Annotated in this window: 42 protein-coding genes and 8 pseudogenes; 29 read left to right on the top strand and 21 right to left on the bottom strand. The window is 70.0% G+C overall.

Annotated features, from left to right (window positions below; all coding sequences use genetic code 11):
- The 9 genes and pseudogenes from ALMP_RS37630 to folP all read left to right on the top strand — a co-directional run.
- A pseudogene (locus ALMP_RS37630) lies at positions 1-266 on the top strand (glycine/betaine ABC transporter ATP-binding protein); the annotation flags it as partial.
- Positions 266-2275, top strand: coding sequence for a proline/glycine betaine ABC transporter permease (locus ALMP_RS37625; RefSeq protein WP_264936451.1), 2010 nt, complete (start codon positions 266-268; stop codon positions 2273-2275). The pseudogene ALMP_RS37630 and the gene ALMP_RS37625, both read left to right, overlap by 1 nt.
- 13 nt (positions 2276-2288) lie before the next feature.
- Positions 2289-3275 (top strand): ABC transporter substrate-binding protein, encoded by a 987-nt coding sequence (locus ALMP_RS37620; protein ID WP_264936450.1) that lies wholly within the window; start codon positions 2289-2291, stop codon positions 3273-3275.
- 182 nt (positions 3276-3457) lie between these two features.
- Entirely contained in the window at positions 3458-5896 is a 2439-nt protein-coding gene (locus ALMP_RS37615; protein WP_264936449.1) for an FAD-dependent oxidoreductase, read from the top strand.
- 183 nt (positions 5897-6079) lie between these two features.
- Positions 6080-6940: a bifunctional methylenetetrahydrofolate dehydrogenase/methenyltetrahydrofolate cyclohydrolase gene (locus ALMP_RS37610; protein WP_264936448.1), complete on the top strand. Its 861-nt coding sequence runs from the start codon at positions 6080-6082 to the stop codon at positions 6938-6940.
- A 70-nt stretch (positions 6941-7010) separates the two neighbouring features.
- Positions 7011-8243, top strand: coding sequence for a sarcosine oxidase subunit beta family protein (locus ALMP_RS37605; protein WP_264936447.1), 1233 nt, complete (start codon positions 7011-7013; stop codon positions 8241-8243).
- A gap of 12 nt (positions 8244-8255) precedes the next feature.
- Complete coding sequence (locus tag ALMP_RS37600; RefSeq protein WP_264936446.1) at positions 8256-11498, top strand: sarcosine oxidase subunit alpha family protein; 3243 nt, start codon at positions 8256-8258, stop codon at positions 11496-11498.
- The gene (locus ALMP_RS37595; protein WP_264936445.1) at positions 11491-12093 is read left to right on the top strand and encodes a sarcosine oxidase subunit gamma; all 603 of its coding nucleotides are present in this window, start codon (positions 11491-11493) and stop codon (positions 12091-12093) included. The genes ALMP_RS37600 and ALMP_RS37595 overlap by 8 nt, the downstream gene beginning before the upstream one ends.
- A gap of 224 nt (positions 12094-12317) precedes the next feature.
- A pseudogene (folP, locus tag ALMP_RS37590) lies at positions 12318-13181 on the top strand (dihydropteroate synthase).
- A 47-nt stretch (positions 13182-13228) separates the two neighbouring features.
- Here the strand turns inward: folP and ALMP_RS37585 are convergent.
- Positions 13229-14026 carry an IclR family transcriptional regulator gene (locus ALMP_RS37585; protein WP_264936444.1) on the bottom strand — a complete coding sequence of 266 codons (798 nt, stop codon included), beginning with the start codon at positions 14024-14026 and terminating at the stop codon, positions 13229-13231.
- A gap of 121 nt (positions 14027-14147) precedes the next feature.
- Positions 14148-14414, bottom strand: a pseudogene (locus ALMP_RS37580) (formyltransferase family protein); the annotation flags it as partial.
- A 169-nt stretch (positions 14415-14583) separates the two neighbouring features.
- Between ALMP_RS37580 and ALMP_RS37575 the strand changes: the two are divergent.
- From ALMP_RS37575 to ALMP_RS37555, 5 genes and pseudogenes are all read left to right on the top strand, one after another.
- Positions 14584-15765: an NAD(P)/FAD-dependent oxidoreductase gene (locus ALMP_RS37575; protein WP_264936443.1), complete on the top strand. Its 1182-nt coding sequence runs from the start codon at positions 14584-14586 to the stop codon at positions 15763-15765.
- Positions 15762-16199: a glycine cleavage system protein GcvH gene (gcvH, locus tag ALMP_RS37570; protein ID WP_264936442.1), complete on the top strand. Its 438-nt coding sequence runs from the start codon at positions 15762-15764 to the stop codon at positions 16197-16199. The genes ALMP_RS37575 and gcvH overlap by 4 nt, the downstream gene beginning before the upstream one ends.
- Positions 16196-17470 (top strand): serine hydroxymethyltransferase, encoded by a 1275-nt coding sequence (glyA, locus tag ALMP_RS37565; RefSeq protein ID WP_264936441.1) that lies wholly within the window; start codon positions 16196-16198, stop codon positions 17468-17470. Before gcvH ends, glyA begins: the two co-directional genes overlap by 4 nt.
- A gap of 76 nt (positions 17471-17546) precedes the next feature.
- Positions 17547-18929, top strand: coding sequence for an L-serine ammonia-lyase (locus ALMP_RS37560; protein WP_264936440.1), 1383 nt, complete (start codon positions 17547-17549; stop codon positions 18927-18929).
- 62 nt (positions 18930-18991) lie between these two features.
- Positions 18992-19570: pseudogene (locus ALMP_RS37555) on the top strand (radical SAM protein); the annotation flags it as partial.
- 2 nt (positions 19571-19572) lie between these two features.
- Here ALMP_RS37555 and ALMP_RS37550 read toward each other — a convergent pair.
- The 3 genes from ALMP_RS37550 to ALMP_RS37540 form a co-directional block, all read right to left on the bottom strand.
- Positions 19573-19857 (bottom strand): hypothetical protein, encoded by a 285-nt coding sequence (locus tag ALMP_RS37550; RefSeq protein WP_264936439.1) that lies wholly within the window; start codon positions 19855-19857, stop codon positions 19573-19575.
- Positions 19858-20614: 757 nt separating this feature from the next.
- Positions 20615-20785 carry a helix-turn-helix domain-containing protein gene (locus tag ALMP_RS37545; protein WP_375803593.1) on the bottom strand — a complete coding sequence of 57 codons (171 nt, stop codon included), beginning with the start codon at positions 20783-20785 and terminating at the stop codon, positions 20615-20617.
- A gap of 160 nt (positions 20786-20945) precedes the next feature.
- Positions 20946-21239, bottom strand: coding sequence for a hypothetical protein (locus ALMP_RS37540; protein WP_264936437.1), 294 nt, complete (start codon positions 21237-21239; stop codon positions 20946-20948).
- Between the two features lie 189 nt (positions 21240-21428).
- Here ALMP_RS37540 and ALMP_RS37535 point away from each other — a divergent pair, with 189 nt between their 5' ends.
- The 3 genes from ALMP_RS37535 to ALMP_RS37525 all read left to right on the top strand — a co-directional run bounded on the left by ALMP_RS37535 (position 21429) and on the right by ALMP_RS37525 (position 22938).
- Complete coding sequence (locus ALMP_RS37535; protein ID WP_264936436.1) at positions 21429-21833, top strand: PaaI family thioesterase; 405 nt, start codon at positions 21429-21431, stop codon at positions 21831-21833.
- Positions 21826-22503, top strand: coding sequence for a TetR/AcrR family transcriptional regulator (locus tag ALMP_RS37530; RefSeq protein WP_264936435.1), 678 nt, complete (start codon positions 21826-21828; stop codon positions 22501-22503). The genes ALMP_RS37535 and ALMP_RS37530 overlap by 8 nt, the downstream gene beginning before the upstream one ends.
- A gap of 246 nt (positions 22504-22749) precedes the next feature.
- Positions 22750-22938, top strand: a complete 189-nt coding sequence (locus ALMP_RS37525) for a hypothetical protein (protein WP_264936434.1) — start codon at positions 22750-22752, stop codon at positions 22936-22938.
- Between the two features lie 93 nt (positions 22939-23031).
- Here the strand turns inward: ALMP_RS37525 and ALMP_RS37520 are convergent, their stop codons facing one another.
- Positions 23032-23370, bottom strand: coding sequence for a co-chaperone YbbN (locus tag ALMP_RS37520; RefSeq protein ID WP_264936433.1), 339 nt, complete (start codon positions 23368-23370; stop codon positions 23032-23034).
- Positions 23371-23930: 560 nt separating this feature from the next.
- The gene (locus ALMP_RS37515; RefSeq protein WP_264936432.1) at positions 23931-25070 is read right to left on the bottom strand and encodes a CdaR family transcriptional regulator; all 1140 of its coding nucleotides are present in this window, start codon (positions 25068-25070) and stop codon (positions 23931-23933) included.
- Positions 25071-25157: 87 nt separating this feature from the next.
- On the opposite strand from ALMP_RS37515, the gene ALMP_RS37510 reads away from it, so the two are divergent.
- The 3 genes and pseudogenes from ALMP_RS37510 to ALMP_RS44575 all read left to right on the top strand — a co-directional run.
- Positions 25158-26213, top strand: a complete 1056-nt coding sequence (locus ALMP_RS37510; protein ID WP_264936431.1) for a ferredoxin reductase — start codon at positions 25158-25160, stop codon at positions 26211-26213.
- A 7-nt stretch (positions 26214-26220) separates the two neighbouring features.
- Complete coding sequence (locus tag ALMP_RS37505) at positions 26221-27339, top strand: acyl-CoA desaturase (protein WP_264936430.1); 1119 nt, start codon at positions 26221-26223, stop codon at positions 27337-27339.
- Positions 27252-27452: pseudogene (locus tag ALMP_RS44575) on the top strand (hypothetical protein); the annotation flags it as partial. The gene ALMP_RS37505 and the pseudogene ALMP_RS44575, both read left to right, overlap by 88 nt.
- Before the next feature lie 46 nt (positions 27453-27498).
- On the opposite strand, the gene ALMP_RS37495 reads toward ALMP_RS44575, so the two are convergent.
- Positions 27499-27945 (bottom strand): hypothetical protein, encoded by a 447-nt coding sequence (locus tag ALMP_RS37495; RefSeq protein ID WP_264936495.1) that lies wholly within the window; start codon positions 27943-27945, stop codon positions 27499-27501.
- A 96-nt stretch (positions 27946-28041) separates the two neighbouring features.
- On the opposite strand from ALMP_RS37495, the gene ALMP_RS37490 reads away from it, so the two are divergent.
- Both ALMP_RS37490 and ALMP_RS37485 read left to right on the top strand, forming a co-directional pair.
- On the top strand, positions 28042-28863 hold the full coding sequence (locus tag ALMP_RS37490) for a relaxase domain-containing protein (protein WP_309299592.1): 822 nt from the start codon (positions 28042-28044) through the stop codon (positions 28861-28863).
- Positions 28845-28901, top strand: a pseudogene (locus tag ALMP_RS37485) (hypothetical protein); the annotation flags it as partial. The gene ALMP_RS37490 and the pseudogene ALMP_RS37485, both read left to right, overlap by 19 nt.
- 111 nt (positions 28902-29012) lie before the next feature.
- Here ALMP_RS37485 and ALMP_RS37480 read toward each other — a convergent pair.
- A complete protein-coding gene (locus ALMP_RS37480; RefSeq protein WP_264936429.1) occupies positions 29013-29510 on the bottom strand; it encodes a GNAT family N-acetyltransferase in 498 nt (165 codons plus the stop codon).
- Between the two features lie 616 nt (positions 29511-30126).
- Between ALMP_RS37480 and ALMP_RS37475 the strand changes: the two genes are divergently transcribed.
- The 3 genes from ALMP_RS37475 to ALMP_RS37465 are packed head-to-tail and all read left to right on the top strand — an operon-like array spanning position 30127 to position 31232.
- Complete coding sequence (locus ALMP_RS37475) at positions 30127-30507, top strand: hypothetical protein (protein ID WP_264936428.1); 381 nt, start codon at positions 30127-30129, stop codon at positions 30505-30507.
- Entirely contained in the window at positions 30429-30779 is a 351-nt protein-coding gene (locus ALMP_RS37470; protein ID WP_309299591.1) for a transposase, read from the top strand. The genes ALMP_RS37475 and ALMP_RS37470 overlap by 79 nt, the downstream gene beginning before the upstream one ends.
- Before the next feature lie 57 nt (positions 30780-30836).
- Positions 30837-31232 (top strand): GNAT family N-acetyltransferase, encoded by a 396-nt coding sequence (locus ALMP_RS37465; RefSeq protein WP_264936427.1) that lies wholly within the window; start codon positions 30837-30839, stop codon positions 31230-31232.
- A 752-nt stretch (positions 31233-31984) separates the two neighbouring features.
- On the opposite strand, the gene ALMP_RS37460 is transcribed toward ALMP_RS37465, so the two are convergent.
- On the bottom strand, positions 31985-32542 hold the full coding sequence (locus ALMP_RS37460) for a PadR family transcriptional regulator (protein ID WP_264936426.1): 558 nt from the start codon (positions 32540-32542) through the stop codon (positions 31985-31987).
- A gap of 107 nt (positions 32543-32649) precedes the next feature.
- Here ALMP_RS37460 and ALMP_RS37455 point away from each other — a divergent pair, with 107 nt between their 5' ends.
- Complete coding sequence (locus ALMP_RS37455; RefSeq protein WP_264936425.1) at positions 32650-34623, top strand: alkyl/aryl-sulfatase; 1974 nt, start codon at positions 32650-32652, stop codon at positions 34621-34623.
- A gap of 49 nt (positions 34624-34672) precedes the next feature.
- Here the strand turns inward: ALMP_RS37455 and ALMP_RS37450 are convergent, their stop codons facing one another.
- The 3 genes from ALMP_RS37450 to ALMP_RS37440 all read right to left on the bottom strand — a co-directional run bounded on the left by ALMP_RS37450 (position 34673) and on the right by ALMP_RS37440 (position 37046).
- Positions 34673-35020: a DUF4333 domain-containing protein gene (locus ALMP_RS37450; RefSeq protein ID WP_264936424.1), complete on the bottom strand. Its 348-nt coding sequence runs from the start codon at positions 35018-35020 to the stop codon at positions 34673-34675.
- Positions 35021-35152: 132 nt separating this feature from the next.
- Positions 35153-35854, bottom strand: a complete 702-nt coding sequence (locus ALMP_RS37445; protein WP_264936423.1) for a response regulator transcription factor — start codon at positions 35852-35854, stop codon at positions 35153-35155.
- Positions 35855-35897: 43 nt separating this feature from the next.
- Entirely contained in the window at positions 35898-37046 is a 1149-nt protein-coding gene (locus tag ALMP_RS37440) for a sensor histidine kinase (protein WP_264936422.1), read from the bottom strand.
- Between the two features lie 211 nt (positions 37047-37257).
- On the opposite strand from ALMP_RS37440, the pseudogene ALMP_RS37435 reads away from it, so the two are divergent.
- Positions 37258-37479, top strand: a pseudogene (locus ALMP_RS37435) (ATP-binding cassette domain-containing protein); the annotation flags it as partial.
- Here the strand turns inward: ALMP_RS37435 and ALMP_RS37430 are convergent.
- The gene (locus ALMP_RS37430) at positions 37385-39487 is read right to left on the bottom strand and encodes a glycosyl hydrolase (protein WP_264936486.1); all 2103 of its coding nucleotides are present in this window, start codon (positions 39485-39487) and stop codon (positions 37385-37387) included. The pseudogene ALMP_RS37435 and the gene ALMP_RS37430 sit on opposite strands and share 95 nt — an antisense overlap.
- A gap of 595 nt (positions 39488-40082) precedes the next feature.
- Here ALMP_RS37430 and ALMP_RS37425 point away from each other — a divergent pair.
- On the top strand, positions 40083-42278 hold the full coding sequence (locus ALMP_RS37425) for an RICIN domain-containing protein (RefSeq protein WP_264936421.1): 2196 nt from the start codon (positions 40083-40085) through the stop codon (positions 42276-42278).
- Positions 42279-42365: 87 nt separating this feature from the next.
- On the top strand, positions 42366-43397 hold the full coding sequence (locus ALMP_RS37420) for a LacI family DNA-binding transcriptional regulator (protein ID WP_264936420.1): 1032 nt from the start codon (positions 42366-42368) through the stop codon (positions 43395-43397).
- 7 nt (positions 43398-43404) lie between these two features.
- Here ALMP_RS37420 and ALMP_RS37415 read toward each other — a convergent pair whose 3' ends face one another.
- The 7 genes and pseudogenes from ALMP_RS37415 to ALMP_RS37385 form a co-directional block, all read right to left on the bottom strand.
- On the bottom strand, positions 43405-45750 hold the full coding sequence (locus tag ALMP_RS37415) for a glycoside hydrolase family 3 N-terminal domain-containing protein (protein ID WP_264936419.1): 2346 nt from the start codon (positions 45748-45750) through the stop codon (positions 43405-43407).
- A gap of 121 nt (positions 45751-45871) precedes the next feature.
- On the bottom strand, positions 45872-46702 hold the full coding sequence (locus tag ALMP_RS37410; RefSeq protein ID WP_264936418.1) for a carbohydrate ABC transporter permease: 831 nt from the start codon (positions 46700-46702) through the stop codon (positions 45872-45874).
- A complete protein-coding gene (locus ALMP_RS37405; RefSeq protein ID WP_264936485.1) occupies positions 46699-47550 on the bottom strand; it encodes a carbohydrate ABC transporter permease in 852 nt (283 codons plus the stop codon). Before ALMP_RS37405 ends, ALMP_RS37410 begins: the two co-directional genes overlap by 4 nt.
- A 95-nt stretch (positions 47551-47645) precedes the next feature.
- The gene (locus ALMP_RS37400) at positions 47646-48818 is read right to left on the bottom strand and encodes an extracellular solute-binding protein (RefSeq protein ID WP_264936417.1); all 1173 of its coding nucleotides are present in this window, start codon (positions 48816-48818) and stop codon (positions 47646-47648) included.
- Positions 48819-49285: 467 nt separating this feature from the next.
- Entirely contained in the window at positions 49286-50713 is a 1428-nt protein-coding gene (locus ALMP_RS37395) for an RICIN domain-containing protein (RefSeq protein WP_264936416.1), read from the bottom strand.
- 435 nt (positions 50714-51148) lie between these two features.
- Entirely contained in the window at positions 51149-51778 is a 630-nt protein-coding gene (locus ALMP_RS37390) for an MBL fold metallo-hydrolase (RefSeq protein ID WP_264936415.1), read from the bottom strand.
- Positions 51778-52003: pseudogene (locus ALMP_RS37385) on the bottom strand (S-(hydroxymethyl)mycothiol dehydrogenase); the annotation flags it as partial. The gene ALMP_RS37390 and the pseudogene ALMP_RS37385, both read right to left, overlap by 1 nt.

Genomic DNA, 52003 nt, shown 5'->3' with positions numbered 1-52003 from the left:
CCCCCGCCGACGACTACGTCCGCGAGTTCGTCAAGGACGTCCCGCGCGGCGACGTCCTCACCCTGCGCTGGATCATGCGCCCGCCGGTGGACGGCGACGCCCTGGACGGTCCCGAGCTGGGCCCGGACGTCGTGGTGAAGGAGGCCACCCGGGCGGTGCTCGCGGCCGACAAGCCGGTCAAGGTCGTCGAGAACGGCAAGCTGCTCGGCATCGTCGGCGACGAGGAGATCCTCGCGGTGGTCGCCGGGCAGGAAGGCGGCGCGTGATGACCGTCGCCGTGGAGAAGACCGAGAAACCGCAGAAGACCGGGGCCGTCGAGCCGCCCGCTCCCGCCAAGAGCGTGCGCAAGGTCAGCCGGTCCATGATGGTCGGCGCGATCCTGGTCGTCTGGCTGGTGCTGTTCGTCGTACTGCGCGGCAAGCAGACCCTCGCCCTGGCGGCGGCCGACCTGACCGATCTGCACCGGTGGTTCAACGACGTCAACGACTCGATCGGCGCGAACCGCAACTCCAACCCGCTCTTCCTGTACTTCTTCAACGAGATCCGCCTGGTCATCGACTCCCTGGTGACCTTCGTCCAGGAGCTGATCTCACAGCCGTCCGTCGGCCGGCCCGTCCCGCAGATCGGCTGGCTCGGTGTCGTCGGCATCGCCGGCTATGTCTCCTGGGCCGTGGGCAACTGGCGGGTCGCTCTGCTGGCGGTGGCCGGCTTCACCTTCCTTGGCCTGCAGGGCCTGTGGCAGGAGAGCATGGACACCTTGGCGCTCACCGTCTCCGCCGTCTTCGTGGCGCTGGTGTTCGCGATCCCGCTGGGTGTGTGGGCGGGGCTGTCCGACCGGTTCAACCGGTTCGTGACGCCCTTCCTGGACCTCATGCAGACCATGCCGACCTTCGTCTACCTGGCCCCACTGACGCTGTTCTTCCAGATCGGCCCGGCCTCCGCCACGATCGCCACGCTGATCTACGCGGCGCCGCCGACGATCCGCATCACCGCGCACGCCATCCGCTCCGTCCCGGAGACGACGGTGGAGGCGGCCGACTCGCTGGGTGCCACGCGACGGCAGTCCCTCATGAAGGTCCTGCTGCCGATGTCCAAGCGGACCGTGGTGATGGGCGTCAACCAGACCATCATGGCCGCCCTGGCCATGGTGACCATCGCCGCCCTGATCGACGCGCCCGGCCTCGGCAAGACCGTCGTCCAGGCGCTCCAGACGCTCGACGTCGGCACGGCCTTCAACGCGGGTCTGGCCATCGTCGTCATGGCCATCGTGCTGGACCGGGTCACCACCGCGGCGAGCACACGCGAGGAGGCCGCCCGCCTTTCGAAGAACCGCTTCATCACCTGGCGACGCCCGCTGCTGGTGGCCGGTGCGGCGGTCACGGCGGTCCTGGCCTATCTGTCCCACACCTATCTGTGGGCGGCGGAGTTCCCCGGCGAGGGGAGCACCGGCGGCACCATCAGGAGCACGGCGGACAGCGTGACCACCTGGGTGCAGGACAACCTGTCGGGCGTCACCAACGCCTTCCGGGACGCCCTCACCAACAGTCTGCTCAACCCGTTCCAGGCGCTGCTCACGGACTCCCCGTGGTGGCTCGTCGGCGCGGCACTGATCGCGCTCGCCGTCGTCCTCGGCGGCCGGCGCGCCGGTATCACCACGGCTGTCTGCGTGGGTCTGCTGGTCGGCACCGGCGTGTGGTCGGACGGCATGACGACACTTGCGTCCACCCTCGTCGCCACGGTGCTCGTGATGCTGCTCGGCGTCGTCTTCGGCGTCTGGATGGGACGCAGCGCGCTGGTGGACCGGCTGATCCGGCCCACCCTGGACGCGGCCCAGGTCATGCCGCCGTTCGTCTATCTCGTGCCGTTCCTCGCACTGTTCGGCGCGACCCGCTTCACGGCGATCGTCGCCGCGGTCGTCTACGCGGCTCCCGTCGCCATGAAGATCATCGCGGACGGCGTACGGAACGTGCCCGCGACGACCGTGGAGGCGGCCACCTCCGCCGGGTGCAACACCTGGCAGATCATCACCAAGGTTCAACTGCCGATGGCACGCGGCGCCCTGACTCTCGCGACCAACCAGGGCCTGATCTATGTGCTGTCGATGGTTGTGGTCGGCGGCCTGGTAGGCGCCGGCGCCCTCGGCTACGACGTCGTGGCCGGCTTCTCGCAGGGACAACTGTTCGGGAAGGGGCTTGCCGCAGGGCTCGCCATCGTCCTTCTCGGAGTCATGTTCGACCGGATCACTCAGGCAGCGGCGCGGCGTACCAGCGCGTAAGGAGCAACTGACCATGGCAAGGCAAGCAAGACAGTGGAGAGTCGGCTCGGCCGGCATAGCGGGCGTAGCTGTTATCGGACTGACCCTCTCCGCCTGCGGTGGTGCGAAGGTCGGTGACAGCTCCTCGGACGCCGGCGGCTCGGGCAGCCCCGGCAAGTGCGGCACCTTCAACCTCGCAGTCAACCCGTGGGTGGGCTACGAGGCCAACGCGGCCGTCATCGCGTACGTCGCGGAGCACGACCTCGGCTGCAAGGTCACCCAGAAGGACCTGAAGGAGGAGATCGCCTGGCAGGGCTTCGGGACGGGCGAGGTCGACGCCGTCGTCGAGAACTGGGGTCACGACGACCTGAAGAAGAAGTACATCACCGACCAGAAGACCGCCGTCGACGCCGGCCCGACCGGCAACGAAGGCCTCATCGGCTGGTACGTGCCGCCGTGGCTGGCCAAGGCGCACCCGGACATCCTCGACTGGAAGAACCTCAACAAGTACGCGGCCGAGTTCAAGACGTCCGAGTCCGGCGGCAAGGGCCAGCTCCTCGACGGCGACCCGTCGTTCGTCACCAACGACGAGGCGCTGGTGAAGAACCTCAAGCTGGACTACAAGGTCGTGTACGCGGGCAGTGAGACCGCCCTCATCCAGGCCTTCCGCAAGGCGGAGAAGAACAAGGAATGGGTGATCGGCTACTTCTACGAGCCGCAGTGGTTCATGTCCGAGGTGCCGCTCAAGAAGGTCAAGCTGCCCGAGTACAAGACGGGCTGCGACGCCGACGCCGAGAAGGTCGACTGCGACTACCCCGTGTACAAGCTGGACAAGATCGCCAGTGCCAAGTTCGCCAAGTCGGGCAGCCCGGCCTACGACCTGGTGAAGAACTTCACCTGGACCAACGACGACCAGAACACCGTGGCCAAGTACATCGCGGTGGACAAGATGACCCCCGAGGCGGCGGCCAAGAAGTGGGTCGAGGCCAACCGCGACAAGGTGGAGGCCTGGATCAAGTAGGCCCTTCCCGGATGCCCGGCGGGTGGTGCGTAGCGGACGCGCACCGCCCGCCGGGCATTGCTGTTTTCCAGGCCGTTCTCCGACGTCACCGGACCTCTTGACACCCACCTGCACGGCAGGCACATTGAGTTGCGCAACCTGAATCACGTTGCGCAGAAAGCAACTCAACCGGAGGTGCGGCGATGGCGGGACCGCGTGTGGTCATCATCGGAGCGGGAGTCGTTGGCGCGGCGCTCGCGGACGAGATCTCGGCGCGGGGCTGGACCGAGGTGACCGTGGTCGACCAGGGACCGCTCCCGGCCACCGGAGGCTCGACCTCGCACGCCCCCGGCCTGGTCTTCCAGACGAACTCCTCGAAGACCATGACCGAGCTGGCCCGCTACACCGTCGAGAAGTTCTGCTCCCTCGACGTCGACGGCAAGCCCTGCTTCCTTCAGGTCGGCGGCCTCGAAGTGGCGACCACGCCGGAGCGCCTCGCGGAACTGCACCGCCGGCACGGCTGGATCACCGCCTGGGGCATCGAGTCCCGGATCCTGACCGCCGACGAGTGCGTCGAGAAGCACCCGCTGGTAGACCGTGACAGGGTCCTCGGCGGCCTCCTCGTCCCGACCGACGGCCTCGCCAAGGCGGTCCTCGCCGTCGAGGCGCAGATCCGCCGGGCCACCGAGCGCGGCGTGCGCTTCCTGGCCCGCCACGAGGTCCTCGACGTCCTGAAGGCCGACGGCGAGGTGACCGGCGTCCTGACCGACCAGGGCGAGATCCCCGCCGACATCGTCGTGTGCTGCGCCGGCATCTGGGGCACGAAGATCGCCCGCATGGCCGGCATGAACCTCCCGCTCACCCCGCTCGCCCACCAGCTCGCCTGGACCGGCCCGATCCCGGCGCTCGCGGGCCAGACCGAGGAGGCGGTCCGACCGATCCTGCGCCACCAGGACGCCGACCTCTACTACCGCGACCGCTTCGACGGCATCGGCATCGGCTACTACGGCCACCGCCCGATGCCCATCACCGCCGACGAGATCCTCTCCGTGGACGAGGCCGACGAGATGCCGTCGATCCTGAAGTTCACCGAGGAGGACTTCGAGCCGGCCTGGAGCGAGACCCAGTCGCTGCTCCCCTCGACGCGCGAGGCGAAGATCGAGGAGGGCATCAACGGCCTGTTCTCCTTCACCACCGACAACTTCCCGCTGCTCGGCGAGTCCCAGGATGTCAAGGGCTTCTGGGTCGCCGAGGCCGTCTGGGTAACCCACTCCGCGGGCGTCGGCCGGGCCATGGCCGAGTGGCTGGTCGACGGCCACTGCTCGTCCTTCGACCTGCACGAGTGCGACGTCAACCGTTTCGAGCCGCACCAGCTGTCCCCGGAGTACGTCCTGGCCCGCGACTGCCAGAACTTCGTCGAGGTCTACGACATCCTCCACCCCCTCCAGCCCTCCGGCGACCCGCGCCCGATCCGCACCAGCCCCTTCCACGCCCGCCAGCAGGAGCACGGCGCCTTCTTCCTGGAGGCGAGCGGCTGGGAGCGCCCGCACTGGTACGAGGCCAACGCGAAGCTGGTCGAGGGCCGTTCCATCCCCACCCCGAACGACTGGGCCGCCCAGTTCTGGTCGCCCATCGTCGGTGCCGAGGCCCAGGTCACCCGTGAGACCGTCGCGATGTACGACATGACGGCCCTCAAGCGCCTGGAGGTGAGCGGCCCCGGCTCCGCCGAGTTCCTGGAGCGCCTGTGCACCGGCAAGGTCGCCAAGTCCGTCGGCTCGGTCACGTACACCCTGTTCCTCGACCACGACGGCGGCATCCGCAGCGACGTCACCATCGCCCGCCTCGCCCGCGACCTCTTCCAGATCGGCGCCAACGGGAACCTGGACCTCGACTGGCTCAGCCGTCACCTCCCCGCCGACGGCACCGTCCAGGTCCGCGACATCACCGCCGGCACCTGCTGCATCGGCCTGTGGGGTCCGCTGGCCCGCAAGGTCCTCCAGCCGCTCACGGACGAGGACTTCACCAACGACGGCCTCAAGTACTTCCGCGCCAAGCGCGCCTACATCGGCAGCGTCCCGGTGACCGCGATGCGGCTGTCGTACGTCGGCGAACTCGGCTGGGAGCTGTACACCACCGCCGACCAGGGCCAGAAGCTGTGGGACACCCTGTGGCAGGCGGCGAGGCCGCTGGGCGGCGTCATCGCCGGCCGCGGCGCCTTCAACAGCCTCCGCCTGGAGAAGGGCTACCGCTCCTTCGGCACCGACATGACCTACGAGCACGACCCCTACGAGGCCGGCGTCGGCTTCGCCGTCAAGCTCGACAAGGGCGACTTCATCGGCAAGGCGGCGCTGGAGCGCCGTAAGTCCGACGTCCGGCGCAAGCTGACCTGCCTCACCATCGACGACCCGCAGTCGGTCGTCCTCGGCAAGGAGCCGGTGTACGACGGCGACCGCCCGGTCGGCTACGTCACCAGCGCCGCCTACGGCTACACCATCGGCAAGGGCATCGCCTACGCCTGGCTCCCGGCCGAGCTCACCACTCCCGGCACGCCCGTGCAGATCGGCTACTTCGACCAGCGCGTCGAGGCGGTCGTCGCCGAGGAGCCCCTGTTCGACCCCACGATGTCACGTCTCCGTGGCTGAGCGCTGCGAGGGCCGTGCCGCGATGTGTCGTCGTTCGTCTGCGGCTTCGTCGTGGCTGGTCGCTCCCCCACTCTCGGCTTCGCTCGAGCGGGGGGACCCCCATCGCGGCGTAGCCGCTGATGGACGCCGCCCCGCGTCCCTTGAGGGCATTCCACCTCAGCCTTGTTGGAAGGAGTACCCCAGGTGACCGCACAACTCCTTGACGGCAAAGCGACCGCCGCCGACATCCGCCGCGAACTCGCGGAGCGCGTGGTCAAGTTGACGGCCACGAACGGCCGCCCGCCGGGTCTCGGCACGGTCCTGGTCGGCGACGACCCGGGCAGCCGTGCCTACGTCGGCGGAAAGCACCGTGACTGCGCCCAGGTCGGCATCGCCTCCATCCGCCGGGACCTGCCCGCCGACGCCTCACAGGAGCAGGTCGAGGAGACGATCGACGAACTCAACGCCGACCCGGCCTGCACCGGCTACATCGTCCAGCTCCCGCTGCCGCGCCACCTGGACGCGGGCGCGGTACTGGAACGCATGGACCCGGCCAAGGACGCCGACGGCCTGCACCCCGTCAACCTCGGCCGGCTCACCCTGGGAGTCGAGGCCCCGCTGCCGTGCACCCCGCGCGGCATCGTGGAACTGCTCCGCCGCCACGACGTACCGCTCGCCGGAGCGCGCGTCTGCGTGATCGGCCGGGGCATCACGGTGGGCCGCCCGATCGGCCTGCTCCTCACCCGCCGCTCCGAGAACGCCACCGTCACCCTGTGCCACACCGGCACCAAGGGCCTGGCCTGGCACGTGCGCGAGGCGGACATCGTCATCGCCGCCGCCGGCTCGCCCGGACTCGTCACCAAGGACATGCTGCGCCCCGGCGCTGCGGTCCTGGACGTCGGCATCACCCGCACCGACCAGGGCCTGGTCGGCGACATCCATCCGGACGCCGCCCAGGTCGCCGGCTGGATCGCGCCCATGCCCGGCGGTGTGGGCCCCATGACCCGAGCGATGTTGCTGGCCAACGTCGTCGAGGCCGCCGAGAGGAACGCCACCGCCGTATGAACGCGCACGTCCCCGAGTACCCGCAGGGTCCGCACCTCGCAGAAGCCCTTTCAGAAGACGGAGACGTCCGATGAGCTCCCGTACCCCCGGCGCCGACCTCCCCGACCACCCCGACTTCCTGTGGCGTAATCCCGAGCCCAAGAAGTCGTACGACGTGGTGATCGTCGGAGGCGGCGGACACGGCCTGGCCACCGCGCACTACCTTGCCAAGAACCACGGCATCACCAATGTCGCGGTGCTGGAGAAGGGCTGGCTCGCGGGCGGCAACATGGCCCGCAACACCACGATCATCCGCTCCAACTACCTGTGGGACGAGAGCGCCGGCATCTACGAGCACGCCCTCAAGCTCTGGGAGGGCCTGGCGGACGAGCTCGACTACCCGATCCTCTTCTCCCAGCGCGGCGTGCTGAACCTCGCGCACAGCCTCCAGGACGTCCGCGACAGCGTGCGCCGCGTCGAGGCGAACCGTCTCAACGGCGTGGACGCGGAGTGGCTCGACGCGGACGGCGTCAAGGAAGTCTGCCCGATCGTCAACATCTCGCAGGACGTGCGCTATCCGGTCCTGGGCGCCACGTACCAGCCGCGCGCGGGCATCGCCAAGCACGACTACGTCGCCTGGGGCCTGGCCCGCTCGGCCGACGCCGCCGGCATCGACATCATCCAGAACTGCGAGGTCACCGGCCTCGACGTGGTCGGCAACCGCGTCGTCGGAGTCCAGACCACCCGCGGCCCCATCGCGACCGGCAAGGTCGCGCTCTGCTCGGCGGGTCACACCTCGGTCCTCGCGGCGATGGCGGGCATCGAACTCCCCATCCAGAGCCACCCGTTGCAGGCCCTGGTCTCCGAGCTCCTCGAGCCGGTGCACCCGACGGTCGTCATGTCCAACGCCGTCCACGTGTACGTCAGCCAGGCGCACAAGGGCGAGCTGGTGATGGGCGCGGGCATCGACGCGTACAACTCGTACACCCAGCGCGGCGCCTTCCACATCATCGAGGAGCAGATGGCGGCGGCCCTGGAACTCTTCCCGGTCTTCGCCCGCGCCCACGTGCTGCGCACCTGGGGCGGCATCGTCGACACCAGCCCCGACGCCTCACCGATCATCGGGCTCAGCCCCGTCGACAACCTCTATCTCAACTGCGGCTGGGGAACGGGCGGCTTCAAGGCCACCCCGGGCGTCGGCTGGGTCTACGCCCACACCATCGCCCACGACACCCCGCACGCCCTCAACGCCCCCTTCTCGCTCGACCGTTTCACCACCGGCGCGCTCGTCGACGAGCACGGCGCTGCCGCGGTGGCCCACTAGGGAGCCGAACCCATGCTGCTCATCCCCTGCCCGTGGTGCGGGCCCCGCGACGAGGCCGAGTTCCACTACGGCGGCCAGGCCCACGTCCCTTACCCGGAGGACCCGGCATCCCTCTCCGACGAGGACTGGGCCCGCTACCTCTTCTTCCGCGACAACCCCAAGGGCCCCTTCGCCGAGCGCTGGAGCCACGCGGCGGGCTGCCGCCGCTGGTTCAACGCGGTACGGGACACGTCGACGAACGAAATCCTGACGGTGTACAGGACGGGAGAGGAACGCCCGGCGCCTGTTGAGCCGAGGCCGGCAATTTCAGCCCGTCCGGCGTTTGAGGACGAGGCCGTTCAGGCCGAAGGGGGGTCTGGGGGCACAGCCCCCAGCGGGGTCGAAGGGGTGGAGCCCCTTCAGGACGGGACGGGTAGGGGCGGCGGGGGCGAGACAACCCAGCCGTTCCGCCACGCGACCCGCGGCCGAATCGACCGCGACACCCCCCTCACCTTCACCTTCGACGGCATCGAATACCAGGGCTACCGAGGCGACACCCTCGCCTCCGCCCTCCTCGCCAACGGCGTCATCCAGGCCGGCACCAGCATCAAGCTCGGCCGCCCCCGAGGCATCTTCTCCGCCGGCGTCGAGGAACCCAACGCGGTCATCCAGATCGAGGAACCCTTCCCGGAGCCGATGCTCCCCGCCACGACCGTCGAGCTCTACGACGGCCTCGTCGCGACCAGCCTCCCCGGCCAGGGCCGCCTCGCCACCGACCCGGACCCCGCCCGCTACGACGCCGTACACGCCCACTGCGACCTGCTGATCGTCGGCGCCGGCCCGGCCGGACTCGCGGCAGCGGCGGCCGCGGCCAGAAGCGGCGCCCGCGTCATCCTCGCCGATGACCAGCCGGAACTCGGCGGCAGCCTCCTGGGCACGGCCGAACACCTCGACTGGGTACGGGAGGTGACCGAGCAGTTCGACGCCGCCCCCGAGGTCCGCGTCCTGCCCCGCACCACCGTCTTCGGCTACTACGACGACAACCACCTCCTCGCCGTCGAACGCCGCACCAACCACCTCGGCGCCGACGCCCCCGAGAACGTCTCCCGCGAACGCGTCTGGCGCATCCGCGCCCGCCGGGTCGTCCTCGCCACCGGCGCCCACGAGCGCTCGCTGGTCTTCGCGAACAACGACCGCCCCGGCGTGATGCTGGCCTCCTCGGCCCGCACCCACGTCAACCGCCACGGCGTCCTGCCCGGCCGCCACGCGGTGGTCTTCACGACCAACGACAGCGCGTACGCGGCAGCCATGGACCTGGCCTCGGCGGGCCTCGCCATCGCGGCGATCGTCGACACCCGCCCCGAACCGGGGGAGTGGGCCGAGCGCGCGAGGGCGGCCGGCATCGAGGTGCTGGCCGGCCACGCCGTCACCGGCACGGAGGGCGAGGCCCGCCTCACCGCCGTGACCGTCGCACCGTACGGAGAGTCCGCGGGGCGGCGCGAGTTCGCCGCCGACCTGCTCCTGGTCTCGGGCGGCTGGAACCCGGTGGCGCATCTGTTCAGCCAGTCCGGCGGCAAGCTCCGCCACGACGAGACGCTGGGCTCCTTCGTCCCCGACACCTGCCGCCAGCAGGTCGAGGTCGCGGGCAGCGCGAGCGGCGTCCTCGACCCGGCCACGGTCCTGGCACAGGGCGCGGCCGCCGGTGCCCGCGCCATCGAGGCCGAGGGTTACACGCCCGAGGCGCCCCGCCTCCCCGAGGTGCCCGCGCAGCCGCGGCCGACGCCGCCGATGCACGTGTACGTCGTTCCCGGTGACACGGACGGCCCCCGCTTCGTCGACCTTCAGCGCGACGTCACCGTCGACGACCTGGCCCGCGCGACCGGCGCCGGTCTGCGCTCGGTCGAGCACACCAAGCGCTACACCACGGCCGGCACCGCCAACGACCAGGGCAAGACCTCCGGCGTCCTGGCCAGCGGCGTCGTAGCCGAACTGCTCGGCGTGGACATCTCGGCGCTCGGCACGACCACCTTCCGTCCGCCGTACACGCCGGTCTCCTTCGCCGCCCTCGCCGGCCGCGACCGGGGCGTGCTGAGCGACCCGGTCCGCACGACCGCCATCCACGAGTGGCATGTCGCGCACGGCGCCCTGTTCGAGAACGTCGGCCAGTGGAAGCGCCCCTGGTACTACCCGCAGGACGGCGAGGACATGGAAGCCGCCGTACTGCGCGAGTGCGCCGCTACCCGCGAGAGCGTCGGCTTCATGGACGCCTCCACGCTCGGCAAGATCGACGTGCAGGGCCCGGACGCCGGCGTCTTCCTCGACCGGCTTTACACCAACATGATGAGCACCCTGAAGGTCGGCATGATCCGCTACGGCGTCATGTGCCGCCCGGACGGCATGGTCTTCGACGACGGCACGGTCATCCGCGTCGCCCCAGAGCGCTTCCTGGTCACCACGACGACGGGCAACGCGGCCGCTGTACTGGACTGGATGGAGGAGTGGCACCAGACGGAGTGGCCCGAGCTGAAGGTCCACTGCACGTCCGTGACCGAGCAGTGGGCCACGGTCGCCCTGGTCGGTCCGAAGTCCCGTGAGGTCCTCGCCTCGCTCGCGCCCCATCTCGCCGTCGCCAACGACGACTTCCCGTTCATGGCCTGGCGTGAGGCGACCGTCGCGGGCATCGCGGCCCGGGTCTGCCGGATCAGCTTCTCCGGCGAACTCGCCTTCGAGATCAACGTGTCGCCGTGGCAGGCCCTCGCCCTGTGGGAGGCCGTGTACGAGGCCGGCGCCCCGTACGGCATCACCCCGTACGGCACGGAGACCATGCACGTCCTGCGTGCCGAGAAGGGCTACCCGATCATCGGCCAGGACACCGACGGCACGGTCACTCCTCAGGACCTCGGCATGAGCTGGGTGGTGTCGAAGAAGAAGCCGGACTTCATCGGAAAGCGGTCCTTCGCCCGCGCCGACACGTCCCGCCCCGACCGCAAGCACCTGGTCGGCCTGCTCCCCGAGGACCCGGGCACCTTCCTCCCGGAGGGCACTCACCTGATCGCCGACGGTGTGCTGCCGCCCCCGCCCGTTCCCATGCTCGGCCATGTCACCTCCAGCTATCGCAGCGCCGCCCTGGGCCGGACGTTCGCGCTCGCCCTGATCAAGGGCGGCCGGGACCGCATCGGCGAGCGGCTGTACGCCCCCGTCGGCGACCAACTGGTGCCGGTGACCGTCGCCGGTCCTGTCCTCTACGACCCCGAGGGAGCTCGCCGCGATGGCTGACACCGCCCTTACCGTCCCGCTCCGCAGCCCACTGTCGCAGGTCGCGGACCGCCTGGCCGCCGCGACCCGCTCGTCCGGGGGTGCGATCAGGCTGGCCGAACTCCCCTTCCTGGCCCAGCTCAACGTGCGCCTCGACGCCAAGGGAGCGGCGGCGGCACCAGTCGGGCTCGCACTGGACCTGCAACTGCCGCTCCAGCCGAACACCGTCGTCCGCGCGGGGGAGTTGAGCGCGCTGTGGCTCGGCCCGGACGAGTGGCTGCTGGTGGGACCGCCGGGGAGCGAGCGGGACCTGGAGAGCCGGATCCGACAGGCCGCCGGCGACGAGCACGTCTCCGTCACCGACGTCTCCGCACAGCGCACCACGCTCCTGGTCACGGGCCCGCGCGCCCATGACCTGCTGGCCCACGGCTGTCCGCTGGACCTGCATCCGCGGGCCTTCGGCTCCGGCCGCTGCGCCCAGACGACGCTGGGCCGCACCCAGGTCGTCCTGGTGGCCCGGGACGAACCCAGGGCCGGATTCTGGGTCCTGGTGCGCTCTACGTTCGCCGGCTATCTGGCGGACTGGCTGCTCGACGCGGCGACCGAGTACCGCTGAGAAAACCCGGCGGGCCCGCACCCCGCGGGCCCCTGTGGGAGCTCCGCTCAGGAGCTCCCACAGGGCTTTGCGCAGCATGTTCCGTCATACGCATCGAAAGTCGTACGCCTGCCTCCGCCTCCGCCTCCGCCACCAAGCCACTCGACCCGGGAAAACCGGTACGGCATCCGGGAACACCGGTACTCCACCCGCACGGCCTGCCACGACCCGGCCGGCCGCTGGTCATGGGTGTCGTGAACGTGACGCCGGACTCGTTCTCCGACGGCGGGCTGTCGTTCGCCGCCGACGCGGCCGTCGCACACGGGCTCGCACTGCTCGAACAGGGCGCGGACATCGTTGACGTGGGCGGCGAGTCGACCCTCCCCCAGACTCCGTCCCAGGGGACCCCATTTCGCTTCGCTCGGCGCGGCACGCCCGCCGGTCGAGGAGGAACTGCGACGCGTCCTGCCCGTCGTGCGGGAACTGGCCGCGGCGGGTGCGATCGTCAGTGTCGACACCATGCGGGCCGAGGTCGCCGCCCCGCGCTGGACGCGGGGGCACGGCTGGTCAACGACGTCTCGGGGGGCCTCGCCGACCCCGGCATGCTGCCGCTGATGGCCCGGGCGGGAACACCGTACGTGCTGATGCACTGGCGCGGGCACTCCGCCGGCATGCAGGCGAACGCCGTCTACGACGACGTCGTCACCGATGTGCTCGACGAGCTGCGGCTGAGGATCGATGCCGCGCTGGAGGCGGGGATACCGCCGGGCTGCCTGGTCGTCGACCCCGGGCTGGGCTTCGCCAAGACGCCCGACCACAACTGGGAACTGCTGGGCCGCCTCGGGGACGTCATGGCCCTGGGCCACCCGGTCCTCGTGGGCGCGTCATGTAAGTCGTTCCTGGGCAGTCTGCTGGCGGACCGGACGACGGGGCAGCCCCGTCCCGCGCGGCTGCGCGATGCCGCGACCACCGCCGTGTCCGTGCTCGCCGCCGCACAGGGCGTCTGGTGTCTGCGCGTGCACGATGTCGCGTCGACGGCCGACGCGGTACGTGTGACGGCCCGCTGGGGCGTCGAGGCGGCGGCGTCGGCACGGTCGCCGCTGGACTGAGCGCCGCAGCGGCCGAAACGCCGTCGGGCCGAGCGCCCTGTGGGGCCTCAGCCGAGATAGCCCATACGGCGGCTGATCTCGTCCGCGCCGCTGATCAGCGCGGGTGCGAGCTCGTGGATGCGTTCCTCGGTGAAGCGGTATGTGGGGCCGGAGGCGCTGAGGGCGGCGATCACCTCGCCGTCGCGGGAGCGGATCGGGGCCGCCATGGCGTGCAGCCCGATCTCGAGTTCCTCCAGCGCCACCGCGTATCCGCGCTCGCGCGCCTCGGCCAGGTTCTTCTCCAGCTCGGCCCTCGAGGTCAGGGTGTGCGGCGTCAGCTTCTGCGTCCCCGACGCCGCGAGCACGCCGGCGCGCTCCTTCTTCGGCAGATGGGCCAGCAGGATCTTGCCGCTCGACGTGGCGTGTACCGGGGTGAGCTGGCCGACCCAGTTGTGGGTGCCGACCGCGCCCGGGCCGCGTACCTGATACAGGTTGACCGCGTAGTGCTCCTGGAGGACGGCGATGTTGACCGTCTCGCCGATCTCCTCGCTGAGCCGCTCGCACACCGTGCGGCCTTGCTGGGTGATGTCGAGGCGGCCCGTGACGGCGCCGGCCAGGCGCACGATCCCGAAGCCCAGCCGGTACTTGCCCCGCTCGGCCGTCTGCTCGACCAGGCCGCGCGCTTCCAAGGCCCCGAGCAGACGGAACGCGGTGGACTTGTGCACGTCGATCTCGGCGGCCACCTCGCTGACGCCCGCCTCGCCGCGTTGGGCGAGGATCTCCAGGACGCTGACGGCGCGGTCGACGGACTGCACCCCGTTCACCGCGGGACCCACTGTTTCGCTCTCTGCGGTGTAGTTGCTCATAGCGCAACTATATGCATGGGTCTTCGCGGGTTCCATTGGCCTTTGTGCATCCCGCAGGGGCCGTGGAAGGCGGCGGGAACGGCCGGATCCGGCCGCCCGCATGGTCGCACGGCCCGCCTCGTCAGCGGAAGGCCACTGTGCGGTTCCCGTTCACCAGCACCCGGCTCTCGCTGTGCCACTCCACGGCGCGGGCGAGTACCCGGGCCTCGACGTCACGGCCGATGGTGACCAGCTCCTCGGGGTCGCGCGAGTGGTCCACGCGGACGACGTCCTGCTCGATGATCGGGCCTTCGTCGAGGTCGGGCGTGACGCAGTGGGCCGTGGCCCCGACGAGCTTCACACCGCGCTGGTGCGCCTGGACGTACGGCCGGGCCCCTTGAGGCTCGGGGGAGCGTCGGGGCTTCTGATCGCGCATGCGTTGCTGATCGCGCAACGCAAAGCGTCATCGGAAATCGAAAGATGACGCCACTCTTGACAACGCCCGCATCGCACGGGAAGCATGTTGCGTATAGCGAATGTCGTTGTGCTATATGAGACAATCCCTGTCTGGAGCCGGCATGAGGAGCATCACCGTCGTCGGAGCGTCGCTGGCAGGCCTGAGCACGGTCCGCGCGCTGCGCGCAGAGGGCTACGACGGCGAGATCGTCGTCGTGGGGGAGGAGCGCCACACTCCCTACGACCGTCCGCCGCTGTCCAAGGGCTTCCTCAAGGGCGACGTCGACGCCGCCGCCCTCGCGCTCGGCGACGCGGACGAGTACGAGGTCCTGGACGCGCAGTGGCTGCTCGGCGAGCGCGCCGTGCGGCTCGACCCCGTCGCCCGTACCGTCACCCTGGCCGGCGGACGGCATGTGCGCACCGACGGCATCGTGATCGCGACCGGCGCCAGTCCCCAGATGCTCCCGGGCACGGACGGACTGGTCGGTGTCCACACCCTCCGCACCCTGGACGACGCTCTGGCCCTGCGCGCCGAGTTGTCGGACGGCCTGCCCAGGGTCGTCGTCGTCGGCGCCGGCTTCATCGGCGCCGAGGTGGCGTCCACCGCCCATCGGCTCGGCCTCCACGTCACCGTCGTCGAGGCGCTCGATGTACCGCTGGAACGCCAACTGGGCCGTGAGATGGGGCTGGTTTGCTCCTCGCTCCACCACGATCACGGGGTTCGCCTGCTGTGCGGAACGGGCGTGGCGGGACTCGTCGGCGAGGGAAGGGTCACGGGCGTACGACTGGCGGACGGGCGGGTGCTGCCCGCCGACATCGTCGTGGCCGGCGTGGGAGTGCGGCCCAACACCGACTGGCTCGCCGGTTCCGGCGTACTGGTGGACGACGGTGTGGTGTGCGACGCCGGCTGCTCGACCGGCGTACCGGGCGTGGTCGCCGTCGGTGATGTCGCCCGCTGCCCGCACCCGTTCACCGGACGGCATGCCCGCATCGAGCACTGGAGCAACGCCACCGAGCAGGCGAAGACCGCCGCCCGCACCCTGCTGACCGGTGTGTCGGCCGAGGCCCCGCTCACCCCGCCGTACTTCTGGTCCGACCAGTACCAGACCCGCATCCAGGTCGCCGGGTACGTCGGCCCGGGCGCCGAGCCCGAGGTCGTCGAGGGCGACATCGACAGCCGCACCTTCACGGCCGTCTACCGGCGCGAGGGCACCCCCGTCGCCGTGCTCTCCCTCAACCAGCCGAAGTTCTTCAACCGGCTCCGCCGCACCCTCGTCCCCGCCGCCGCGGCCGTCGTGTCATGAGCTCCGCGCCCCGACTCTCCCTGGAATCGGCAGGGGAGAGCGCTCCCAGCATTCCGCGGCACCTGCGTTACACCTGGGACCACGAGTGGCTGGTCGTGGACGAGGGCAACGCCACCGTCGGCATCACCGCGTTCGCGGCGCGGGCCCTCGGTGACGTGGTCAACCTCCGGCTGCCCGAGGTCGGCACCTGGGTCGAGGCGGGAGAGAGCTGCGGACAGATCGAGTCACGGACCGCCGTCAGCGGCCTGTACGCCCCCGCCTCGGGCCGGGTCCTGGAAGTCAACCCCGCACTGGCCGACGACCCCGGCGTCGTCAACGCCGCCCCCTACACCGGCGGCTGGCTGTTCCGGCTGCGGGTCGAGAACATCGCCGGCGCGCTGACCCCCGATGCCTACGCCGCCCACTGTGCCCACACCCGAGGAGACCGCCGATGACCCTGTTCAACCAGCCCCTGCACGAGCTCGACCCGGAGGTGGCCGCCGCGGTCGACGCCGAGCTGGAGCGCCAGCAGTCCACCCTGGAGATGATCGCCTCCGAGAACTTCGCGCCCGTCGCTGTGCTGGAGGCACAGGGTTCGGTGCTGACCAACAAGTACGCCGAGGGCTACCCGGGCCGCCGCTACTACGGCGGCTGCGAGCACGTCGACGTCACCGAGCAAATTGCCATCGACCGGATCAAGGAGCTGTTCGGCGCCGAGTACGCCAACGTCCAGCCCCACTCGGGCGCCTCCGCCAACCAGGCCGCCCTGTTCGCGCTGGCCCAGCCCGGCGACACCATCCTGGGTCTGGACCTCGCCCACGGCGGCCACCTCACCCACGGCATGAAGATCAACTTCTCGGGCAAGCAGTTCAACGTCGTTCCGTACCACGTGGACGCGGAGACCGGTCTGGTCGACATGGCGGAGCTGGAGCGGCTGGCCAAGGAGCACCGCCCGAAGGTGATCATCGCGGGCTGGTCGGCGTACCCGCGGCAGCTGGAGTTCGCCGAGTTCCGGCGGATCGCCGACGAGGTCGAGGCGTACCTGTGGGTGGACATGGCGCACTTCGCGGGCCTGGTCGCGGCGGGGCTGCACCCGAACCCGGTGGAGTACGCGGACGTGGTGACGTCCACGACGCACAAGACCCTGGGAGGGCCGCGCGGCGGCATCATCCTGGCGAAGAAGGACTTCGCGAAGAAGCTCAATTCCTCGGTCTTCCCGGGTTTCCAGGGCGGTCCGCTGGAGCACGTGATCGCGGCGAAGGCGGTGTCCTTCAAGGTCGCCGCGAGCGAGGAGTTCAAGGAGCGTCAGCGCCGCACGGTCGAGGGCGCGAAGATCCTCGCCGAGCGCCTGACGGCCGCCGATGCCCGCGAGGCCGGCGTGAACGTGCTGTCCGGCGGCACCGACGTCCACCTGATCCTGGTCGACCTGCGCGAGTCCGAGCTGGACGGCCGGCAGGCCGAGGACCGCCTCCACGAGGTCGGCATCACCGTCAACCGCAACGCCGTCCCCAACGACCCGCGCCCGCCGATGGTGACATCCGGCCTGCGCATCGGCACCCCGGCCCTGGCCACCCGCGGCTTCCAGGCCGAGGACTTCACCGAGGTCGCCGACGTCATCGCCGAAACGCTGAAGGCGCCTTCTCCCTTCGGGGCGGCCGACGCCGAAGCGCTCAAGGCCCGGGTGAAGGCCCTGGCCGACAAGCACCCGCTGTACCCCGGCCTGTAACCGACAACCTCCCGCAGGGGCGTGCCATGACAACTATGACCGTCCGTCACGCCCCGCCAATCCCACGGAGTATGGCGTGGCAATCAGCGTCTTCGACCTGTTCTCCATAGGCATCGGCCCGTCCAGCTCGCACACCGTCGGCCCGATGCGCGCCGCCGGCATGTTCGTCTCCCGGCTGAAGCAGGACGGCGTGCTCGCCCAGACCGCCGCGGTACGGGCCGAGCTGTTCGGCTCCCTCGGCGCCACCGGCCACGGCCATGGCACCCCCAAGGCGGTCCTGCTCGGCCTGGAGGGCAACGAGCCGCATACGGTCGACGTGGCCCAGGCCGAGCTCGACGTCGAGCGGATCCGCAGCACGGGGCGCATCCGGCTCCTCGGTGCCGAGATCGGACCCGCCCACGAGATCGACTTCGACGTTTCGACCCGGCTGGTCCTGCACCGCAGGCGGTCGCTGCCGTACCACGCCAACGGCATGATCTTCTTCGCCTACGACGGCGACGGCGTGCCGCTGCTGGAAAAGACGTACTACTCCGTGGGCGGCGGCTTCGTGGTCGACGAGGAGGCGGTCGGTGCGGACCGGATCAAGCCCGACGACACGGTGCCGGCCCATCCGTTCAGCACCGGCGATGAACTGCTGCGCCTGACGAAGGAGACTGGTCTGTCGATCTCCGCGCTGATGCTGGAGAACGAGAGGGCCTGGCGCACCGAGGAGGAGATCCGCGCGGGCCTGCTGGAGATCTGGCTGGTCATGGAGGCCTGTGTCGCACGCGGACTGGGTGGCGAGGGGGTCCTCCCCGGCGGGCTGAAGGTCCGTCGCCGGGCCGCGGCAGCTGCCCGGGCGCTGCGCAGCGAGGGCGACCCGGCGGGCCGCGCGATGGAGTGGGTCACCCTCTACGCGATGGCGGTGAACGAGGAGAACGCCGCGGGCGGCCGGGTCGTGACCGCTCCGACGAACGGCGCGGCGGGCATCGTCCCCGCCGTCCTGCGCTACTTCCTCGACTTCGTGCCGGGCGCCGACGAGGACGGCATCGTCCGTTTCCTGCTCGCGGCGGGCGCCATCGGCATGCTCTTCAAGGAGAACGCGTCGATCTCGGGCGCCGAGGTCGGTTGCCAGGGCGAGGTGGGCTCGGCCTGCTCGATGGCCGCCGGAGGTCTCGCCGAGGTGCTCGGCGGCAGCCCCGAACAGGTCGAGAACGCCGCCGAGATCGGCATGGAGCACAACCTCGGCCTCACCTGCGATCCCGTAGGCGGCCTGGTCCAGATCCCGTGCATCGAGCGCAACGGCATGGCCGCGGTCAAGGCCGTCACCGCCGCCCGGATGGCGCTGCGCGGCGACGGCCGCCACCACGTCTCCCTGGACAAGGTCATCAAGACCATGAAGGAGACCGGCGCCGACATGAAGGTCAAGTACAAGGAGACCGCCCGCGGCGGCCTGGCCGTCAACGTCATCGAGTGCTGAGGAGACGGACGGAGCGGGGCAGGGGCGAAGCAGGAGAAAGGGCCGCAGCCATGCTCATCGACACGGACGACGAGGTCGTGCGGCTGGTCCGGATCGCGGTCGCTCACCTCGGCGTCGAGGAGGTGCGTTTCACCGGCGGTGAGCCGTTGCTGCGCCCCGGTCTCATCGGGATCGTCGAGCGGTGCGCTGCTCTCGGACCGCGCCCCAGGCTGTCGCTGACCACCAACGGCATCGGCCTGGGCCGGACCGCCGGAGTCCTGGAACGCGCCGGCCTGGACCGGGTCAATGTCTCGCTGGACACACTGCGCCCCGCCGTCTTCAAGGCCCTGACCTGGCGGGACCACCACCACGACGTGCTTCAGGGCCTGGCTGCGGCTCGCGCCGCCGGGCTCACCCCGGTGGAGGTCAACGCCGTCCTGATGCCCGGACTGAACGACGATGAAGCACCCGAATTGCTCGCCTGGGCCATGGAGAACGACTACGAACTCCGGTTCGTCGAGCAGATGCCGCTCGATGCCCAGCACGGCTGGCGACGCGACGGCATGATCAGCGCCGGGGTCATCCTGGAGAGCCTGAGAACCCGCTTCACGCTCACTCCCGAGCCGGACGAGGCACGCGGCTCCGCGCCCGCCGAACGCTGGGATCAGCCGTCGCTGTCGTTTCTTAGGGCGGCGAGGTAACCGGCCCAACTGTCCTGAGCCAGGGCGGCCCATTGGGTGGCGGTGTTTCTGTGAATCCCGAAGAGGTCGCACATGATGATCGGCGGAAGTTCACCGGCCATGCCGAACAAGGCCGTGTTGCGGGCCGCGAGGGTGGGCAGACCGTGCTTCGTGAGCTGCGCCGCCAGACCTCCAGGGCTTCGCGGGCGGCCGGCGAGACGGCCCGGGAGAAGAAGCTCCTGGTGCTCGCTGTCGGGCAGGGCTCCCACCGCCGAGTGCCTCCGGCCCCCAGCGATCTGTCGTTCGGTGAGACGAGCCAGCGTCGGCGGCAGGAGTACGGGAGCTTGGCCGGGGCGACGTTACAGCGGCGGCAGACCGGCCCTTCGGCGGAGTTGCACTGCACGGGGCCGACGGTCTTGCAGCGGACGCACTTCTGGTCCGTAAACCCGGCGCAGGGGCGACACAGGGCGACCCTGGCCCCGTCCCTGAGCCGCATCCGGTAGGTGCCGAGGCGCCCGCAGTCGGCGCAGGGCCCGGTGACCCGGTGGCGGTTCTCATAACAGGAGCGGCAGACCGCTCCTTCCTCCCCTGTCCGGGTGACGATGTGACCGTCCTTCCCGCAGCACGAGCACGGGCGCAGTTCGGTCCGGGAGACGCACCAGTCGCATGCGCGGCCTTGCGGAGTGACACGGGGAACCTTGCGACCGGCGTGGCCGCAGATAACGCAGGCGAGCTGGGTGACGGCACCGCCGTGCCCGACTGCCTGCAGGGCCTGCAGCAGCCGGGGCAAGGACGCCGGGCAGTGTGGGGACGGTGCCGTCAACGCGTCCGGGAACTGGGCTATGTGGGCGTGAAGTTCGCGCGCCATCGGCGGGCTCGACGCCTTCGCCCGCTCAAGGAGCTCCTGGCCCTCCTCCGCCGTCAGCGCAGGGCCGACCGTGTCCTGCAGGAGACCGACGAGCCGGGCCCGGATCTCGGCGAGCTCACGCCGGGCATCCGCCAGGGGAAGCCTGGCCCGTCGACGTCTCACGACTGGCCGGGACGGCGAATGACGGTCCGCCGCGGAGCACTCGGCGCCGGCCCCGTCTCACCGCCGGCCGTCTTGCGGACCTGGACGTTGACGACCTCGGGCTTGATCAGGTCGTTCGGGGTGCACTGCAAGATGTCGCAGAGCGCCACGAGGGTGTCCATGCTCATCCGCTGCGCAGGGATGAGTACATCCGTTGCTCGCGCACCCCTCAACGTCACCGAGCAGGCACAACGTCACTCTCGCCACCGCGCGCAATGTTGTATTTGATGCAATGCAGCGCGCTTTCCCAGACCATGGCGATGCTGGCCGCGCCCCACGCGGTCCAGGTCAGGCGCACGCCGCTGCTGCGGAAGAACCCGCCGACCAGGCCGAAGATGCCGACCAGTTGCCAGACGGTGTAGCGGTGGAGGCGCTGATCGGCAGCGCGGCGGAGTGCGACGCGATGTACGAGCGGATCGGCTGGTCGACCACGGCGAAGACGCCGTGGGAGGTGTCGGCGCCGACCTGGACGTGCGGCACGGCGGTCAGCAGGCTGTGCAGCGTGTCGGCCAGGACGTCGGTCGCGCCGTCCAGCAGGATGAGGACCGCGCAGATCCCGGCGAGTCCGAGCGCCGTCTTCACCCAGTTCGTTCTCCAGACACTTGAAGTTGTCTCATCCCAGTGACAGCTCGGCGTCTCTCAGCACGCCTCCGATCGGGGCACGGAAGACTGCACAGCCCTGCAGCCTCGCGGCCGCAGGCGTGGACGCGAACCGTGACGTCCACATAACATGTCACCGTTAACTTAACGGCGACAACTTGAAGGGCCGCGATGACCATCACCGCGCAAGACGTCTACACCTTGGCGCCGTTCGCCAGGACGCTCGGGATACGCTTCGAAGCCCTCAAGGCCGACGCTGTCACCGCGCAACTCGCCTACACGCCCGAGCAGTCCACCGTTGGCGCCGCGATGCACGGCGGGGCACTGATGGGGCTGGCCGATGTAGCCGGCGCCGTGTGCGCCACGCTGAACGGGCCCGCCGACACCGTCCCCGCGACCATGGAATCCACCACCCACTTCCTGCGGCCCGTACACGGCACCGGCGCTTTCGCGACCTCCCGCCCGCTGCACGTCGGCAAGTCAACGGTCACCGTGGAAATCGACATCAGGGACGACAAGGACCGGCTCTGCGCCCGCGTCACTCAACTCGTCGCCCTCCGGAAGCGCCATGACTAAGGGACCCGGCCAGACCACAGCCGACGGCCGCGCCGGCACAACCGAAGGCCGTCGGCGCAGTCGCGCCAAGCGAGGCCACGGCGGCCGACTGAGGGACGAGCTCATCGAAGCGGCCGGCACGTTGCTCGACGACGCCGGCGAGGACGGCGTGACCATCCGTGCGGTCGCACAGGCCGTCGGGGTCAGCACCCCCTCGGTATATCTGCACTTCGACAACCGACTGGAACTGCTGCACACCGTGTGCCTCGGGGTCTGGGACGAGCTCGCCCGACGGATGCTGAGCATCAGCGCCCAGACCACCGACCCGTTCGCCGAACTCCACCAGCGCAGTGTCGCCTACATCAGGTTCGGACTCGACCATCCCCTGCGCTACCGCCTGGTCGCGACCGGACCCGCGACAGCCGCCACCGAGCAGGTCGCCGACGCCTGCTTCCGATTCCTGCGCGAAACAGTGCAGCGATGCGCCGACGCCGGCGTGCTCCACGGCGATGTGACGGCGCTGACCCGGGCCATCTGCGCGTGCCTGCACGGTGCCGTCTCGCTGCTGATCCTCCAGCCGACCTCGAAATGGCCCGACGACATCCCCCAGTACGCAGACGATGCCGCCACCCTCGCCTGCCAGGGCGCCGCCGCCCTCTCACGCGCGCACCATGGCCGCTACGAAACGTGAACTGTTCTGCCCTGGGCAACGCTCCGCCACGCCTCGCTGGCGTCGGCCGACGGTTGGCGCAGCGCTCGGCGGCCGGCCTGCGCGGGGCAGAAAAAGGGGCTGGTCCTCCATGCCCTTGCGGGTAGTGCCGGCGCAGTTCGCGGCGCTGGCCAAAGAAAATCCGCTGGCAGGCGGTGGCGGGCCTCGGCGATGTCGAGCTGCTTGCCGATCATGTGCCGTTTTTGAAGTGGCCCAGACAACGAGCTGATGCCTCAGGAGACACATCAAAGTCTGGAGAAGAACGGCTACCGGGCGATCGTCTTCACCCCGTGGCCGGCGCCCGGACCACTGCTGCTGCAGTCCCGCCGGGGCAGCCTCCTGAAGAGCCGCTTCCCCGAGCTCGAGGTCGCGGCCGCCGACCTGCCCGACGGCTTGGTCCTCGACTGCGTTATGTGACCTGCGGGGTGTCTCAGCACCAAGGTGTCTCAGGCGGCGCAGCTCCCACAGACGGGACGTGACGGGCGTCGCGCCACGTGTCGCAGCGGCCGCTCAGAGGTGGCTGTCCAGGAACTTCCGTACCTCGGCGATGGTCATAGGCCCCGTGCCGTGCGCCACCGCCTCTCCCTCCTTCAGCAGGACGTAGGACGGGGCTCCGGTGATCCCGTATCGCTCGGTTGCGGCCGGACAACGCCTGATGTCGGCGCGGACGGCCGTCAGGCGGCCCGTGTAGTCGTCGGCGATGCCACCCACGACGAGGTCCATCACCCGGCAGGGCTCGATTGCCCTGGGCCATGTCCCGGTGAAGTATGCGAGGACCGGAACTGCGCTCATCCCCAGGATGAAATTGAACTCCGCGTCCTCACGGGGTCGGTGAACCCGCTTCGCCATGGAAGCTCCTGACCTCACGTTCCGTCATTCCATCCCCATCATCCCTCGAGCGGTGTGCCAGGCCGGCCCGGTCGGTCGTCCGGTTGACCTGTCGGAAGGGAGACACAGGGCCGTCGCAGAACCACGGTGGTCCCCGGCGCGAGCGGCCCGGCCCCCGCCCCTGGTGATCGGGCCTGGCCGCCCCGCCGGTCACCCAGCCGCAGCCCGCCGCGCGCCCGTGGGTCAGCTCGTGCCAGGTAAGCGCCCTCCATGACGACATGAAAGCCGTTCTCCAGGGCATGGCGGCCCAGATTACCGACCAGATGCTCGATGAGCGCGTCGACGAGCGGGCCGGTGCGCATCGTCCACCGGATCGAGTCGAGCTGTATCCGCCACCGCGCTCCTCAGAGACAGCGCCCCCGACGGGCTTCCCAAGGCCTTGTCTGGTCTTCACATCACGCCCCGGTCTCAGCTGGCTCATACCGCTCTTCCCGGGCCGCATGAACCAGCTGATGGCACCGAGAACGAGGCACGATTCCTGGATCGCTCGCGGACGCGGTCGTGGACCGTCGACGTACGTGTCAGCTGACGCGAAGACCGACCGCCAGCGTCAGTTCAAGGACCCGGTGTGGCGATGCGAGATCCGGGAACAGCTCCCGCAGCTGCGACATCCGGTACCGGACGGTCTGGGGATGGACGAACAACGCCGCCGCCACCTCGTCCCGCCTGCCCTGGTGCAGCAGCCACGCCCGCAACGTCTCCTCCAGCCGCCGTGCGGTCGCGACCGGCAAGGTCCGCAACGGTGCGAGGGCTCGGGCACGCAGGTCTGCGAGCGCCTCCACGTCGGCGCTCAGCACCAGCTCGGGCAGGTGGTCCTCGGTGTCGCGGATATCGGAGGAGAGGGAACGGGCGCGTACGGCTCGTGAGTACGAGGCGGACGCTCGAGTCCATGGCCGGGCCGGGCCGACCACGGCGGTGCGGTCGGTCAGCTGCCGCAAGAGATGTGATCGGTCGGCGTCGGGGACGAGCAGCACACCGGTGGCGTCCGGCAGATCGTCGAGGACGAGGGTGCTCGGGTCGAGCGCGCGGTAGGCAGGCCGGGCCTGGGCGGCGGGCAGCAGGACCGCGGTCAGCGAACCCGGAGGCTGCCATCCGGCCCGTTGCACAGAGGCCAGCAGCACGTCCGGGCTCGCGCCGGCGAGGAGGTCGCGGGCCAGGTGCTCCAGGTGACGCTCATGGGCCCGGCCCCGGGCTGCCAGTTCGTCGGCGTGGCCCGCGGCGCTCGCGGCGGAGAGCTCGTCGATGTAGGCGAAGGTCAGCTCGGCGAACTTGGCGACCTCGGCGGCGGGCAGACCTGCGGGTACGGCACCCGCTGCCAGGCATCGCCAGGCCACGCGAGCGCCGACGCGGTAGGCGCTGAGCAGGGCGTCCATCGAACGGCCGTCGCGCACCTCGCCGCGGCCCAGCTCGTAGGCTGCGTCACCGGCGTCGCCGCCTGTGGCGTTCCCGCTCGCGAGGTCCAGGTAGTGCCCCAGGGCGGTGCGGACGGCTCGGCGGATGGTCCCGCCCATGCTGCCCGAAAGGGCGTTGGCGTAGGAAGGGACCTCGTCGATGATCGCCTGGACGACCTCGTCGGCGGTGGTCTTCAGCGCGGCCCGAAGTGCGGTGACCGTCGTCTCATCCAGGGCCAGTTCGCTGGCCCTCCGGATTGCATGGCTCACGTTTTTGTTCCCTGCGAACAATTCAGCCGACCAGATTCACGTCTTGCGGTCAGGACTTTACGCCCTGCGGCGCAGCAAGCTGGAGTCATGACGAGTGCAGCCCTCCGCAGCAGGGCGTGGAAACTGCTGGAGATGGTCACGACGCCGCTGCTGCCGTCGGACTACCTCGACCTGGTCAGCCCGCTGCGTGCGGGCGCTGACCTGCGTGGGCGCATCGAGGCCGTGCACCCCGAGACGGATGACGCCGCGACCATCGTGATCAGGCCGGGACGGGGCTGGCGCGGCCACACAGCCGGTCAGTACGTGCGGATCGGGGTCGACGTCGACGGGGTGCGCCTGTGGCGCGCCTACTCCATCACCTCGCCGACAAACCGCCAGGACGGCCGCGTCACGATCACCGTGAAGGCGATCCCGGACGGCAAGGTCAGCAACCACCTGGTCCGCAGGGCGAAACCGGGCACGCTGATCCAGCTCGACCAGGCGACCGGTGACTTCGTGCTGCCGCAGGCCAAGCCCGCCAAGGTGCTCTACCTGACGGCGGGCAGCGGCATCACGCCCGTGATGGGCATGCTGCGCGACATCGAGTTCGACGACGTCGTCATGGTCCACTGCGCGCCACAGCCGCAAGACGTGATCTTCCGCAACGAGCTGCACGAGCTGGTCGCGGACAAGAAGCTGCGGCTCACCGAGGTGCACACCGACACAGACGGCATGCTCGACATCGCCCGTCTCGACGAACTCGTGCCCGACTGGGCCGAGCGCGAGACCTGGGCTTGCGGGCCCGCGGGCCTGCTCGACGCCGCCGAAGAGCACTGGAGCGAGCACGGCGTCCAAGAGCGCCTGCACACCGAACGCTTCCGCCCCAACATCGTCGTCGCCGGCGACGGCGGCGAGGTCACGTTCAGCGCCACCGGCAAGAGTGTCGACGCGGACGGCGCCACGCCGTTGCTGGACATCGGCGAGGAGGCCGGCGTGCTCATGCCCTCCGGGTGCCGCATGGGCATCTGCTTCGGCTGCATCACGCCGCTCAAGGCGGGCGCCGTCCGCGACCTGCGCACCGGCGAGATCACCGAGGCCGAGCCGGGCGTCCTCATCCAGACCTGCGTGTCCGCCGCGGCGGGCCCCTGCGACATCGAACGGTAGGAGCACCTTGACCGCCATCGACCCCACCGCCCACCTGACCGCGGAGCAGATCGAGGAGCTCGGCCGCGAGCTGGACGCGATCCGCGATGAGGTTCTCGCCGACCGCGGCGAGAAGGACGCCGCCTACATCCGCAAGGTCATCTCGGCGCAGCGCAAGCTCGAGCTGGTCAGCAGGGGCGTGCTGCTGTTCTCGTTCTTCCCGCCCGCGTGGCTGCTCGGCACCGCCGGTCTGTCCGTGGCGAAGATCATGGACAACATGGAGATCGGCCACAACGTCCTGCACGGCCAGTGGGACTGGATGCGGGACCCGAAGATCCACTCCACCACCTGGGAGTGGGATCACGTCTCGCCGTCCGAGCAGTGGAAACACTCGCACAACGAGCTGCACCACACGTACACCAACGTGATCGGCAAGGACAACGACCTCGGCTACGGCATCATGCGCGTCGACGAGGACCAGAGGTGGCACCCGTTCCACCTCGGCCAGCCGCTGTGGAACTTCATCAACGCCTGCTTCTTCGAGTACGGCATCGCCGCGTACGATCTGGAGCTCGGCAAGAACCTGCGCAAGTGCCGCCGCAAGAACCCGGAGTTCCGCGCGCGGGCCAGGGCCGTGGGCCGCAAGATCCGCAAGCAGGTGCTCAAGGACTACGTGATCCACCCGCTGCTGTCGGGCCCGTCGTTCCTCACCACGCTCGCCGCCACGTTCACCGCGAACCTGGTCCGCAACATCTGGTCCCACTCGGTGATCATGTGCGGGCACTTCCCCGAGGGCGTGCAGGTCTTCGAGCGCCGGTCGATCAAGGGCGAGACGCGCGGCCAGTGGTACCTGCGCCAGATGATGGGCTCGGCGAACATCAGCGGCAGCAGGGCCATGCACTTCATGACCGGCAACCTGTCGCACCAGATCGAGCACCACCTGTTCCCGGACTTGCCGAGCAACCGGTACGCCGAGGTCGCGGTGAAGGTGCGCGCGCTGTTCGAGAAGTACGAGCTGGAGTACGTCACCGGGCCGCTGCCCAAGCAGGTCTTCTCCGCGTGGCGCAAGGTCTTCCGGCTCTCGCTGCCGAACAAGAAACCCAAGGTCAAGACGCCGGACCACGAACAGGAGCTCGTCGCGGCCTGACCCCGTATCAGTTCAGATCTCTCGGCCGTACCGGCGGCACCGCCGGGTTCGGTGAGATCCGTGGCGGACGGTGGGCGACCGCGACATCAGACCGTACGACACGGGATCCGGGGCAGCCCGGTGTCCGACTGCGCTGCTACCTGGACGTGTGCCAGGAGCTCAGCACACAGCACCCGGCGAGGTGTTGTAGTGCGCTGACCTGCCGATCCCCCCAGGCGAGATCGTCGGCGTCGACATCGCCACCCCCGCCTCCCACTGCTCCCGCCTCGTTTCGATGCGGCACTCCGGCTCCATCCGAGCCCCGCCACCATCCCGAAGTCCGAAGCCTCCGGGGCCTCCCGCGCGACGCCAGATGACGTGCTGTACGCCGAGGCGTATCGCCGGCCCGTACTGCCAGGTCGCCCGTCCGTTGCCGTCCCAGGTCAGCTCGAAGACGCCGGGCGCACTGCGGACTCCCTTCACGCGGAGGCCAGCGCGGAAGCGGCCGCGTCCGGTGCGCAAGTCGTCGACGAAGGCGGCCACGGCCTGGCGGAAGCGGCGGCGCTGTTCAGGTGTGAGGCGGTCCAGGTCGGTGGTGAAGCGGGGCAGGGTCTCGTAAGTCGGCACGTCGGTCCTCCAGGCAGCACGAAGCCCCCGGGGTTGCCGGGGGCGGTGGGTGTCTTGCTTGGGGTGAAGGTGGTCGGTGACGTGGTGCAGGGCGGAATGTCTTTGGCCGTCGTCCCGGGGGAGCGGTACGTAGGTGTGCGCTTCTTGACGGTGGAGTCGTCTACTGGCGGATTTCGGGGTGTGCGAGGCCTGTGTGACTGGGTGCCGCGCAGGGTTTGCATGGCCTCGGTCGTGTCCGCAGGGCGGGCGCGAGGTTGTCGCCGGATCGCTCTTTTTTGCAGGTCAGAGCGGGTGTTCGCTGTCGGGATGATCAGTGTTGCGAAGGTCCAGAGGCGGAATGCCTGGCGGTACTACGTGCGCGGAGTCGCGTTCGGGGACGGGCGTCGTCCCGTCGGCCGGGCGTTGAAGGACGCTCAGGAGATGGCCGGGCTCCCGCCCGGAGTGTGGAGGGGGCGCGGCCTGGCCGCGCTCGGGCTCACCGCCGGGCAGACGGTGACCGAGCGGCAGATGGAGTTGGTGTTCGGGGATGGCCGGCACCCGGATGCCGACCGCATGGAACGCAAGCTCCTGGACGACGGCGTCGATCCGGAGACGGCGCGGCTGGCCACGGTCCTCGGTCAGCTGATTGAGGAGATCGAGCAGCGCAAGCAGACCCCGCTGATCGCCCTGGACTTCGTGTTCCGGCCGCAGGCATCGCTGGTCGTGCTGTGGGCGCTGGGGGATGCCAGGACGCGGCGGGTCATCGAGCGGGCGCTCGAGCGGGCTGTCGCCGCGACCCTTCGCTGGCTGGAGGATGAGGTGGTGGAGGTCCGGTGGGCGTCCGGCCGGGAGCGCGCGAAGGCCCCGGCCCTGTCGTCGCGGCGTTCCGGCACTTCGACAACAGGAACGGATTTCCGCTCCTGCATGAGCACTGCCTGATCCTGAACCGGGCGCAGCGCCCGGACGGCTCCTGGTACGCGCTGGAGGGACACGGTCCGGCTGCACAAACACATCGTGGCGGCCGACACGCTCGGGAGCAGGCGGCGAGGACGAGGGCGGAGCCGGAGGCGCGCAGCGGCGCGGGGGGCTCAGGACGGCCCCAGGGGCGGGGAGGTGGCAGTCTGCTTGATCATCAGGATGGGCGGGGAGCCGACTGTCTGCTCCCATCCCTGGCGCTCCCAGAATTCCAGCGCCTCCTTCCAGCCGCGCTCCTCCCGGTTCACCCGTAGGTAGGCGCCGGAGTAGCCCTGCTGCTCCAGCTCCCGCATCACGTGATGCTCCAGACGTGCTGCGTGCCCTTCGCGTCGGTGGTCCCTGTCGGTGGTCAGGTACGCCAGGTAGACGGGCCACGTCCGGCCCTCGATCGTCTTGGGGCGCCGCCGCTCGACGGTGGCGACCGCCAGCACCCTGCCGTCGTCGTCCAGAACCCACACTCCGCGCCGCGCACCGTTCCCGCTCTCCTCCTGCTCCTGGAGGTACTCGTGCCAGCGGCCCTCGTTGTTCTCCTCCGGCCAGACCTGGGTCAGGAGTTCGATCACGTCCATCAGATCGGCGGTTGTGGCCGGGCGGGGCAGAGGGTGAGACATCCCGCCAGTATGAACGGCCCATCGCTGGGGCATGGTGGCGTCCGGACGACGGCTCCGCCCCGCCGGCAGTGGCCACCGGCACACACCGAGGGCCCGGCCAGGTCGGCGATGGTGTGGTCGAGTTGGGCGATGTGGGTGGTCAGCGCGGCTGTCTGGAGACGGGACAGACCGCCGCCGGCTTTGAGCGGGCGCTGGGCCTGGGCTCGGGCGGCGGTGAGTCGCGGCAGGTGGATGGTGGAGCGGCGGGCATGGCGCAGCTCAAGCACATGGTGAGCAGGGGGAGGGGCCGGCCGGCGCGGAGTGCCCGCTGGCCGCAGACCGCGGTGGCAGGCTGGTAGAAGCAGTCGTTCAGGACGCCGGGGTCGAGGGTTTTGGTCAGGTGCTGCAGCATGGTGCGTAGCCGGGCAGCGCTGGCGACGATGCCGGGAAGCTTGCCCAGTTCGCGTCGGATGCGGTCGAACTCGGCGTTCGCGGGCGGTGGCTCCCCCGCCGGAGCGGTGGCCGGCGTTCCGATCGCGGTAGAGGTCTTCGACGTAGTCCAGTTGGGCGACGGCGCGTTCGGTGGCGACTTCGGAGGCGAATCCGGAGGCGGAGGTGCCCGCGTAGCAAGCGGTCCGTGGCCCGGCAGCTCGGCATGGGCCTCAACACCATCCTGCGCTTCTCTCGCGCCACCACTCCGGAGGAGTTGTTCACAGGCCAGTGGCAGAGCCGTGCGACCAAACTCGATGCCTTCAAGCCCTACCTCGACCAGCGCTGGCAGGAAGGCTGCACGAATGCCTGGAGACTGTGGGAGGAGATCAGTGAACAGGGCTACCCGGACGGCTACAGCAGCGTTCGCGACTACGTGAGCAGGACTCCTCGGGGCAAGCCCAGCCGGTTGGGCCCCGACCGCCATCGGCCCGTGCCGTCACCCGCTGGATCCTCACGCATCCGGACGCCCTGCCCGAAAATGACCGGCTCCAGCTCAAAGCCGTGCTGGCCAACTGCCCTGAACTGACGACACTCGCCGAGCACGTGCGCTCATTCGCCCACATGCTCACCCACCTGCAAGGCGCCCAGCTGGCGACATGGATCGAATCGGCAACCGCCCCCAGGGATCTGCCCAGTCTCCGCCGTTTTGCCCAGCACCTTGAACGCGACCTCGACGCCGTCATCGCCGGCCTTTCACTTCCGTGGAACCCGGGTGTCGTGGAGGGTCATGTCAATCGGATCAAGATGCTCAAGCGGCAGATGTTCGGCCGCGCTGGATTCGACGTCCTCCGCAAGTGAGTTCTCCTCACTCCGTAATCCGACCGATGGACTTGGCACGGACATTACTATCGAGGAGTGACGATCAAGTACGAGTGGCGGGGCGACTTCGACAACGCAGCCCTCAACACACTGCACGCTGACGGCTTCGGTCACCCGGTCGTTGGGACCGACTGGCGAGAACGACTTGAGCGCCACAGTCTCGGCTGGGTCTGCGCTTGGGAAGACGGCGTGCTGATCGGTTTCGTCAACGTTGTCTGGGATGGCGGAGTTCACGCCTTCGTCCTGGACACGGTGGTCGCCCAGCACCTCCAGAGAAGAGGTGTTGGCGCCGCGCTGGTTGCAGCGGCAGCCAACGAAGCTCGTGCCGCGAAGTGCGAATGGCTCCACGTCGACTTCGAGGAGCACCTGCGTACGTTCTACTTCGATGTCTGCGGCTTCAAGGAGACGGCGGCCGGTCTGATTGCCCTGTAATACCGTGGGCCAAGCTCTGGGCCGGGAAACACAGGGCGCCAGAAGTGGTGAGAACGAGCATTCACCAGCACCCTGACCCAATCTCAGTCGTCACCCGGAGTGACTGCACCACACAAGTTGGACCAGAGCCCGTCTGTGACGACATTAACGGGACCCGCCGTGAGTTGATCAAGAAGGAGCTCGCAGTGGCCCGCGCCCGGCAGGCCGAAGTCACCGCTTACTGGAATCGGCACAAGGCCACGGTCATGGACCGGTGGGACAACCGTACTGGTGGTCGTGGAGAAATGACCGTGGCGGACATCCCGGAGGTCGCAGCACAATGGCACCGAGACAACCTGGTCCGTCCCGAGAACGCCTTGGCGACGACTCAAAGACGCGGTGAGGCCAGTCCGTACCTGTGGCAATGCCCCCTCGGCTTCGATCATGATCCGTGGCCGGCCTGCCCAAGGACCGCATTCAGAAAGGCCCAGGGTGCCCCGAGTGCCGGCGCTTGGTCCGCCTCGCGGACCTTCCAGCGCTGGCCGCTCAATACCGTGGACACAGACCAGCGAGCGACATGACCCACGCTTCACACGAGAGTGTGTCGTGGATCGCCTCTCTGCGGCGGCCTCGCGCTCGGCTCGGGTGGCGTGGGGGCGCCACCCTCGTCCGTGGAGCGGGCGACAGGCGTCCTTGCGGATACGCATTCCCGGGGCGCAGAACATGGGGGCGTCGAGCCGCACGTCGGCTGCCCTCGCATTGCCCCGCCGCCGTTACCGCTCGTCCGCCGCCTGCGAGGGCACCGTGATGTCCTGACCGCCGTCCAGAACCTGGTGGAGCCAGGCGCGTTCGGCGCGGCTCATGGCGCGGGCGGTGAGCAGCATGCCGCGACGGTAGGGGTCGGCGACCTCCTCCGAGCGCAGCGGACGGTCGCCGTCGTAGAAGAAGCTCGCGGGTGTCTCGAGGAACTCCAGGCGTCGGCGCAGGACCGCGTGCTGCTGTTCGGTGTCGGGGAGCAGGGACAGGAACGCGAGGATCGTGAAGAAGCGCGCGTGGTCGGTGATCTCGTGCTGGGCGGGATCGCGCAGGCGCCGCAGCAGCTCGTCGCGTCCGGCGTCGGTCAGGGGCAGCACGTACTTCTGGGCGGCTGCGGCGCCCGGTTCTGTGTGCCGGGTCACCAGACCGCGTTTCACCAGGCGGTTGATCGCCGGGTAGAGGCTGCCGTCGCTGACCGGTCGGGTGTGACCGGACAGCTGTTCCACTCGACGGCGCAGCTCATAGCCGTGCAGCGGTCCCTGCGCGAGGTGTCTCAGGATCACGAGCTCCAGCACACCGCCATGGTCGCACAGCGAATCGAGGTATCACGGAACGACGTGTTACGGTCTTGATCGGCATTTACCTTGGTTCGAGGTACCCAGATTCGTTGTATGGGTGTCCCATGGCGAGCAGAGACGAGAGAGTGATGGCGCAGTCGTCCGACCCGGCCGCTGACCGTGAGGCGCGTGAGGCCGGACCCACTACGACGGCACGACACGCCGCCGCGGCGGCCGGCCTGCCGTGGGAGGATCGGCGGGCGTTCGACGACGTGGCAAGAGGCCGGATCGCCTCGATCGAGCCGCCCGTCATCCGCGACGCCTCCGGCACGGTGGTCTGGGATCTCGCCGCGTACGACTTCCTCGACGGCGAGGCGCCCACGACCGTGCACCCGAGTCTGTGGCGCATCGCCCAACTGCACCGCAGCCACGGCCTGTTCGAGGTCACCCACGGCGTCTACCAGGTGCGCGGCTACGACGCCGCGAACATGACCGTAGTCGTCGGCGAGCGAGGCTACGTCGTCATCGACCCGCTCACCTGCGTCGAGACCTCCGCGGCCGCGCTGGACCTGGTCCGCGAGCAGCTCGGCGACCGCCCGGTCACGGCGGTCGTGCACACGCACTGCCACATCGACCACTTCGGCGGCGTCAAGGGAGTCGTCGACGAGGCGGACGTCCGGGCCGGACGGGTGCCGGTGGTCGCCCCCGTCGGCTTCTACGAGCACGCCGTCAGCGAGAACGTCTCTGCCGGCGTCGCCATGAGCCGCCGTTCCGGCTTCATGTTCGGCGGGCGGCTGCCGAAGGGCGTCCGCGGGCACGTCATGAACGGCAGCTGTGCCGGAGTGGCGACCGGCAGGAAGTCGCTGATCCGGCCGACGCACGAGGTACGCCGGACCGGTGAGGAGCTGGTCCTCGACGGCGTGCGGTTCGTCTTCCAGTACGTGCCCGACACCGAGGCGCCCGCCGAGATGAACTTCCATCTGCCCGAGCAGCGGGCGCTGTGCATGGCGGAGCTGATCTCCCACCACATGCACAATCTGTACACCCTGCGTGGCGCGCCGGTCCGCAACGCCGTCGCGTGGAGCGGCGCGATCGACGAGGCGCTGCGCATGTACGGGGATGCCTCGGACGTGATGTTCATCGGTCACGGCTGGCCGGTCTGGGGCCAGGAGCAGATCGCCGAGCTGCTGGGCATGCACCGTGACCTGTACCGCTACCTCCACGACGAGACCCTGCGCCTGGCCAACCACGGCTACACGCCGAACGAGATCGCCGAACTGATCGAGCTGCCCGAGCCGCTCGACGCCTACTGGGCCAACCGTGGCACCTACGGCGCCACCAGCCACAACGTCAAGGCCGTGTACCAGCACTACCTCGGCTGGTTCGACGGCAACCCGGCCAACCTCGACCCGCTGCCGCCCGCCGAGGCCGGCCACCGCTATGTCGAGCTGATGGGCGGCATCGACGCCGTGGTCTCCCACGCCCGCACCGCCCACGCCGCGGGCGAAGACCGATGGGCCGCCGAACTGCTCAAACACGCCCTCGCCGCCGACCCCGACCACCAGCCCGCCCGCCTGCTGCAGGCCGACGTCTTCGAACAGCTCGGCTACCAGGCCGAGGCGGCTCCCTGGCGCAACTTCTACCTCGTCGGCGCCCAGGAACTGCGCCACGGTGCCCCGGGCCGTCTGCCGTCCGGCGGTGCCAGCCCCGATCTCGTCGCCGGGATGACCACCGAGATGGTGCTCGACTACCTGGCCATCCGTCTCAACGGCCCGCGCGCCGCGGCGTGCCGGCTCCGCATCGGGCTCGAGGTCGGCGGCGATCGGCGGCCCGGCCGGGCCGATGAGCGGTTCCTGGTGATCGTCGAGAACGGCGTCCTGCGGTACGCGCCGCCGCCCATCGCCGAGACACCGGCCGGCACCCTGCGCATCGGCCACGCCGCACTCGCCGACCTCGCCTACGGTGCGGCGACCCTCGACGAGCTGCTCGCGAAGGACACCGCACGGGTGGACGGCGACCGGACGGACCTCGACACCCTGCTCGGCCTGCTCGACACGTTCACCGGAGGGTTCGAGGTCGTCGTGCCGAACCTCCGCTGAGGCGGGCCCGGTCACCTGAGGCTTCGGCCCGAAGTTCAGGCAGAGCAACCTAGTCGCTCAGCGCCACGTAGTCGTAGGAGACCTCGTTCCCCTCGACCTTGGTCACGTTCACCACGATCTGCTGCTTCTTTCCGTCCTTGGACGTCACCGTGCAGTCGACCATGGCACGCTGCTGTGCCTTCAGATCTCCGGCGCAGCTGACCGCCCGCGGCTTCTCCTGCACCAGCGGCAGGGCGTAGTGCTCACGGACCTGCTTCTCGACCTCCGTTCGAGACACGGTGGCCGTCGCGTCGACGGTGCTGGTCGCCTCGGTGCTCAGCAGCCGGGGTACGGCCACGACCAGGCCGCCGACGGCCACGGCGGTGGCGGCGGTCAGGGACACGGCGACGTACTTCATGATCTTCTCCTCGGGGGGCGCTCGCTTGAGTGGCGTTTCCTGAGGAGCGTGGCTCGCCGCGCGGCCCTGACGCTTCGGCCTGCGAGCCGAAGATGGCCGCCCGGGGTCGGCCCGCGGGCCGACCCGGCCCGGTCAGGCGGGCGGTGCCTGGCGGTCGCGTACGCGGCCGGTGTCCCAGGCCCACGCGGCGATCTCGACGCGATTGCGGACGCCCAGCTTGTCCTTGATGTTGGCCAGGTGGGTCTTCACCGTGCCCAGGGAGAGGTACAGCTCGTCGCAGATCTCCTGGTTGGTGCGGCCCACCGCGAGCAGGCGTACGACGTCCATTTCCCGCTCGGAGAGCGGATGCGGGGTGGCTGGTGCGGGCTGCTGTCCGGCGAGGTGCTTGAGGAGGCGGACGGTGACGGCGGGGGAGACCAGGGCGTCGCCGCGGGCGGCGGATCGTACGGCCTCGATCAGAAAGGTGGATCCGGCGTCCTTCAACAAGAAGCCGCAGGCGCCGTTGCGCAGGGCGGTGTAGGCGTAGTCGTCCTGGTCGAAGGTGGTCACGACGACGACGCGCATCGGGTCGCTGACGCCCGGCCCGGCAAGGGCGCGGGTGACCTCCAGGCCGTCCAGCTTGGGCATGCGGATGTCGACGAGGCAGACGTCGGGGCGCAGTCGGCGGGCGAGTTCGACGCATTCGGCGCCGTCGGCGGCCTCGCCGATGACCTGCAGGTCGGGCTGGGTGCCCAGGATCAGCCGGAAGCCGGTGCGGACCATTTCCTGGTCGTCCGCGATCAGCACTCGTGTGCGGGTCGCGCCCGCCCCGTTCGTAGCGTCGGAGCCGTTCATGCGGGTGATCCCTCCACAGCCGGCAGGACCGGGAAGGCGGCGCTCACGCTCCAGCCGCCGTCCGCTGTCCGGCCGCTGGTGAGGGTGCCTTCCACGGCTTCGACGCGTTCGCGCAGGCCCACCAGGCCGAAACCGCCCCGGCCGCCTGTCGGGGCGGTGGCGCGGGCCGTCGGTGCCGTGTTGCGCACCTCCACCCGCAGCCGGTCGCGGTCGCCCTGCCGGTCGAGGTCGAGGCGGACGGCCACGTCGGCGCCGGGGCGTGGCGGCGTACGTTCGTCAGCGCCTCCTGCACCACGCGGTGGACGGAGGTCTCCACCTCCGGGGCCAGCCGGACCCCGCGCACCGCGTCCTCGACGTCCAGTCGCGCGTCGGTGCCGTGTCCGGCGAACGCGCCGACCAGGCGGTCCAGCTCGGTCAGCAGCTCGCCCGGGCGCGCGGCCTCGTGGTCCTCCTCGCGCAGCACCCGCACCAGGCGGCGCATGGAGTCCAGGGTCTCGCCGCCGGCCCGGGAGATGCCCTCCAGCAGGGGCTTGACCTGCTCCGGCGAGGTCTCCTGGATCATCAGCGCGGCGTTGGCGTGAACGATGATGCCGGTGACGTGGTGGGCGACGAAGTCGTGCAGGTCGCGGGCGAGTTCGAGGCGTTCGTTGTGGCGTACGGCGTCCATGGCCCGGGCCCGGCGGGCGTCCAGCAGACGCAGGTAGCAGGCCAGGCCGACGGCCCCGCCGACGGCGAGGGTCAGGAGGAAGGAGTATCCGGATTGGTCATGCTCCGTGCCCCCGCGCAGCGGCAGGGCGATCACCGCGACAGCCAGCGCCGCCGACAGCGCCACGGCGGTGGCCGGCCGTTGCACCCGCCGTGCGGTCCGGGTGAGCAGCATGAGCAGGGCGACCGTCTCCAGCAGGCCCCACGTGCCGCTGGAAAGCGGGGCATACGCCAACAGGCCCACGGTCAGGGCCAGAGAGCCCAGCGCGGCGGCGCCGGCCCGCCATTCGGGACCCGGCCGGCGGGCGGGGAAGAGCAGCGTGGCGGCGGCGAGCGGGCCGTAGACAAGGGGCAGCCAGCTCGACCACCGGTGCTGCGGGTCGTAGTAGGCCACCATGTCGAGCAGCCACGTCAGGGCGAGGCCCCCGCAGAGCGAGACCGTGATGGCGTGCCGGACGGCCGGGGAGAGCGGAGTATCGGGTTCCACGCCGAAAGGGTACGGACGGACGGCCGACGTACGGGTCGGCCTGCAGGCCGATGCCGGGTGCCCCGTACCGGCCCGGCGGCCGAGGACGCGCGGGGTGCTGCGGCGGGATCGTCGACGGCATGCAGATCCTCACCGTTCTCGACTTCGCCCTGGCGGTGCTCGCCGGGCTGCGCTTCGTCCTGTGGGCCCTCGTCACCGTGGACGTGGCCCGATGACCTCGTACCGTACGACGACCGCCTCCCCGGTCCTGGCTGGCATCGGTCTGACCAAGTCCTACGGCCTGACCCGGGCCCTGGCCGGTGTCGACGTGTCCGTCTCGGCGGGCGAGTCGCTGGCGGTCATGGGACCGTCCGGGTCGGGCAAGTCCACCTTGCTGCACTGCCTGGCCGGCATCGAACGGCCCGACGAGGGCCAGGTGCTGCTGGCCGGGGATCCCCGTCGAGGGCGATCACGGTGGACGCTCCGGCGGGGAGGGCGAGCGGCACGGTCACGCGGGAGTGTTCCCTCCGGTACCGGCCGAGCGGCGTGGTCTGCCCGGTCCAAGCGTCGAGCATGTACGGCTGTCCTCCGCCCTCCAGTGAGATCTCCGCCGAGACGGGGGCGGACGTGGGGTTGTGGACGTAGTAGAAGTCCCTGCCGGACCGGGTCCGTCGCACGGTGAGCAGGCCCGTGCCTGCGGTCTCGGCAGAGGCCCGCACACCGAGCTCCTTCAGCACACCGGGCAGTTCTCTGGCCACGGTGACACGGCGCACGGACGGCTGGGCCAGCAACCGCTCGACCAGGCGTGCGAGTTCGGCGTCCTGTTCAGTGGAGCGGAAGGCACCGGGAGTGCGGACCGGGGGCGTGCCGATGACGACGACGGGCAGCCCTTCGCGTGCGTGCGTCAGGAGCAGCCGGGCGGTCCGTACGGGCAGGGTGGTCTGGCGGTCGAGGACCAGCGCGCGATAGGCGGGGCCGTCGGAGGCGAGCCTGCGGCCCTTCACCCGGGTTGCGGCCAACTGGTCGGGCCCGGCGAAGTCGTAGGTGAAGTCGGCAGGGGTGTCCGGGACCTGCACGGAAGCGTCGTAGCGGTGCCGGTAGACGACGAGGTCGACCACCGGGGTGCCTTGCCGGAGGACGTGCTGCATGCGTGCCGTCCAGGCGGTGATCCCGCCCGTGTCTTCCCAAGTGGGCTGACGCGGGCCCCATGCCTCGGAGAAGCCATTGCCGCCCTGCATCGTGAACGGCGAGAACCCGGGCCAGGGCAGGTTCGCGGCCGTGCGGTCGGTGGCGAAGCCGTGGAAGACGACCTGGTTGACGCCGTGTGCGAACGCCGCGCTGAAGTGCTTCAGCATCTGGGGCCACGTCTGGGCGTAGGCGCTGCCGTACGCGGCACAGCCCTCGAAGGAGACAACGTTCCGGTCGGCGAGGTGGGCGGCGCCGACGAACATCCAACGGGAGGGGTTCGCGTATTCCGCCACGTCGCCCAGGGCTTCGGTCTCGGGTACATCGAGGGCGGCGGCGACGGTCGAGGAGTCGAACGTGGTGCCGTAGGGCTGCGCGCGCAGGCGCAGGCCCAAGGAGTGCGCCCAGGCCCTGAGCGGCCGTACGTGTTCGGTGACGTACAGATCGGTCAGGGTGCGGTAATAGTCGTCGCGGACGCGGGCGCCGCTGACGTCGGTGAACTCGAAATCGGGTGTGTCGTCGACGGTCACCGGCGTGTACTGCCGGTGGATCCTGTCGATGAACAGCACGGGCAGGTGTGTGAGCAGGGAGTAGCCGCACAGGCTGCGGAAGCGGTCGGGCAGACCTGGGGTCCAGTGCTGCGCGGAGTCCAGTTCCAGGGAGTCCTCGAACAGGTCGCCGCCGTTGGTCTTGAGGAGGCGGCGCAGTGCGGGCGTCAGGATGTGGGTGTCCCAGTACCCGGTGGCCGCGTCGGTCCCTGCCCGGCTGAAGTGGTCGACGACGTACGCTGCTTCGCCCGACACCGCCTGCCCGGTCACGGATGCCTGGCCGGTGCCGCGCTGCCAGTAGCCGATCACCAGCCAGTCCCCGCCGGACGGCGCCGTCCAGGAGAGGTTTCCGTCGCGCACGGATCCGGTGAGATCGACCAGGGACTTGCGTTCCAGGCGTACGGGCTTCGCGGTGGGGCTGCCGACGTGGCGCACCGCGTGCACGGCCACCAGCGTCTGCCGGGTCACTCCGGAGTGCGGGGCGGGTCCGGCCGGCACCGGCCCGCTGTAGGTGGCCCCACCCGAGACCTCTGTGCGGCCGTACACGATCTCCTGGGCGGCCGCGCGAGAGTCCGGCGTGACACCGGGCACCACCAGTGGCCACGCGGGGCCCAGGGTCAGATCGATGCGCACGCCGTACTTCCTGCCCGCCGCAACGGCCTGCTGGAGCCGGGAGGTGAGGGCCGGGCTGCCCCAGCCGGTCGTCCTGGGATCGGTGAAGGCGAACATGCACTGGATCTCAGCGGCACCGAAGCCCTGCTCGGCCATCGCCCGGATCTCCGGGGCGATCACTTCGGGGGCGATGTCCGCGCACGGCCACCAGTAGCGGATCTTCGGCCGGGCCTCGGCCGGCGGTGAGGCGAAGGCCCGCGCGAAGGGCGGGAGCGTGTGCGGGGACGGCGCTGCCGACGCGACGCCGGACGTCGAGGCGAGCACCGCCGGTGCCGCGGCGAGCAGCAGGGCGTCGGCGCACAGCTGCCTGCGGGACAAGGGAGACATGAGGGGCTCCTGAAGAGGAAAGGCGGCAGACACCAAGCAATGCAATCCAGGCGCCCAGCCGCAGAGTTCGCCGCCCGCCTGCGGCTACCGCCGGGGCGACGGACGTGGCAACCGTCAGTGTGGACGCCGGAAGGTGGCTGCCCGTGAGGTGGTTCCAGTCAGTGGGAGCCAATACGCCGACGAGGGACCAGGCGCGCCCCGAACGCCAGGGCATGACCACCGGTCACGAAAGTCTTTCGGAAACGCGCCCGTGACACGGCGGCACCGCGTCCCAATACTGCCCGGAAGGCAATTGCCGAACGTCGCCACGTTCGAAGGAAACGCAATGAGAAAACCACTGGCCCGGAGAGCTCTCTCGGTAGCGACAGCCATAGGTGTCGGCGTGGCATTCGCCGTCGCCTCCGCGGAGAGTGCGGCGGCCTATCAGCCGACCCCGTCGAATGTGTACGTGGCGGACAATCCCGCCGCGTGCAACAAGAATCCCTGCGTCCTCTACCCGAAGTCGGCGCAGCTTCCGAGCGGCCGGATCGTGGCGACGTTCGAGAACAGCCAGACCGACCCGGTGGGACAGACGCTCCCCGTCTACAAGAGTGACGACGACGGCACGACCTGGCAGAAGCTGGCCGACGTGAAGCCTCCGGCCGCCCTGTCCGGCGACCCGCAGTACGCCAAGTACACGAGCAACTGGACCAACGCGTACCCGTACGTGCTCCCGCAGGACGTCGGTGATCTGAAGGCCGGCACCCTGCTGCTCGCGAGCATCGTCTCGGGCGACGACTCCTACTACCGGGAGCAGAAGGCCGCCGATCCGACGTGGACACCGACCGGTGACGGCGACCGCAAGGACGTGGCGCTCGCCCTGTACGCCAGCACCGACGACGGCACCACCTGGAGCTTCGAGAACATCATCGCCGCCGGCGGCTGGCAGGGCGGCAGCGCGGGAAGCATCGGCCGGGTGTCGCAGGCCAACACCGCGGCACAGGTCGACCCGATATGGGAGCCGCACCTGCTCGCCCGCGGCGGCAAGCTCATCGCCTACTACTCCGACGAGAACGACTACCTCGGCTACGACACGAGCACCGGCGTGCCGACCCCGGACCCGGACAACGCCACGGCGCCGGACTCCGGCGGCCAGGTCCTCGTGCACCGGACGTGGGACGGCGGCAGCACGTCCTGGAGCCGGCCGGTCGTCGATGTGCCCGGCCTCACCGTGGACCGGGGCAACGGCAAGACGGAGATCGGCGGCGGACGCCCCGGCATGACGACGGTCGCGCCGACCACCGACGGCAAATGGATCATGACGTACGAGTACTGGGGCGGCGGCACCGACGTCCGCTACAGGATCGCGGACGATCCGCTGAAGTTCTACGCGGCCCCCGACCACCCGATCACCGACCTGCCCGTGCCTGCGGGCGGCCACACCCTCGCCACCGGCGGCAGCCCGGTGCTGCTGCCGATGCCGGACGGGCGGATCGTGTACAACGCCTCCGGCAGCGGCAACGTGTGGGTGAACGAGTCCGGCCGCAGCGACGGCACCTGGAAGGAGTACCGGACGACGCTGCCCGCCGGATACAGCCGCAACCTGCAGTACGTCGAGGGCACCGGTCGTGTCCTCATCCTCCAGGCATCCTGGAGCGGCAACAGCGTCGGTCCCGTGCGCTACGGCGAGGTCGACCTCGGCCACTCCGACGGCGCCTACTACACCCTGGTCAACCGCCTGACCGGCCAGGCCCTCGCCCCCGCCGCCGGCAAGACACAGGACGCGGACCTCACCGGCGACGTCCCCGACCTCGTCCTCAGAGCCCGGGACACGTCCGACGACACACAGCGCTGGCACCTCACGGACAAGGGCTCCGACGTGACCCTGCTCAACAAGGCCGGCGGCCGCGCGGCCGGCATCTGGACCGGCAGCGCGACGGCCGGACAGCGCCTCGCCCAGTGGGTCGACGACAACGCCACCGACAAGCAGTGGACCCTCGTGCCCTCCACCGACGGGTACTACAAGGTCCGGTCGGTGCGGAACACCAGCCTGTACATGACGGGCGCGACGCAGAACGGCGCCGTCACCGTGCAGGCGCCGATCGGCGACCCCGCGGCGGACGATGCGCAGGAATGGCAGCTCGTCCAGGAGCCGGCGGCCAAGAACCCCTTCACGCTGAAGGGCGCCAACTCGGGCCGCTGCCTCGACGTGCCGAACGGACAGACGGGCGTGCAGGTGCAGATCTGGGACTGCGTCGGCAACCAGAACCAGACGATCACCGCGACCAACGCGGGCGAGCTGCGTGTCCTCGGCAACTGCCTCGCCGCGGCCGGTGACGGCACCACCCCGGGCACCCAGTTGATCCTGTGGCCCTGCAACGGCAAGTCCAGCCAGAAGTGGTGGTTCCGCCTCGACGGATCCGTCGTCAACCGCTCCAACGGCCTCGCCATGGACGTCGCCGGCTGGGCGACGGCCAACGGGTCGAAGGTGCAGCTGTGGACGGCTCTCGGCAACGCCACCCAGAGGTGGAGCCGGAACTGAATCCGTGCCGCCGGGCGCCGGAGGGTTGTCCCTCCGGCGCCCGGTGCTGTTGGCTTGCGGCGGGACTCCAGGGCGAGGACGAGGGACGTGACCGTACAGGACAAGGGACAGCTGGACGCGCAGTACGGACTGCTGACGGACATCGCCCAGGAGGCGGGCGTGTCGCTCAGCACCGTCTCCAAGGTGGTGCACCGGCGCCGCGACGTCGGCGCGGCGACCCGCGCCAGGGTCGAGGAACTGCTGGCACGCTACGGGTACGTCCGCTCGTGGGAGCGCGATCACAGGACGCCACGGCAGATCATCACCGTCTTCCGGGACCTGTCGGGTCCATACACTTTGGAGGTCGTACGCGGCATCGTGGACGCGGCGGGCGAGCTCGGCGTCGACGTGGTGACCGGCACCACCGGCCGGCGTTCCATCTCGCAGTGGCTCGAGGAGAGCGTGGCGCTCGGCGCGGCCGGGCTGATCATCGTGATCTCGATGCTGGCCGAGGAAGACCAGCGGCGCATCGTCGAGCAGCGGCTGCCGGTGGTGCTGGTGGACCCGCTCAGCGCCCCGTCGCCGGAGATCCCGAGCATCGGCGTGACCAACTGGAGCGGAGCCCGGGACGCCGTGCAGCACCTGCTCGGCCTGGGTCACACCCGGATCGGCATGGTCGCGGGCCGCTCCCACTCGCTGGCGGGGGCGGCCCGCCTGCACGGGTACCGGGCCGCACTGGAGGAGGCCGGGATCGGCTACGACCCGGCGATCGTGCGCTCCACCGACTTCGACTACGACGAGGCGCTCGCCGCAACCCTGCAGATGCTGCGCACCGAGCAGCCGCCGACGGCCGTCTTCGCGGCCAGCGACGCGCAGGCGCTCGGCGTGCTGGAGGCCGCCCGGCAGCAGGGGCTGCGCGTCCCCGAGGAGCTGTCGGTGATGTCGTTCGACGACACGCTGGTGGCGGCCATGGCCTGCCCCCCGCTGAGCGCCGTGCGCCAGCCGTTCGAGGAACTGGGGCGCGAGGCGACCCGGGTGCTGCTGCAGACGGCCGAGGGCCGCCCGCCGGCCTCCCCACGCATCGAACTGGCGACGGAGCTGGTGCTGCGGACCTCGACGGCCGTGGCCCGCAGCACCTGAACGGGGGTCAGTCCCGCTCGACGCTCACCGGCACACCGTGCTGCCGTACGGCCGTCAGGTCCCGCTGCTCACCGACGAGTTCCACCTTCGCCTCGGCCGGGGTGTCCCCGCTGGACGAACCGGCGTACAGCAGGATCTCGCCCGGCTCGACGATCCGGTGGCCCTCCAGGCCGGTGAAGGCCAGGCGGTCGGTGTGGACGTCGAAGCGGACCGTCGCCTGCTCGCCGGGCTCCAACTCGACCTTGGCGAACGCCAGCAGCGCCCGCACCGGGCGGGTGACCTGGGCGACCGGGTCGGTGAAGTACAGCTGGACCGTTTCGGCGCCGGGCACCTCACCGGTGTTCCGCACCCGGACACTCACGCCGAACCGCCCGTCGGTCGACACTTGTTCGCGGTCGACGGTCAGGTGGCCGATCTCGAACGTCGTGTACGACAGCCCGTGCCCGAAGGGGAAGGCGGGCGTCGGGTCGAGGTTGGACAGCCAGCTCTGCCGGTCGCCGAGCGGCGGGTGGAGGTACGTGTACGGCTGCCCGGCGGGCGAGTTGGGGATCTGCACGGGCAGCTTGCCGCTGAAGTTCGCCGTGCCGGACAGGAGTTCGGCGACCGCCCGGCCGCCCTCCTCTCCCGGCAGGAAGACCTGCACCATGGCCGCCGCGGCCTGCGCGAACCGCCCCACGGCGTACGGCCGGCCGCTGTTGACGACGAGGACGACGGGCCTGCCGGTGGCGAGTACCGCCTCGACCAGCTCCTCCTGCACGCCCGGCAGGCGCAGGTCCTCCACGTCGCAGCCCTCGCCGGAGGTGCCGATGCCGAACATGCCCGGCCTGTCGCCGACGACCAGGACGGTCAGGTCGGCGGCGGCGCTCGCCCGGGCGGCGGCCGGGATGCCGGAGCGGTCCTCCTCGCGGATCGGGCAGCCCGCCATGAACTCCCACTCCACCCGGGGCAGTTCCGCGGCGAGCGCGGCCCGCAGCGACACCGCTTCGACGCCGTTGCCCAGGTCGTCGCGGTCGGAGAGGACGTGGTTGGGGAAGCTGTAGCAGCCGAACATAGTGCGGACGTCGTCGGCGCACGGGCCGATCAGCGCGATACGGCCGCGGGACGGCAGCGGCAGGACGCCGTTGTTGGACAGCAGGACGGCGCCCGACCGCGCCACCGCGTGGGCGAGTTCTCGGTTCTCCGGCTTGTCCAGATCAAGGGCACCCGCGCGCAGGGCGGGCGGCTCGGGGTCCCAGTCGGGGTCCAGCAGCCCGAGCGCCACCTTCTGCCGCAGCACCCGGCGCACCGCCCGGTCGACCTCGGCCTCGTCGGCCTTTCCCCCGCGCACGGCGTCGACCAGCGCCGCGCCGAAGCCGCGCTGGTCCGGCAGTTCGACGTCCAGGCCGGCCTCCAGCGCGAGCGCCCCGGCGGCGGGCAGGCCGGCCGCGACCCGGTGCGCGCTCACCAGGAACGGCAGGGACCAGTAGTCGGAGACGACGGTGCCCTCGAAACCCCACTGCTCGCGCAGCACCTCGGTCAGCAGCCAGCGGCTCGCGGCCGGGGCCTCGCCGTCGATCTCGGCGTAACTGTTCATGACGGACCCCACTCCGGCGGCCACCAGCCGCTCGAACGGCGGCAGGATCACGTCGTACAGCTCCCGGCGGCCGATGCGGGCGGGAGCGTGGTTGCGGCCGCCCATGGACACGGAGTAGCCCGCGAAGTGCTTCAGGGTGGCGTACACCCCGGCACCCTGCACACCGAGGACGTACGCCTCGCCCATCTCGCCGACCAGGTACGGGTCCTCGCCGAAGGTCTCCTCGCAGCGGCCCCAGCGGTAGTCGCGGATGACGTCGACGACGGGGGCGAGGCCCTGGTGGACCCCGGCCGAGGCCATGTCGGCGCCGATGGCCGCACCGACCCGGCGGATCAGGGCCGGGTCGAAGGTGGCCGCCATGCCGAGCGAGGTGGGGTAGATGGTGGCGCCGTAGGCGGTGAAGCCGGTCAGGCACTCGTCGTGCGCCATGGCGGGGATGCGGAACCTGCTCTGCGCCATGATCTGCCGCTGCCGCTCGGCCAGCAGCCGGGCGTGCTCCAGGGCGGGCCGGGGCACGGTGCCGTAGGGGCGGGTGAGCTGGCCGAGGCCGTGGCGGGCCGTGACGTCGAGGCCGCCGACGCGGTCGAAGAGGCTGGTGCCGGGCGCCACGTCCGGCCCCGCGGGTTCCACGTCCTCCCAGGCGCTGCCGAGCTGAGCGACCTTCTCCTGCAGGGTGAGGCGGGCCAGCAGCGCCTCGACGCGTTCGTCCGCCGGGAGGCCGGGTTCGGCCCAGGTGTCTGCCGGAGTGAGGCCGGCGGGGTCCGGGGTGGTGGTCGTCATGCACGACTCCTCGTGGGATCGCTCGGGCGGGGGAGTGTTTGAAGGGCATGCCGAGGAAGGCCGGCGCGCCCAGGGCACCGGCCGACTCCTCACATGGAATGCGTTTTTGCGGTGGAATGCGCTATTTGGAGAAACCGGCGGTCAGTCCGGCGACCAGTTGCCGCCTGGCGAGGACGAACACCACCAGCATGGGCAGGGTGGACAGGATGACCGCGGCCATGGTCGCGGGAACGTCGATGCCGAACTGGCCCCGGAACAGCGTCAGGGCGAGCGGCAGCACCGCCTTGTCCTGGCTCTGGGTGAGGATCAGCGGGAAGAGGAAGCCGTTCCACACCTGCAGGCCGTCGTACACCGCGACCGTCACGAGTGCGGGGCGGGCCATCGGTGCCGCCAGCGAGACCAGCATCCGCCAGTCGCCGGCGCCGTCCACCACCATCGCCTCGAACAGCGACCGGGGCACGTCCCGCAGGAAGCTGACCAGGATCATCACCGTGACCGGCAGCGCGAACGCCGCAGAGGGCAGCACGATCGCGGCCAGGCTGTCGTACATCTGCATGCGGATGATCAGCAGATACACCGGGATGATCACCGCCTGCAGCGGGATCGCCAGTCCCAGCAGGTACAGCCGGAACGACAGCCTCGACCAGGGATTGGCGTACCGGACGATCGAGAACGCGGCCATCAGCGCGGCGACGACCGTGACCGCGACGGTCGCCACGGTGACGACGACGCTGTTGAGCAGGTAGGTCGTGAAGTCGCCGGCGAGGACGGTCGTGTAGTTGGCCAGGGTCGGGTGGCCGGGCGGGGCGAGTGGGCTTTCGGCGGTGAAGTCGGTACGGCCGCGCAGGCTGGTCACCACCAGCCAGTACACGGGGACGACGACCAGCGCGGTCCACAGGAGCGCGGCGCCGCCGGTGACGGTGCGGCGCAGGGTCGCGACGACGGTACTCACATGCCCTCCTGCTGACTGTCCATCCGGGTGAAGCCGGACAGTCGGGTGGTCAGCAGCGACAGGCCGAGGCCGAACACCACCAGCAGCGTGGCGATCGCGCTGGCCCGGCCCATGTCGTGGGCCTGGAACCCCGTGATGTACATGGCCAGCGGCAGCACCCGCGTCGCCGTACCCGGGCCGCCCGTGCCGCCGGACAGGACGAAGATCAGGTCGAAGTAGGTCAGCGAGCCCACCAGCATCAACGTGCTCGACGTGACGAACGTGTACTTCAGCTGCGGCAGGGTGATCCGCAGGAAACGGGTCACGGGCCCGGCGCCGTCGATCGCGGCAGCCTCGTACAGCGAGAGCGGGATCTGCCGGAGCCCGGCCTGGTAGAGCAGGGCGTGGAACGGTACGAACTGCCAGCCGATCACGAAGATCACCGTGTAGAGCGCCAGGTCGGGCGAGCCGAGCAGCGGCCGCGCCAGCCAGTGCAGCCCGGGCGTGGCGCCGATGCCGAAGGACGGGTCCAGCAGGGCCTGCCAGGTCAGGCCGATCGCCACGGCGGACAGCAGCAGTGGCAGGAACCACAGCACGGCGAAGAACGCGCGCAGCCGTCCCCGGGGCGCCTGGAAGACACCGAGCGCCAGGGCCAGCGGGGTCTGGAGCAGCCAGCTGACCACCATCACCTTGAGGGTCAACCACAGCGCCTGCCAGGTGGCGCCGTCGCTCAGCACTCCCGCCCAGTTCGCGAACCCGGCCCAGCCGAGGGAGCCGAGCCCATCCCAGCGGGCGAGGCTCAGCGCCAGCACGCCGACCAGCGGGACCAGGCCGAACAGACCGAACAGGAGCAGGGCGGGCGCGGCCATCAGCAAGCCGCCGAAGCGGCGGCGACCGGGACGGGCCGTGCCCGGCCGCGCCTTGACGGGCGCGACCGGACGCGAGGTCGGGACCACTGCGGCCATTACTTCGCCGCCGCGCTCATGTTCGTACCGAACGCCTCGGGCCTGATCTGCCGCAGGAACGATTTGTCGACGTTGGTGAGCAGCGGATCGGCCTGGTCGGAGGGCAGGGCCTGGTCCCAGGAGAGCTGGAAGCTCGGCGCGTTCTGCACCAGACCGTAGACGAAGGTCAGCCACCCCTTGTCGGACGAGCTGACCGCCGCGAGCTTCGGCTCCAGGCCGTTGACCGGGGGCACGCTGCCCGCCGCGAGGTAGGCGTCGACCTGGGAGCTGTTCATGACGTAGTTCTTCAGGTAGGTGAGCGCGGCCTGCTTGTTCTTGCCGGCCGCGTTCAGCGACAGGAAGTTCGAGGGGTTGCCGACGATGTTCTTCGGGTCGCCCTTGCCGCCGGCCAGCGCCGGGAAGGCGACATAGCCCAGGTCCTTCTTCACGAAGTCCGGCGCGGCCTTGACCAGGTTGGCGTACTCCCAGGTACCCATCAGCTCCATGCCGGCCTTGTCGGTGTACAGCAGGGCCGTGGAGGCGCCCTGGTCGTAGTTCACGGAGGACGCGTTGTCGCCGAAGGCACCCGCCTTGGCGAGCTCCTGGAGGCGGGCGTTGGCCTGGGTGACCGCCGGGTCCTTCCACGCCGAGCCGTCACCGGAGGCGATCTTCTCGAACACCTCGGAGCCGCCCACGCGGTCCAGCAGGTACTCCAGGTACATCAGCGTCGGCCACTTGGAGTTCGCCGCGAGGGAGATCGGGGTGACGCCGTCGGCCTTCAGCTTCTTCACGGCCGCGAGCAGGTCGTCGTACGTCTTCGGCGGCTCGACGCCCGCGTCCTTCAGGACCTTCTTGTTGTAGAAGAGCACGACCGGGGCCAGACCGTTGGCGGGCACGCCGTAGACCTTGCCGCCGAAGGTGGCGCTCTTCAGCACGCTGGGCGTGAACCGCAGCAGGTTCACCTGGGCGTCGGTGAGGGCCTCCACCTTGTCCGCCTTCACGTAGTCGTTCAGGGCGCCGCCGCCCCAGTTGAAGAACAGATCGGGGGCCTGGTTCGCGCCGAAGGCCACGCGCAGCTTCTGCTTGTAGTCGTCGTTGGCGAACAGCCTCAGGGTGATCTTCTGGTCCGGGTGGTCCTTGTTGTAGGCGTCCACGGACTGCTTGAGGATCGTCTGGTCCGTCAGCGCCCACATCGTCAGGCCCTTCGACGACGAGCCCCCGGCCGAACCGGCCGGCCCGGACGTCCCGCACGCGGCGAGGCCCAGGGCCGCCGCCAGGGTGACCGCGGCCGCCGCCGCGCGTCGCGTTCCCGTACGTCCGAAGGTACGGGAACCGCCTGAATTTCCGAGAACCCGGAATCCGTGCATGCTCTGCCTCTCTTCTCTCGGCATGCCGTATTTCATGCGCCAGGCAGATTGGCGGCTCGCACGAAACGCTTTCGGATGCCTTCACCGCGGACGGCCTGCCTGCTGAAGCGGGACACTGGCACGGCATTCACAGCGGAGACAAGGAGGTGAAATCGCCCGGTTACGAAACTCTTTCGGAAGCCGTGGCTACACGTACCGGCTGTACCCACTCGCACGGTCGGGCTCCGTGCCTCGGAGCCGCCCCAAGGGGTGGCCCGCCGGACGTCCGCGGGCCACCCGGTGTGGTGGCGGAATCAGCTTGCGCGCTTGAACTGCTGGTTGGTGCCGGTCCCGCAGGTCCACTGGATGAGCTTGGCACCGTCGGCGGTGGAGGAGCCCTCGACGTCCAGGCACTTGCCGCTCAGCCGGGAGACGAGGCGGACGTAGCCGTCGCCCGCGTCCTGGAGCTGCCACTGCTGGTTGGTGCCGGTGGAACAGGGCCATTGGATGATCGGGTTGCCGTTGGCGGTGGAGCTGTTGGCCACGTCCATGCACTTGCCGCTGTGCCGGGCCATGAGCTGGACGTAACCGCTGCCCATGTCCTTGAACCAGAACGCCTGGTTCATGCCGCCGTTGCAGGTGTACTGGGTGAACTGGACGCCGTCGTCCAGCGACTTGCTGGGCATGTCGACGCACTTGCCGCTGTGGCGGGCGGTGATGGTCTCCCACGGGCCGCCGACACCGTCTACCTTGCCGGTGGCGGTGTCGATCGTGATCTGTGGGTACCAGTCCATGGTCATGGTGGTATCGGTGGGGAACTCAAGGGGCAGCCACACGTACTTGGAGGCGTTGACGTTCTGGCCGAAGGAGTTGCCCCAGCGGTCACCCATGTAGAGGTACTCGGCGCCCGCGGTGCCCTGGACCGGCAGGACGAACGTGGTCTGGGAGCCGTACGCGGTGGAGTCACCGACGTTCCGCAGGGCGCTCCATGTGCCGGTGATGCTGGTGGCGGTGGCGTACTTCTGCTGGTTCGGGTTCCAGCCGGTGGCGCCAGAGGTGAGCAGGAAGTAGACGCCGTTACGCTTGAACATCGCGGGGGCCTCCCGCAGTTGACCCTGCCACAGCAGCTGTACGCGGCTGTCGACGTTGAGATAGTCGGGGGTCAGGCGGTAGATGTGCAGGTCCCGGTTCTCGTTGGCGGCGGAGATCATGTAGCCGGTGCCGTCGTCGTCGACGTAGGCGGTGATGTCGCGGGACATGTAGCCCAGGGGGCGGAAGCTGCCCTGGTAGTCGTAGTCGCCGTCCACGGTGTCGGAGACGGCGACGGCGGCACGGGCCTGGGTGTAGTCGGTGGCCAGTTCCTTGTGCATCCACATAACGAACTTGCCGGTGGCCGCGTTGTATATGACCTTGGGCCGCTCGATGTTGGCGGACGCCAACTCCGGGTCGGATGCCTGGGTCAGAACGTGGCGTCTGAACTCCCAGGTCTTGAGGTCGGTCGAGCGGTAGGCCGACACATATCTGAAGGAGTTGTCCTCGTTGCGGTTCTCACCGAACCAGTAGTAGTAGGACCCGACCTTGATCACGCCGCCGCCGTGGGCGTGCACGATGGCACCGGTGGTGTCGGTGAACTGGGTTCCGTTCGGGATGCTGACGGTCGCCGCATGGGCGGTACTCGTCAGGAAGGCCTGCGGCAGGAGAGCCGCCAGCGTGGCGAGAACAAGGAGCCAGACGCGGCGCATGGGGTGGTACCTCCACTTCAGCTGCCCGGCCGCATGACGGAACCAACAATCCCCATCAGGACCGAGCAAAAGTTGGCCAAATCCAACACTGCGGCACATGAGACTCCTGGGGGGAGTGGCCTGTCAATGGGGTGAACGTGGCTGATTCGTGCGCTGCTCCGCCCCTGTGTGTGCTCCTCCGCTACGCGTCGAAGGGTCCCTCGACGTCGGTGGCGCTACCCACGGCATCGAGGTTGGTGAGTGCGTGCACGTCGACCGGCGCCGGCACGTCAACCGACGCGACCCTCCCCGAGCCGCTGTGAGCTCGGTCTCCGGGCGGCCGACCGCCTCGATGACCACGTCGGCGCCGAAGCCGCCCACAGCGACCCGGAGGAGGCGCCGGACGTCGTCCCCCGCTGGGAGCGGCACGAGCCGCAGCTGCGGCCCTCGGCTGTGTCAGTGGCCGCGCTTGATCCAGTCGTCGAGGTGTGGGGCCTCAGCCCCGATGGTGGTCGTATCTCCGTGACCCGTGTGCACCGTGGTGTTCGGCGGCAGCCACAGCAGGCGGTCACGGATGGAGCGGATGATCGTGGGGAAGTGCGAGTACGAACGTCCCGTGGCTCCGGGACCGCCCTGGAACAGGGTGTCGCCGGTGAACACCGCGGCCAGTTCCTCGGAGTACAGACAGATACCGCCCGGCGTGTGGCCGGGCGTGTGCACGACCTTGAGTTCTGTGCCCGCGACGGTGAGAAGCCGGCTGTCCGAGAGAAATCCGTCGGGGGCCCTGTCGGGATGGGTCTGCTTCCAAAGAAGCCGGTCGTCCAAGTGGAGGAGGATAGGCGCGCCGGTGCGGTCGGCGAGACCGGGTGCGGCATTGATGTGGTCGTTGTGGGCGTGTGTGCATACGATGGCCCGCAGAATACGCCCGCCGACGGCCGTGGCGATGGCGTCGGCGTCGTGTGCGGCGTCGATGACGATCACCTCGCTGTCGTCGCCGACGATCCACACGTTGTTGTCGACGTCCCAGGTGCCGCCGTCGAGGCTGAACTGCCCCGAGGTGACCAGGCGGTCGACGCGGGCGACCATCAGAGGACCACCACCGAGCGCAGGACGTCGCCGCGGTGCATGCGCTCGAAGGCCTTCTCGACGTCGTCCAGCGCGATGGTCTCCGTGACGAAGGCGTCCAGGTCCAGCCGGCCCTGGAGGTAGAGGTCGATGAGCATCGGAAAGTCGCGCGAGGGCAGGCAATCGCCATACCAGGAGGACTTCAACGCCCCGCCACGGCCGAAGACGTCCAGCAGCGGCAGTTCC

The organism is Streptomyces sp. A012304, assembly GCF_026008495.1.
GTDB lineage: Bacteria > Actinomycetota > Actinomycetes > Streptomycetales > Streptomycetaceae > Streptomyces.
The sequence above is the reverse complement of the archived record's forward strand: the minus strand, read 5'-3'. Positions and strand labels throughout refer to the sequence as shown.

Coding starts and splice junctions, on each gene's coding strand:
- ALMP_RS37625 (WP_264936451.1), top strand. CDS start 266: ATGACCGTCGCCGTGGAGAAGACCGAGAAACCGCAGAAGACCGGGGCC.
- ALMP_RS37620 (WP_264936450.1), top strand. CDS start 2,289: ATGGCAAGGCAAGCAAGACAGTGGAGAGTCGGCTCGGCCGGCATAGCG.
- ALMP_RS37615 (WP_264936449.1), top strand. CDS start 3,458: ATGGCGGGACCGCGTGTGGTCATCATCGGAGCGGGAGTCGTTGGCGCG.
- ALMP_RS37605 (WP_264936447.1), top strand. CDS start 7,011: ATGAGCTCCCGTACCCCCGGCGCCGACCTCCCCGACCACCCCGACTTC.
- ALMP_RS37600 (WP_264936446.1), top strand. CDS start 8,256: ATGCTGCTCATCCCCTGCCCGTGGTGCGGGCCCCGCGACGAGGCCGAG.
- ALMP_RS37595 (WP_264936445.1), top strand. CDS start 11,491: ATGGCTGACACCGCCCTTACCGTCCCGCTCCGCAGCCCACTGTCGCAG.
- ALMP_RS37585 (WP_264936444.1), bottom strand. CDS start 14,026: ATGAGCAACTACACCGCAGAGAGCGAAACAGTGGGTCCCGCGGTGAAC.
- ALMP_RS37575 (WP_264936443.1), top strand. CDS start 14,584: ATGAGGAGCATCACCGTCGTCGGAGCGTCGCTGGCAGGCCTGAGCACG.
- gcvH (WP_264936442.1), top strand. CDS start 15,762: ATGAGCTCCGCGCCCCGACTCTCCCTGGAATCGGCAGGGGAGAGCGCT.
- glyA (WP_264936441.1), top strand. CDS start 16,196: ATGACCCTGTTCAACCAGCCCCTGCACGAGCTCGACCCGGAGGTGGCC.
- ALMP_RS37545 (WP_375803593.1), bottom strand. CDS start 20,785: ATGAGCATGGACACCCTCGTGGCGCTCTGCGACATCTTGCAGTGCACC.
- ALMP_RS37535 (WP_264936436.1), top strand. CDS start 21,429: ATGACCATCACCGCGCAAGACGTCTACACCTTGGCGCCGTTCGCCAGG.
- ALMP_RS37530 (WP_264936435.1), top strand. CDS start 21,826: ATGACTAAGGGACCCGGCCAGACCACAGCCGACGGCCGCGCCGGCACA.
- ALMP_RS37525 (WP_264936434.1), top strand. CDS start 22,750: ATGCCTCAGGAGACACATCAAAGTCTGGAGAAGAACGGCTACCGGGCG.
- ALMP_RS37520 (WP_264936433.1), bottom strand. CDS start 23,370: ATGGCGAAGCGGGTTCACCGACCCCGTGAGGACGCGGAGTTCAATTTC.
- ALMP_RS37510 (WP_264936431.1), top strand. CDS start 25,158: ATGACGAGTGCAGCCCTCCGCAGCAGGGCGTGGAAACTGCTGGAGATG.
- ALMP_RS37490 (WP_309299592.1), top strand. CDS start 28,042: ATGTCTTTGGCCGTCGTCCCGGGGGAGCGGTACGTAGGTGTGCGCTTC.
- ALMP_RS37480 (WP_264936429.1), bottom strand. CDS start 29,510: ATGTCTCACCCTCTGCCCCGCCCGGCCACAACCGCCGATCTGATGGAC.
- ALMP_RS37455 (WP_264936425.1), top strand. CDS start 32,650: ATGGCGAGCAGAGACGAGAGAGTGATGGCGCAGTCGTCCGACCCGGCC.
- ALMP_RS37450 (WP_264936424.1), bottom strand. CDS start 35,020: ATGAAGTACGTCGCCGTGTCCCTGACCGCCGCCACCGCCGTGGCCGTC.
- ALMP_RS37445 (WP_264936423.1), bottom strand. CDS start 35,854: ATGAACGGCTCCGACGCTACGAACGGGGCGGGCGCGACCCGCACACGA.
- ALMP_RS37430 (WP_264936486.1), bottom strand. CDS start 39,487: ATGTTCGCCTTCACCGATCCCAGGACGACCGGCTGGGGCAGCCCGGCC.
- ALMP_RS37425 (WP_264936421.1), top strand. CDS start 40,083: ATGAGAAAACCACTGGCCCGGAGAGCTCTCTCGGTAGCGACAGCCATA.
- ALMP_RS37415 (WP_264936419.1), bottom strand. CDS start 45,750: ATGACGACCACCACCCCGGACCCCGCCGGCCTCACTCCGGCAGACACC.
- ALMP_RS37405 (WP_264936485.1), bottom strand. CDS start 47,550: ATGGCCGCGCCCGCCCTGCTCCTGTTCGGTCTGTTCGGCCTGGTCCCG.
- ALMP_RS37400 (WP_264936417.1), bottom strand. CDS start 48,818: ATGTGGGCGCTGACGGACCAGACGATCCTCAAGCAGTCCGTGGACGCC.
- ALMP_RS37395 (WP_264936416.1), bottom strand. CDS start 50,713: ATGCGCCGCGTCTGGCTCCTTGTTCTCGCCACGCTGGCGGCTCTCCTG.
- ALMP_RS37390 (WP_264936415.1), bottom strand. CDS start 51,778: ATGGTCGCCCGCGTCGACCGCCTGGTCACCTCGGGGCAGTTCAGCCTC.